General features: G+C 68.1%; 37 protein-coding genes and 13 pseudogenes (1 of these 50 cut by a window edge). 22 read left to right on the forward strand and 28 right to left on the reverse strand.

The features are described from left to right. The 3 genes in view from JK363_RS43915 to fabD are tightly spaced (at most 22 nt apart) and all read left to right on the forward strand, a layout consistent with a single transcriptional unit that may run on beyond the window. Nucleotides 1-174 carry the final stretch of a beta-ketoacyl synthase N-terminal-like domain-containing protein gene (locus JK363_RS43915; protein WP_201879216.1) on the forward strand. Its footprint begins 3,573 nt before the window's first position, so only the last 174 of its 3,747 coding nucleotides appear in the window; its start codon lies off the left edge, out of view; the stop codon is at nt 172-174. A gap of 22 nt (nt 175-196) precedes the next feature. After that, entirely contained in the window at nt 197-6,193 is a 5,997-nt protein-coding gene (locus JK363_RS28675) for a non-ribosomal peptide synthetase (protein ID WP_201879218.1), read from the forward strand. Continuing rightward, complete coding sequence (fabD, locus tag JK363_RS28680) at nt 6,193-9,699, forward strand: ACP S-malonyltransferase (protein ID WP_236076177.1); 3,507 nt, start codon at nt 6,193-6,195, stop codon at nt 9,697-9,699. Before JK363_RS28675 ends, fabD begins: the two co-directional genes overlap by 1 nt. A 39-nt stretch (nt 9,700-9,738) precedes the next feature. On the opposite strand, the gene JK363_RS28685 is transcribed toward fabD, so the two are convergent. From JK363_RS28685 to JK363_RS28695, 3 genes and pseudogenes are all read right to left on the reverse strand, one after another. Then, complete coding sequence (locus tag JK363_RS28685) at nt 9,739-9,984, reverse strand: hypothetical protein (protein ID WP_201879220.1); 246 nt, start codon at nt 9,982-9,984, stop codon at nt 9,739-9,741. Nucleotides 9,985-10,657: 673 nt separating this feature from the next. Then, nucleotides 10,658-10,952 (reverse strand): annotated as a pseudogene (locus JK363_RS28690) (IS630 family transposase); the annotation flags it as partial. A gap of 228 nt (nt 10,953-11,180) precedes the next feature. After that, nucleotides 11,181-11,570, reverse strand: a complete 390-nt coding sequence (locus JK363_RS28695; protein WP_201879222.1) for a hypothetical protein — start codon at nt 11,568-11,570, stop codon at nt 11,181-11,183. 1,091 nt (nt 11,571-12,661) lie between these two features. Here JK363_RS28695 and JK363_RS28700 point away from each other — a divergent pair. The 4 genes and pseudogenes from JK363_RS28700 to JK363_RS42875 all read left to right on the forward strand — a co-directional run. Beyond that, nucleotides 12,662-13,156 (forward strand): annotated as a pseudogene (locus JK363_RS28700) (transposase); the annotation flags it as partial. 99 nt (nt 13,157-13,255) lie between these two features. Then, nucleotides 13,256-15,331 (forward strand): phosphocholine-specific phospholipase C, encoded by a 2,076-nt coding sequence (locus JK363_RS28705; protein ID WP_201879224.1) that lies wholly within the window; start codon nt 13,256-13,258, stop codon nt 15,329-15,331. Between the two features lie 84 nt (nt 15,332-15,415). Then, nucleotides 15,416-15,859, forward strand: a pseudogene (locus tag JK363_RS28710) (transposase); the annotation flags it as partial. A gap of 256 nt (nt 15,860-16,115) precedes the next feature. Beyond that, nucleotides 16,116-16,450, forward strand: a pseudogene (locus JK363_RS42875) (transposase family protein); the annotation flags it as partial. Between the two features lie 26 nt (nt 16,451-16,476). On the opposite strand, the gene JK363_RS28720 reads toward JK363_RS42875, so the two are convergent. The 7 genes and pseudogenes from JK363_RS28720 to JK363_RS28750 all read right to left on the reverse strand — a co-directional run bounded on the left by JK363_RS28720 (nt 16,477) and on the right by JK363_RS28750 (nt 25,041). Next, nucleotides 16,477-19,575, reverse strand: a complete 3,099-nt coding sequence (locus tag JK363_RS28720; protein ID WP_201879228.1) for a glycoside hydrolase family 18 protein — start codon at nt 19,573-19,575, stop codon at nt 16,477-16,479. Between the two features lie 229 nt (nt 19,576-19,804). Further along, nucleotides 19,805-21,033 (reverse strand): annotated as a pseudogene (locus tag JK363_RS28725) (IS110 family RNA-guided transposase). Nucleotides 21,034-21,529: 496 nt separating this feature from the next. Then, nucleotides 21,530-21,730, reverse strand: coding sequence for a hypothetical protein (locus tag JK363_RS28730; RefSeq protein WP_201879229.1), 201 nt, complete (start codon nt 21,728-21,730; stop codon nt 21,530-21,532). Nucleotides 21,731-21,754: 24 nt separating this feature from the next. Beyond that, nucleotides 21,755-22,918 carry an alanine racemase gene (gene alr, locus JK363_RS28735; RefSeq protein WP_201879231.1) on the reverse strand — a complete coding sequence of 388 codons (1,164 nt, stop codon included), beginning with the start codon at nt 22,916-22,918 and terminating at the stop codon, nt 21,755-21,757. Further along, nucleotides 22,915-23,187 (reverse strand): hypothetical protein, encoded by a 273-nt coding sequence (locus tag JK363_RS28740; RefSeq protein WP_201879233.1) that lies wholly within the window; start codon nt 23,185-23,187, stop codon nt 22,915-22,917. The genes alr and JK363_RS28740 overlap by 4 nt, the downstream gene beginning before the upstream one ends. Nucleotides 23,188-23,256: 69 nt before the next feature. Further along, nucleotides 23,257-24,369: an ABC transporter substrate-binding protein gene (locus JK363_RS28745; protein ID WP_201879236.1), complete on the reverse strand. Its 1,113-nt coding sequence runs from the start codon at nt 24,367-24,369 to the stop codon at nt 23,257-23,259. Nucleotides 24,370-24,567: 198 nt separating this feature from the next. Further along, complete coding sequence (locus JK363_RS28750) at nt 24,568-25,041, reverse strand: rhodanese-like domain-containing protein (RefSeq protein ID WP_201879237.1); 474 nt, start codon at nt 25,039-25,041, stop codon at nt 24,568-24,570. Between the two features lie 93 nt (nt 25,042-25,134). Here JK363_RS28750 and JK363_RS28755 point away from each other — a divergent pair, with 93 nt between their 5' ends. Then, nucleotides 25,135-25,590, forward strand: coding sequence for an Lrp/AsnC family transcriptional regulator (locus JK363_RS28755; RefSeq protein ID WP_201879239.1), 456 nt, complete (start codon nt 25,135-25,137; stop codon nt 25,588-25,590). Here JK363_RS28755 and JK363_RS28760 read toward each other — a convergent pair. After that, complete coding sequence (locus JK363_RS28760; RefSeq protein WP_236076178.1) at nt 25,542-25,871, reverse strand: zinc ribbon domain-containing protein; 330 nt, start codon at nt 25,869-25,871, stop codon at nt 25,542-25,544. The two genes, JK363_RS28755 and JK363_RS28760, sit on opposite strands and share 49 nt — an antisense overlap. A gap of 142 nt (nt 25,872-26,013) precedes the next feature. On the opposite strand from JK363_RS28760, the gene JK363_RS28765 reads away from it, so the two are divergent. Further along, nucleotides 26,014-26,664 carry a hypothetical protein gene (locus JK363_RS28765; protein WP_201879241.1) on the forward strand — a complete coding sequence of 217 codons (651 nt, stop codon included), beginning with the start codon at nt 26,014-26,016 and terminating at the stop codon, nt 26,662-26,664. A gap of 69 nt (nt 26,665-26,733) precedes the next feature. Here the strand turns inward: JK363_RS28765 and JK363_RS28770 are convergent, their stop codons facing one another. Continuing rightward, entirely contained in the window at nt 26,734-27,150 is a 417-nt protein-coding gene (locus tag JK363_RS28770) for a hypothetical protein (protein WP_201879244.1), read from the reverse strand. Between the two features lie 4 nt (nt 27,151-27,154). Beyond that, nucleotides 27,155-27,946, reverse strand: a pseudogene (locus tag JK363_RS28775) (IS5 family transposase); the annotation flags it as partial. Between JK363_RS28775 and JK363_RS28780 the strand changes: the two are divergent. Both JK363_RS28780 and JK363_RS45045 read left to right on the forward strand, forming a co-directional pair. Next, entirely contained in the window at nt 27,928-28,038 is a 111-nt protein-coding gene (locus JK363_RS28780; RefSeq protein ID WP_307821900.1) for a DUF397 domain-containing protein, read from the forward strand. The pseudogene JK363_RS28775 and the gene JK363_RS28780 sit on opposite strands and share 19 nt — an antisense overlap. Nucleotides 28,039-28,334: 296 nt before the next feature. Further along, a pseudogene (locus tag JK363_RS45045) lies at nt 28,335-29,067 on the forward strand (IS630 family transposase); the annotation flags it as partial. Nucleotides 29,068-29,457: 390 nt separating this feature from the next. Here the strand turns inward: JK363_RS45045 and JK363_RS28795 are convergent. Beyond that, nucleotides 29,458-30,309, reverse strand: a complete 852-nt coding sequence (locus JK363_RS28795) for a LysR family transcriptional regulator (protein ID WP_307821902.1) — start codon at nt 30,307-30,309, stop codon at nt 29,458-29,460. Between the two features lie 81 nt (nt 30,310-30,390). On the opposite strand from JK363_RS28795, the gene JK363_RS28800 reads away from it, so the two are divergent. The 3 genes from JK363_RS28800 (at nt 30,391) to JK363_RS28810 (ending at nt 32,198) form a co-directional block, all read left to right on the forward strand. Continuing rightward, nucleotides 30,391-30,885, forward strand: coding sequence for a cupin domain-containing protein (locus tag JK363_RS28800; RefSeq protein WP_201879246.1), 495 nt, complete (start codon nt 30,391-30,393; stop codon nt 30,883-30,885). A 173-nt stretch (nt 30,886-31,058) separates the two neighbouring features. Beyond that, nucleotides 31,059-31,418, forward strand: a complete 360-nt coding sequence (locus JK363_RS28805; protein ID WP_201879248.1) for a DoxX family protein — start codon at nt 31,059-31,061, stop codon at nt 31,416-31,418. A 78-nt stretch (nt 31,419-31,496) separates the two neighbouring features. Beyond that, nucleotides 31,497-32,198, forward strand: a complete 702-nt coding sequence (locus JK363_RS28810) for a class I SAM-dependent methyltransferase (RefSeq protein ID WP_236076180.1) — start codon at nt 31,497-31,499, stop codon at nt 32,196-32,198. Nucleotides 32,199-32,843: 645 nt separating this feature from the next. On the opposite strand, the gene JK363_RS42890 is transcribed toward JK363_RS28810, so the two are convergent. Next, nucleotides 32,844-33,794: a hypothetical protein gene (locus tag JK363_RS42890; RefSeq protein WP_236076181.1), complete on the reverse strand. Its 951-nt coding sequence runs from the start codon at nt 33,792-33,794 to the stop codon at nt 32,844-32,846. Between the two features lie 367 nt (nt 33,795-34,161). Here JK363_RS42890 and JK363_RS28820 point away from each other — a divergent pair, with 367 nt between their 5' ends. Together JK363_RS28820 and JK363_RS45050 are read left to right on the forward strand one after the other, a co-directional pair. Next, a complete protein-coding gene (locus JK363_RS28820; protein WP_201879250.1) occupies nt 34,162-34,494 on the forward strand; it encodes a GYD domain-containing protein in 333 nt (110 codons plus the stop codon). A gap of 873 nt (nt 34,495-35,367) precedes the next feature. Continuing rightward, nucleotides 35,368-36,434, forward strand: a pseudogene (locus JK363_RS45050) (IS630 family transposase). 339 nt (nt 36,435-36,773) lie between these two features. On the opposite strand, the gene JK363_RS28835 reads toward JK363_RS45050, so the two are convergent. From JK363_RS28835 to JK363_RS28865, 7 genes and pseudogenes are all read right to left on the reverse strand, one after another. Further along, complete coding sequence (locus JK363_RS28835; RefSeq protein WP_201879254.1) at nt 36,774-37,631, reverse strand: NmrA family NAD(P)-binding protein; 858 nt, start codon at nt 37,629-37,631, stop codon at nt 36,774-36,776. Nucleotides 37,632-38,017: 386 nt separating this feature from the next. After that, nucleotides 38,018-38,944: pseudogene (locus tag JK363_RS28840) on the reverse strand (competence protein CoiA family protein); the annotation flags it as partial. 101 nt (nt 38,945-39,045) lie between these two features. Further along, nucleotides 39,046-39,285 carry a hypothetical protein gene (locus JK363_RS28845; RefSeq protein WP_201879258.1) on the reverse strand — a complete coding sequence of 80 codons (240 nt, stop codon included), beginning with the start codon at nt 39,283-39,285 and terminating at the stop codon, nt 39,046-39,048. A gap of 196 nt (nt 39,286-39,481) precedes the next feature. After that, nucleotides 39,482-40,273 (reverse strand): class I SAM-dependent methyltransferase, encoded by a 792-nt coding sequence (locus JK363_RS28850; RefSeq protein ID WP_201879260.1) that lies wholly within the window; start codon nt 40,271-40,273, stop codon nt 39,482-39,484. 197 nt (nt 40,274-40,470) lie between these two features. Continuing rightward, on the reverse strand, nt 40,471-41,544 hold the full coding sequence (locus JK363_RS28855) for an ISL3 family transposase (protein ID WP_201879262.1): 1,074 nt from the start codon (nt 41,542-41,544) through the stop codon (nt 40,471-40,473). A 514-nt stretch (nt 41,545-42,058) separates the two neighbouring features. Continuing rightward, on the reverse strand, nt 42,059-42,445 hold the full coding sequence (locus JK363_RS28860) for a hypothetical protein (protein WP_201879264.1): 387 nt from the start codon (nt 42,443-42,445) through the stop codon (nt 42,059-42,061). 541 nt (nt 42,446-42,986) lie between these two features. Then, nucleotides 42,987-43,324: pseudogene (locus tag JK363_RS28865) on the reverse strand (MFS transporter); the annotation flags it as partial. Here JK363_RS28865 and JK363_RS28870 point away from each other — a divergent pair. Beyond that, nucleotides 43,299-43,955: a hotdog fold domain-containing protein gene (locus tag JK363_RS28870; protein WP_236076182.1), complete on the forward strand. Its 657-nt coding sequence runs from the start codon at nt 43,299-43,301 to the stop codon at nt 43,953-43,955. The pseudogene JK363_RS28865 and the gene JK363_RS28870 sit on opposite strands and share 26 nt — an antisense overlap. A gap of 501 nt (nt 43,956-44,456) precedes the next feature. On the opposite strand, the gene JK363_RS28875 is transcribed toward JK363_RS28870, so the two are convergent. Next, nucleotides 44,457-45,203, reverse strand: coding sequence for an AraC family transcriptional regulator (locus JK363_RS28875; RefSeq protein WP_201879266.1), 747 nt, complete (start codon nt 45,201-45,203; stop codon nt 44,457-44,459). Nucleotides 45,204-45,455: 252 nt separating this feature from the next. On the opposite strand from JK363_RS28875, the gene JK363_RS28880 reads away from it, so the two are divergent. Next, entirely contained in the window at nt 45,456-46,328 is an 873-nt protein-coding gene (locus JK363_RS28880; protein ID WP_236076184.1) for an alpha/beta fold hydrolase, read from the forward strand. After that, a pseudogene (locus JK363_RS28885) lies at nt 46,321-47,047 on the forward strand (transposase); the annotation flags it as partial. The gene JK363_RS28880 and the pseudogene JK363_RS28885, both read left to right, overlap by 8 nt. A gap of 24 nt (nt 47,048-47,071) precedes the next feature. Here JK363_RS28885 and JK363_RS44325 read toward each other — a convergent pair. Then, nucleotides 47,072-47,122, reverse strand: a pseudogene (locus JK363_RS44325) (hypothetical protein); the annotation flags it as partial. A 40-nt stretch (nt 47,123-47,162) separates the two neighbouring features. Beyond that, a pseudogene (locus tag JK363_RS41945) lies at nt 47,163-47,948 on the reverse strand (recombinase family protein); the annotation flags it as partial. Between the two features lie 9 nt (nt 47,949-47,957). On the opposite strand from JK363_RS41945, the gene JK363_RS28895 reads away from it, so the two are divergent. Beyond that, nucleotides 47,958-50,417 (forward strand): SpoIIE family protein phosphatase, encoded by a 2,460-nt coding sequence (locus JK363_RS28895; protein ID WP_201879268.1) that lies wholly within the window; start codon nt 47,958-47,960, stop codon nt 50,415-50,417. Between the two features lie 256 nt (nt 50,418-50,673). On the opposite strand, the gene JK363_RS45055 is transcribed toward JK363_RS28895, so the two are convergent. Continuing rightward, nucleotides 50,674-51,186 carry a WYL domain-containing protein gene (locus JK363_RS45055; protein WP_443726308.1) on the reverse strand — a complete coding sequence of 171 codons (513 nt, stop codon included), beginning with the start codon at nt 51,184-51,186 and terminating at the stop codon, nt 50,674-50,676. Between JK363_RS45055 and JK363_RS28900 the strand changes: the two genes are divergently transcribed. Then, the gene (locus tag JK363_RS28900) at nt 51,100-51,405 is read left to right on the forward strand and encodes a hypothetical protein (RefSeq protein ID WP_201879270.1); all 306 of its coding nucleotides are present in this window, start codon (nt 51,100-51,102) and stop codon (nt 51,403-51,405) included. The two genes, JK363_RS45055 and JK363_RS28900, sit on opposite strands and share 87 nt — an antisense overlap. Nucleotides 51,406-51,577: 172 nt before the next feature. Here JK363_RS28900 and tnpA read toward each other — a convergent pair whose 3' ends face one another. Beyond that, nucleotides 51,578-51,994, reverse strand: a complete 417-nt coding sequence (gene tnpA / locus JK363_RS28905) for an IS200/IS605 family transposase (RefSeq protein ID WP_201879272.1) — start codon at nt 51,992-51,994, stop codon at nt 51,578-51,580. A 27-nt stretch (nt 51,995-52,021) separates the two neighbouring features. Between tnpA and JK363_RS28910 the strand changes: the two genes are divergently transcribed. Beyond that, entirely contained in the window at nt 52,022-53,308 is a 1,287-nt protein-coding gene (locus JK363_RS28910; protein ID WP_201879274.1) for an RNA-guided endonuclease InsQ/TnpB family protein, read from the forward strand. Nucleotides 53,309-53,544: 236 nt separating this feature from the next. Here the strand turns inward: JK363_RS28910 and JK363_RS28915 are convergent, their stop codons facing one another. After that, on the reverse strand, nt 53,545-54,255 hold the full coding sequence (locus tag JK363_RS28915; protein WP_201879276.1) for a hypothetical protein: 711 nt from the start codon (nt 54,253-54,255) through the stop codon (nt 53,545-53,547). Between the last annotated feature and the right edge of the window lie 125 nt (nt 54,256-54,380).

Below are 54,380 nucleotides of genomic sequence, written 5' to 3' on the forward strand. Positions count from 1 at the left end.
ATCCTGGCCACCCAGATCATCTCCCGTCTGAAGAACCACTTCCCGGTCGAACTCGATCTGGGCTCCCTCTTCGAGGCGCGGACGGTGGCCGACATGGCACGGCTGGTCGAGGGCGAACTGGTCGAACGCATCGACGAGCTGCCCGAGGAGACCGTGGTCTCCCTGCTGGCGTGACGGATTGACAAGGAGAACCACGATGACCCTGGACCAGACCCCGCCCACCCGCCGGGCGGACCTGTCGCCGGCCAAGCGGGCCCTGCTGGCGAAGCTGACGAGCACCACCGCCCGGCCCGCCGGTGCGATACCGCGCCGCCCCGCGGACCCCCGGCCCCCGCTGTCGTTCGCACAGCGGCGGCTGTGGTTCATCGACCAGATGGTGCCCGGCACCCCGGCCTACAACGTGCCCGTGAGCCTGCGGCTGCGCGGCCCGCTGCGGCTGGACGTGGTGGAGCGCGCCGTCGCCGAGATGGTGCGCAGGCACGAGACGCTGCGCACCACCTTCCCGAGCGTCGACGGCGAGCCCTGGCAGGAGATCGACCCGCACGCGACCGTGACGCCCGTGCTGGTGGACCTCACGGACGCACGGGACGAGGACCGCGGGGCTCGCGAGGCCCGCCTGAACCGGCTGATGTCCGAGGAGAGCCGCCGGTCGTTCGACCTGGCCACCGGGCCGCTGGTGCGGTTCACGGTCTACCGGCTGGAGCCGGAGCTGCACGTCCTGCTCCTCAATGCCCATCACATCGCGGTCGACGGCTGGTCGCTCGGCCTGTTCTGGCGGGAGCTGCTCGCCCTGTACGGGGCGTTCGCCGACGGCCGCCCTTCTCCGCTGCCCGAACTTCCCATTCAGTACGCCGACTTCGCGATCTGGCAGCGCGGGCACCTCACCGGGCAGCGCCTGGAGAGCCAGCTGGAATACTGGCGCAAGCAGCTCGACGGCGCCACCGACTCCCTGCAGCTGCCCTACGACCATCCCCGGCCGCCAGTGCAGAACTTCGAGGGCCGCAGCCTGGACAAGCGCGTCCTGCCCGCGGAACTGCGCGACCGGCTGGCGGCGTTGGGCGCCGCCCGGCAGGCGAACCTGTTCGCCGTGCTGCTGGGCGCGCTGAAGGTGCTGCTGTTCCGGTACACCGGGCAGGAGGACATCGTGGTCGGCTCGCCGGTCACCAACCGCACCCGGCTGGACATCGAGGGGCTGGTCGGCTTCTTCGTCAACAGCCTGGTCTACCGCACCGATCTGAGCGGCGACCCCGACTTCGGCACGGTCCTGGACCGGGTGCAGGAAGTCGTCCGGGGCGCCCAGCAGCACCAGGAGCTGCCGTTCGAGGTTCTGGTCGACGATCTGGAGCCGGAGCGCTCCCTCAGTCAGAACCCTCTCTTCCAGGTCTGCTTCAGTTACCTCCCCGGAACCGAACTGCCCCAGGCCGAAGGTCTGGTCACGGAGTCGGTGGACTCGATCCGCAACGACACGGCCAAGTTCGACCTGTGGGTGAGTGTCGTCGACCTCGACGGGGAACTGCTCCTGGAGGTCGAGTACGACTCGGACGTCTTCGACGCCGCGACCGTCCAGCGGATGATCGACGGCTACCAGGTGCTGCTGGAGGCGGTCACCGCCGATCCACGGACGGACATCTCGCGGCTCCCGGTGGTCCCCGACGCCGAACTGCGCAGCCTGGACGCCGAATGGGCGCTGCCCTCCCCAGCGGCGCCCCGGGTCACCCTGCCCGAACTGTTCGAGGCGCAGGCCCGGGTCGCCCCGGACGCGGTCGCCGTCACCTTCGACGGCACCGATCTGACGTACGGCGCCCTCGATGCCCGCGCCGACCGGCTGGCCCGTCGGCTGCGCCGCCTCGGCGCCGCACCCGGCACCCTGGTCGGCCTGTGCACCGAACGCTCCGCGGACCTGATCACCGGCATCCTCGCCGTCCTGAAGACCGGTGCCGCCTACGTCCCGCTCGACCCCGGCTACCCCGCCGAGCGCCTCTCCCACCTCCTCCAGGACAGCGCCGCCCCCCTTGTGCTGACCCAGTCGCACGTGGCCGACCGGCTCCCCGAGCACTCGGCACGGTTGGTCCTCATGGATGACGACTCGGACGACTCGTACCACGGCGAGAACGCGTCCCCGGTCACGCGCCCGGGCCCGGACGACCCGGCGTACGTCATCTACACCTCCGGCTCCACCGGCGCCCCCAAGGGCGTCCTGGTCAGCCACGCCAACGTGGTGCGCTTGTTCACCTCCACGGCCGGATGGTTCCGCTTCGGGCCCCGGGACACCTGGACCCTCTTCCACTCCTTCGCGTTCGACTTCTCCGTCTGGGAGATCTGGGGCGCCCTGCTGCACGGTGGCCGGCTGGTCGTCGTGCCGCACTGGGTGACCCGCTCTCCGCAGAGCTTCTACGAGCTGCTGCGCGACGAACGCGTCACCGTCCTCAACCAGACTCCGCTGGTCTTCCGTCATCTGGTCGCCGCCGAGGAGGAGCTGGGCGCCGATCCGGCCCGGCTCGCCCTGCGGCTGGTGGTGTTCGGCGGTGAGGCCCTCGACGTCGCGAGCCTGCGGCCGTGGTTCGACCGGCACGGCGACAGCGAGCCGCAGGTGGTGAACATGTACGGCATCACGGAGACGACCGTGCACGTCACCTACCGGCCGATCACCCGCGCCGACCTCTACCGCCGGTTCTGGGGCAGCCCCATCGGCCGGCCCATCCCCGATCTGCGCACCCGCGTCCTCGACGCGGACGGCCGCCCGGTGCCCGTCGGCGTCCACGGCGAGCTGTACGTAGGCGGCGCCGGTGTCACCCTCGGGTATCTGCGCCGCCCCGAGCTGACCGCCGAGCGGTTCGTCGAGGACCCGGCCGGGGGGCCCGGGGAGCGGCTGTACCGCACCGGAGACCTGGTCCGCCGCCGCCCGGACGGCGAGCTGGAGTACGTGGGCCGCGCCGACGGCCAGGTGAAGATCCGCGGCCACCGCATCGAACTCGGCGAGATCGAGGCCCATCTGGGCCGTCACCCCGAGGTCCGCGAGGCGGTCGTCGTCGCCACCGCCGACGCGGCGGGCGACAAGCGGCTGGTCGCCTATGTCGTACCCCGGACCGAGAGCGGGCAGGCGGCGCTGCGCGAGGGCACCGTGCGCGGCGCCGAGTGGGAGCAGGTCTTCGACCGGTCGTACGGCACCGGCGAGATCGCCGAGGACGATTTCAACATCCTCGGCTGGGACAGCAGTTATACCCGTGAGCCGTTGCCGGCGGAGGACATGCGCGAGTGGACGGAGACCACGGTCCACCGCATCCTGGACCTCGCGCCGCGCCGGGTGCTGGAGATCGGCTGCGGCACCGGTCTGCTGCTGTCCCGGATCGCCCCGCACTGCGAGACGTACGTCGGCACCGACATCTCCGCCACCGCCCTCGACCACGTCGGCGAGCGGCTCGTGTCCCGGCGGCCCGAACTCGCCCATGTACGGCTGCACAAGGCGACCGCCGACGACCTGTCCGCCGTGGGGGACGAGCAGTTCGACCTCGTCGTCGTCAACTCCGTGGTCCAGTACTTCCCCGGCCCCGGCTATCTGCGCGAGGTCGTCGAGGGCGTCCTGCCCCGGATCGCCGACGGGGGCGCCCTCTTCCTCGGAGACCTGCGCAGCCTGTCCCTGCTGGAGGCCTTCCACACCGACGTGGAACTCGCTCAGTGCGACCTCGCGCCCGACGCGGAGGTGCTGCGCGCCCGGGTGCGCCGACGGGTCCTCCAGGACCATGAACTCGCAGTCGATCCGGACTTCTTCCGCGTCCTGCGGCGGGATGAACCGCGCATCGGGCATGTGGAGGTCCAGCTCCGGCGCGGCGCCCGCCGCAACGAGATGACGGCCTACCGCTACGACGCGATCCTCCATGTCGACCGTGAGGCCGCCCTCATGACGGCCCGCGACACCGACTGGGCGCGCGACGCGCTCACCCTGGCCGGGGTCGAGCGCACGCTCACCACCGAGCGCCCTGAGTGCCTGGTCGTCCACGGCATCCCCAACAGCCGGATCGCGTCCGCCGACACGCTCCTCGCCTCCGGCCCGGCCTGCGTCGACCCCGAGGAGTGGTGGCTGCTCGCCGAGCGCGCCGGCTACGCAGTGGCCGTCGAGTGGCTGCCCGGCCGCACCGACGGGTCCTACGCCGCAGTCCTCACCCGCCCCGACGCAATCGGCGCCGGGCAGGCCACCCCCGGCCTCACCCACCCCATGACGGCCGGCCGCGCCGAGGACCACGCCACCGACCCGGCGTTCAACCGGGCCGCCCAGGCCCTCGGCCCCCGGCTACGGGCCCACCTCAAGGACGTCCTGCCGGACTACATGCTCCCAGCCGGGTTCGTGCCGCTGCCCAGGTTCCCGGTCAACGCCCACGGCAAGCTGGAACGGGGCGAGCTGCCCCCGCCCCTGTTCGACGCGGCCACCGCGGCGGCCGACGACGGGGGCGAGGTGGTGGGCCCCCGGACCGGGACCGAGCGCACCCTGGCCGACGTGTGGACCGAGGTGCTCGGTGTCACCGGCTTCGGCGTCGAGACCAACTTCTTCGAACTCGGCGGCGACTCCATCCAGAGCATCCATGTCGTCGCCAAAGCCAAGGCGCGCGGCCTGGAGATCACCCCTCAGATGATCTTCCAGTACGGCACGGTCGCGGAACTGGCCGCCGCCCTGGAAGGCTCCGTCGCAGAGGCTGTGGAAGACGAACAGCCGCGGGATCCGCGGCCGGAGTCCGCGGCGTGGCCCGCGTCACGCCCGGAGGAGCCGGCGTCCGACCCTGGCATCGAGGCCGTCTACCCGCTGGCGCCCTTCCAATCCTGGGCGCTGCGGACCCTGCTGACCAAGCCCCGGCCCGGCCTGTTCCAGGTGCACCGTCTCGCCGTGATGCCCGGCGGGATGCTCACCAGCCACGAGGACCTGCGTGAGGCGCTGGCCCTCCAGGCTCGCGCCTACCCGGTGATGCGCACCTCGTTCATCTGGGAGGGGGTGCCCGAGCCGGTGCAGGTCGTCCACCGGGAGCCGACCGTGGAGCTCGACTTCGCCGACTGGCGCGGGCTCAGTGCCGACGAGCAGGACGAGCGCCTCGAACGCATTCTGTCCGCCGACCGCGAGCGCGGCATCGACCCCGAAGTGCCCGGCGGCATGCGCTACGTCGTTGCCCATCTGGACGGCGACGCCTTCCTGCTGCTGATCAGCATCAGCTATCTGTGCGTGGACGGCTGGAGCTACGACATCCTCGGCAACCAGCTCATCGAGAACCTTGCGGTCATCGCGCGCGGCGAGCGGCCAAAGCTCGCGCCGCGCATGCCGTACGAGCGGTTCATCGAGCATCTGGGACAGCGGGACACGACCGCCGCCGAACGCTACTGGCGCGGTGTGCTCGGCGATCTGAAGGAACCGACGCTGCTCTCCGAGGGCCTGCCCGGCAACACGGTGGGCGCCGCGGACGGGTTCGCCCGCCAGTGGATCTCCCTGCCGCCGGACCTGTCCGCGGCGCTGCGTCGGTTCGCCCGTGAGAATCGGCTCACCCTCAACGTCCTCTTCCAGGCGGCCTGGGCCGCCGTGTCGGCCGCGTTCGCGGGCCACACCCTGTCCACCGGGGAGATCGACGCCTCGCATGGCGTCCTCCTCGCCGGCCGTTCCTCCGGCCCGGACGAGGTCAGCGGCATGGTCGGGCCCACCCTCAACATCCTTCCGCTGCGCAGCAGGGTGCGGCCGGAGGAGTCCCGAACGGAGTTCCTGTCCCGCACCATGCGGGAGCTGATCGCCCTGAGCGGTCACGAGCAGACCCCGCTCCACCACACGCTGTCCGCCGCCGAGCTGCCCGACGGCGTGCTGCCGTGCGAAAGCTACCTGGTGTACCAGAACGTGGGCCTGGAGAACTCCGAGCGCTACGGGCCGGCGTACTACATCTCCCGTATGGGCTTCCCGCTGCGCGTGGACGTCTTCCCGACCACCACCGTCACCCTCCATCTGTCGTACTACCGCGACCTGTTCACCGACGAGGCGGTCACCCGGCTGCTCGGCGGCTTCCGGGCGGTGCTGGAGGCACTGGCCGCACCCGGCGAGGTGATCATGGCCAAGGTGCTGGCCGCCGCGCGCGCCGAGCGGACGGCGCCTGAGGACGTCCAGGTCTTCTACGAGGGCGGGTTCCGCGTCGAGGAGATCCGCGCCCTCTCACTGGGCGAGGGGCACTGATGACCCGCACCGTCTTCATGTTCTCCGGCCAGGGCTCCCAGTACCACCAGATGGGCCGCGAACTGTACGACTCCGAGCCCGTGTTCCGGGACACCCTGCACCGCCTGGACGCCCTCGTGGCACCCGAGGTGGGCGGCTCGGTCATCGCCCGTATGTACGACGCGGGCCACCCCCTCTCCCGGCCCTTCACCGACACGCGGTACACCAATCCGGCGATCGTCATGGTCGAGCTGGCCCTGGCCGAGACCCTCGTCTCCCACGGCGTCACCCCCGACCTGCTGCTCGGCGTGAGCCTCGGTGAGTACACGGCGTCGGTGCTGGCAGGCGTCATGGAACCGGGCGACTGCCTGCGCCGGCTGGTCGGGATGGCGCGGTCGGTCTCCGCGAGCGTCCCCGGCGGCATGCTCGCCGTGCTCGCCGATGAGGGCCTTTACCACCGCGAACCGGTCCTGCACCAGGAACTCGACCTGGCCGCCCGCAACTACGACGAGCACTTCGTCGTCGCCGGACCGGTCGAGGCGCTGGAGCGGGCAGAGGCGTTCCTCTCCGAGCGCCAAGTGCCGTTCCAGCGGGTGTTCGTCTCCCACGGCTTCCACTCCCGGCTGATGGACGCCTCCCGGCCCGCCTTCGAGGCGCTGTGGGCCGACGCCGATCTGAGGCCGCCCCGCATCCCGCTGGTCTCCAGCGCCACCGCCGGCCCGCTGACGCAGGTCACCCCGGAGCACCTGTGGCGGGTCGCCCGGCAACCGATGGAGTTCGCCGCCACCGTGCGGGCGCTCGAGCCGCAGGGCCCACACCTGTACATCGACGCCGGGCCGTCCGGCACACTGCACAACTTCGTCCGCGCCCTGCTGGCCGCCCGCACCGGCACACGGTCGGAGTCGATGCCGCTGCTCAGCCAGTTCACCAAGGACGCCCGGCTGCTCACTCGGATACGGGACCGGGCGGGCGCCCAGGGCGCGCCCGTGCCGGTGGCCACGCCGGCTGTCGTCGCGAAAGGCTCACCTATGAAGGTCTACGGGTTCCCCGGCCAGGGCTCCCAGGTCAAGGGCATGGGCGCGAACCTGTTCGACGAGTTCCCCGAACTGGTCGAACAGGCCGACGAGATCCTCGGCTACTCACTGCGCGAGCTGTGCCTGACCAACCCCGAAGGCCGCCTGAAGCGCACCGAGTTCACCCAGCCGGCGCTGTACGCGGTCGAAGCCCTCACCTATCTGCGCCGGGCTCGCCAGGACCCGCCGCCGGACTATCTGATCGGGCACAGCCTCGGCGAATACGCGGCCCTGTTCGCGGCCGACGCCTTCGACTTCGGCACCGGACTGCGGCTGGTCGCCCGGCGCGGCAAGCTGATGGGCCGCGCCACCGGCGGCGGCATGGCCGCCGTGCTGGGCCTGGACCTGGACACCGTGGAAGCGGTGCTGACGGAGGCCGGTCCGACCGGCGTGGACATCGCCAACCACAACTCCCCGGAGCAGATCGTCGTGGCCGGTCCCACGGCCGACCTCGACCGCGCCCGGGAGGTGTTCGAGGCGCGGGGCGCACGGGTGGCCGTGCTCAACGTCAGCGCGCCCTTCCACTCCCGCTACATGCGGCCCACCGCCGAGGAGTTCCGGACGCTGCTGGACGCCACCGAGTTCCGGCCGCCGAAGATCCCGGTGATCGCCAATCTGGACGCCCGCCCGCACCGGCCGGAACGGGTGCGGGAGGTACTGGCCGGGCAGATCGCCGGATCGGTGCGCTGGGTGGACACCATCCGCTACCTGCTCGAGCGCGGCGACTTCGAGTTCGAGGAGCTCGGGCCCGGACGCACGCTGACCAAGCTGGTCGCCAAGGTCCGCCAGCTGGTGGGTCCGGTGCCGCCGACCGGGACGGAGTGGGCCGTGCTGCCGTGGACCGAGCCACTGCGATCGGCGGAGCCGGTCTCCCCGCCCAGGGCGAAGCCGGAGGCGTCACCGGCGACGGCGTCCGTGGCCGCGGGCTCTGCTGTGGGCGCGGAGTCCATGCCACGGCCCGCCGGTCCGCCGCCCGCGGACAAGCCATGGGCGGCGGCCCCGTCAGTGGCCGTGGCCGGGACCACCGCTCTCGGCACCGAGGCGGCCGCGGTGACCCCAGCCGCCGCCCACGCCCAGCCATCAGCCGCGCTCGTTCCACCCGCACCCGGCGCCGAGCCCGAGCCCCTACATCCCCCGGCCGCACTGCCCGCCTCTGCCCTCACCCCCGAGTCCCTGGGAGCCTCGGCCTTCCGAACCCGCTACGGCCTGCGGTACGCCTATCTGGCGGGCGGCATGTACGGCGGTGTCTCCTCCGAGGCGCTGCTCATCGCGCTCGCCCAGGCCGGTGGGATGGCCTTCTTCGGCGCCGCCGGGCTGCCGCTCGCGGAGGTCGAGACCTCATTGCGCACGGTCCGGGACGCGTTGGGTGCCCACGGCCCGTTCGGTGTCAACCTGCTGCACCGGCACGGCCACCCGCACGAGGAACAGGCCCTGGTCGACCTGCTGCTGCGGCTGGGCATCACCGTCGTCGAGGCGTCCGGCTTCCTGCGGATCACTCCGGCCCTGGTGAAGTACCGGTTCAAGGGCGGGCGCGTCATCGCCAAGGTATCCCGGACCGACACAGCCGAGATGTTTCTGCGGCCCGCCCCGGACGACATGGTGCGCGCTCTCCTGGAGCGCGGCGAGGTCACCGAGCAGGAGGCGGCGCGCGCGGCCGGGCTGCCGATGGCGGACGACCTGTGCGTCGAGGGCAGCGGCTGGCACGCGGAGGCGGCCGACCTGGCGATGCTGCTGCCGGCCGTGCTGCGGCTGCGCGACGCCCTGGCCGGTCCCTGGCCGCGCATCCACGTGGGCGCTGCGGGCGGCATCGGCACCCCGGAGGCGGCGGCCGCCGCAATGGTACTCGGAGCGGAGTTCCTCCTGACCGGGTCGGTGAACCAGTGCACTGTGGAGGCGGCGACCAGCACCGACGTCAAGGAGATGCTGGAGCGGCTCGACATCCACGACACCGAACCAGCCCCGTGGGACGAGATGTTCGAACTCGGGGTGCGCACACGGGTGGTCAAGCGCGGCGTCTTCTTCCCGGCCCGCGCGGACCGTCTCTACCAGCTGTGGCGGATGTTCGACGGCTTCGACGAGCTCGGCACGGAGACCCGGCGGCAGATCGAGGATACCTATCTGCGCCGCTCCTTCGAGGAGGCCTGGCGCGAGGCCGCGGCCCGGGAAGGGACGACGGCCCCGGAGCACGAGGTGCCCGCCAAGCGCCGACTCGCCCTCGCCTGCCGGACCTACCTCCACCACGGCTTCGAACTGGCTCGCACGGGCGTCCCCGGCCGCAAGGTGGACTACCTGGTGTACTGCGGTCCGGCCATGGGCGCCTTCAACCAGTGGGTGCGGGGCAGCAGCATGGAACCCTGGCAGGCGCGGACCATCGACGCGGTGACCGACCGGCTTCTGTCGGACACGGCCCGGCTGCTGACGGACCGGGGCGTCACTGTGCTGCCGGCGATGTAGACCGGTTCCATTGCGTTCGCTCCTGTGGCTTTGCGCATCTCACGCGCCGGCGAGCGGCCCCCAGACGTGGGTGAAACAGCACCGTTCCATCGCCGGCGTCTGCATGCCCATCGCCAGGGCGGCCGCCATGCGGCGCTTGGCGGGTGCGCTGTGCGCCGCGTGGTGGAACTCTTCCTCTTCCTGAACGAGTGCATCCTCGATGCTGCCGGGTATGCGCAGCGACGCCTTGGCCGGCGCGATGGTTTCCGCGGGAAAACCGGCGATGCGGGAGGCGAGACTGCTCACGAAGTTCCACCGTGGCGATCGGATCGATCTCCATCTGCAAATGACACACGCCGCCGTCGCCGTTGGGCGTCAGGCGCACGAAAAAGGCGAAACCGTCCCCGACTGGCTCCGCCTTCAACGTCAGCAAATTGTTCCGACCGGGAGTCACCGCCGCCGAAAAGCGCACACCCGACGGCGCGTGCAGGCGAGAGTGTATTCGCGCCACGAAGTCCACGACCTCCGCAGCGCCGAGATCCGCAGTGAAGTCAGCTGTCAGCCAGGAATCCCAATCTGCCGTGATCTGCCAGCTTTCCGCACCGGTCCGAGCGAGCTCCAGCCACACATCATCGTCGCCGAGGCGTATCCGCGGCTGTTCCCTTCGCGCCCTCCGACATCCGTGCCTGGGCTCAAGATCCTATTGGGCAGATCTCTGTCGTCTCGCGCCATTCACCCTCCAGTAACCCGGCGAACCATCCCGGTCAGAGCACTAGTGTGATGCGCCAGAAATCCTGAGGGTTAGTTGATACCTTCTTCTTCATGGCGCACCGAGGTCCGGCTGCTGTGGAGATTGTTCTTTCGAGGACGAGCGTGTCGAGCTTGTGCGTCGGGCGGGGCGAATGCGGGTGCCGCGGAGGCTGTCGGCTCCGGTGTGAAGACGGTTCGCAAGTGGCGTGGGAAGTTCGCCGCGCAGCGGCAGCCCGGCGGGCACTTCCTTGTCGATACGGGCGAGAAACATCTTGAACTCCCACGGCCCGGTGCCGGCGGTGCATCTGCGCGATCACCTCTCCCGTGGCGGTGTTCAGCGCGGCGAACAGGGTGGTCACCCCACCTCGCACGTAGTCGTGGGTGCGGCGCTCGGGCATCCCCGGCATCATCGGCAGCACCGGCGCCGACCGGTCCAGCGCCTGGATCTGGGTCTTCTCGTCCACGCAGAGCACCAAGGCGTGCTCAGGCGGGGCGAGATACAGGCCGACCACATCGCGGACCTCTCAAGGACCATGCGCAGCAGGCCGCCGGGCGGCCATGACGAGCAGCGTGAGCACGGCCAGAAGGGCCGCGTACGCGCCATGCGTGCGGGGCGCACCCGGTCGACCGGGTGCGCCCCTTCAACCTTCCCCGTCATGGGTCGGTGAGCCCTGCAGCCCGCCTCTCGGCGAGGGGAGTGAACAGCAGGTGCGGGTGGCAGTGGTCCCGCCCGCACCGCGTGTTCACGGGATCTACGCCGTGGTCTTCACGAGGGTGCCGCCGTTGTAATCCCAGGTCCCAGCGGCGTCCTGCACCGGCACGAGGTCACTGGACGCATCCACTACGATGTTGTGGTTCTTCGTGTAATGGGCGTGTATCCGGATGTTCTCGGTCGCGGGAAAGGCGTCCAGGCAAACAGAAGCGGGGCCCGCAGCATCAGGGGTGCTTTCGAGTATGCTTCCGTCCTGATCTTCCACCGTGATCACCATCGTGTCGGCATCCGCGGTATTGTTTACCGTGGCCACCTGCGCACACTGGCTCGCGTCGGCTCCGGTCGTGCTGTCCTGGGCGGCAGCGATCTGGGCGGCGCCCAGCGTTGTCAGGCCGGCCAGCGCGGCGACAGCCAGTATCTTTCGCTTCATGTGTTGCTCATTTCCTGGGTCGTTGACTGAGTTCTCTTCCCCCATGGGGGTAGCCGGTCAGGCGCGCTGATCCGTGAGCGGCAACTACGTGATGTGGATTCAACTCACGGATTCCCGGGACGTCCTGCTCGCCGTTAGCCAGCTTCCCCACGCCTCCAGACTACGACTACGAGGCGCGTATCTGTCAATCGGGACATAAATTCCCTTCTTGGTAGCCGGGTTGATGCCCGGCGGATTTCCTGGCCACAACCACGGGGAGCGGGCCGATGTGCCGCGGCCCAAGCATCGGTACACACTGGCCACGACTGGTGCTCAGCCGTGGCGTAATAGTGGGCTGAGCTGGACTCGCACCCCTCTTGTCCGCATCACGGACCGACAACTCCGGTCGCTGTGTCAGATGGCTTTCCCAGTGGCCGGATTCCCGTAGTGGCTGGGATTTCGGTCGTCGCGATGCGATGTGTTGGCATTGTCACAGGAACCCGAGACGCCGACTTTACATCCGCCTACCAGAAAGGGAATTTCGTCAAGTCCAGGCGGTGTTGGACCAGACATTTTATCGTCCGACGCACCGTCAGCACACATATTTCCCTATCCAACGTCCTCAAGAAACGCGACATGGCCGCGTGGGACCGCTACCGGAGCTGATCCGGCAGTCCTGCCCCCCACGCACGGCGGCCTACGCGCCATGCGTGCGGGGCGCACCCGGTCGACCGGGTGCGCCCCTTCAACCTTCCCCGCCATGGGTCGGTGAGCCCTGCAGCCCGCCTCTCGGCGAGGGGAGTGAACAGCAGGTGCGGGTGGCAGTGGTCCCGCCCGCACCGCGTGTTCACGGGATCTGCGCTCTCCGTCCACCGGCCCAATGCCGGGCAGGACCCTGACTATGGGTACCACGCGCCCGACTTCCGGGTAGTGCCGACCACACGGGGAGGAACGGCGACCGATCTCGCCGACGAAAAGCTGGACTTGCACACGGTGTTCCTGAGCTGGTCGTGAGCGGCTGTGCGGGGCCCGGCGTCGGTGCGGTCACGGTGACTGTGCGGGGGTGGATGCCGCTGTGGGGACATCGGATCGGTCCGCACGGACGGCTGCCGCACGCGGGCCTTCGCCCTGACTGTAGGGGGCGCGAACCGTGGCGAAAGTTCCACGCTCCGTATACGCAGGCGTTGAAGCGGCCGGCCGATGCTGCCGCCGCCGGGCCTCCTCCGCTGGCTGGTGGTGTCTCTGCCGCCAATGTCCACGACAGCCTCGGACTGAAGCCGATGGTCGACCATTTCCACAGAGGACACGAACTCCACAGCCACCGTTCCAAGCCCAAGCGGCTGCACGCCGACACAGCCTATGACCTCTCTGACTTGCGGCAATGGCTGCGCAGCCAGCACATCGGCGTCCGGATCGCCCGCACGGGCATCGACTCCAGCAAACGACTGGGCCGTCGCAGATGGGTCATCGAACGCACCCTCTCCTGGCTCACCGGCTACCGCCGCCTGTCACCCCGCTACGAGCGCCATCCCCGCAACTACCTGGCCTTTGTCGGACTCGCCGCAGCCCTGTGCTACTACAAGCGCCTCCTCAAACCGACCATGTAGGACACGGTGTAAACCAACACTTGACAATGCGAATTGGGGTGCGTCAGCGTTCTCGTCGCAGGAGACCGACCCGGTTCCACCCCCCACACAAGAGGAGCTATGCCGCATCTCAACCGGCGCCGCTTTTTCCAGATAGCGGGCGCCACAGCGAGCGCTGCCGCCTTGACCGCCGCTATCGAGCGCGCCGCCGCCATCCCGGCCGCACGCAGAGCGGGCAGCATCGAGGACGTCGAGCACATCGTCGTGCTGATGCAGGAGAACCGGTCGTTCGACCACTACTTCGGCAGGCTCAAGGGCGTGCGGGGCTTCGGCGACCCCCGTCCGGTGACGCTGCCCAGCGGCAAGTCCGTCTTCCATCAGGCGGACAACGACGGCAAGGAAACGCTGCCGTTCCATCCGACCGTCGACGACATGGGGATGCAGTTCCTGCAGGGGCTCGACCACAACTGGCCCGGCGGCCACCAGGCGATCAACGACGGCAGGTACGACAACTGGGTGCCCGCGAAGACCCCGGTGACGATGACGTACCTGGAGCGGGACGACATGCCCTTCCACTATGCGCTCGCCGACAAGTTCACCGTCTGCGACGCGTACCACTGCTCCTTCATCGGCGCCACCCAGCCGAACCGTTACTATCTGTGGACCGGCCACACCGGCAACGACGGCAAGGGCGGCGGTCCCGAACTCGGCAACGCCGACAAGGGCTTCACATGGACCACGTACCCGGAGCGGCTGGAGAAGGCGGGCGTCTCCTGGAAGGTCTACCAGGACATCGGCGACGGCCTGGACAAGGCCGGCGGCTGGGGCTGGCTGGAGTACGACGAGGGCCGCTATCGCGGCAACTACGGCGACAACGCCCTCCTCTGGTTCCAGTCGTACCGCGACGCCGAGCCGGGCGACCCGCTGTACGACAAGACCCGCACCGGCACCGACGTCAAGGGCGGCGACGGCTACTTCGACCAGCTCAGGGACGACGTCCAGAACGGCAGGCTCCCGCAGATATCCTGGATCGCCGCTCCCGAGGCGTTCTCCGAGCACCCCAACTGGCCCACCAATTACGGCGCCTGGTATCTCGCCCGGGTCCTGGACGCGCTCACCTCCGACCCGGAAGTGTGGAGCCGCACCGCCCTGTTCATCACCTACGACGAAAACGACGGCTTCTTCGACCACGTCGTCCCCCCGTACCCGCCGTCCAGCCCGGCGCAGGGCAAGTCCACCGAGGACACCACCGGGGAGCTCTACGAGGGGGACGCCGACTACGAGGCCGGCAACTACGGCCTCGGGCCACGCGTCCCCATGCTCGTCGTCTCCCCTTGGAGCACCGGCGGCTACGTCTGCTCGGAGGTCTTCGACCACACCTCCGTCCTCCGCTTCATGGAGCGCCGGTTCGGTGTGCAGGAGCCGAACATCTCGCCCTGGCGGCGTGCGATGTGCGGCGACCTCACCTCGGCCTTCGACTTCTCCGCGGAGGACCCGGAAGTCGACGGTCTGCCGGACACCGCGGCGTACGAGCCGAAGGACCGCCAGTCGCACCCCGACTACACGCCCGAGCCGCCGGCGTCCGGCAGTCTGCCCGCCCAGGAGCGCGGTGGGCGCCGCGCGCGGCCGCTGCCCTACGCTCCGTACGTCGACGCCGCAGCAGACCACGGCAAGAGCCGGCTCACCCTCACCTTCCACGGAGGCCCTGACGCCGGCGCGCACTTCTACGTCACCTCGGCCAACCGCGACGACGCGCCCTGGACGTACACCGTGGGCGCCGGAAAGGTACTGCGCGACACCTGGCACATCGGCGCCGCCGCCGACCAGCACACCCACGACCTCACCGTGCACGGCCCGAACGGCTTCCTCCGCCACTACCGGGGCCCGGCCGGAACCGCCCTCCCCGAGGTGACCGCCCGGCACAACGCGGACGCGGGCGATCTCCAGCTCACGGCGCGGAATCCCGGCGATGCGGAGGCGGTCCTCACCGTCAGGAACGCGTACGGCGACAGCTCCGGCCGGCTCACCGTGCCGGCCGGCGGGACGAGGCAGCACACCGTGCGAACGGGCGGCAGCGGCCATTGGTACGACGTCTCGGTGACCTGTGCGGCGGACGACACCTACCTGCGCCGCTTCGCCGGCCATGTGGAGACCGGCAAGCCGAGCGTGAGCGACCCGAAGATCCGCACCAACTGACGGATCAGCAGCACGAACTGACCGGCCTGCACGGTGACATGACCAAGACCGTGTCCTATGTGGTGTTGGCTCGTTGGACTGTTCATGGGGCGGGGTAGGTGGAGTTGGATTGTTCCGGACGGGTTGTGGGAGATCGCGAAGCCGCTGATTCCTCCGGCGAAGGTGCGGTCGCAGGGTGGCGGAACGCAGGACACGCCTGATGAGACGCTGTTCGCGGCCATCGTCTACGTACTGGTCAGTCGGGTGTGCGTGGCGAGCCCTGCCACCGTGCTTCGGCGTGTCGAAGTCAACCGCCCACCGTCGGTTTCTGATCTGGTCCGGAGCGGGTGTGTGGGGTCGGCTGCATGAGGCTGTCCTGCACCGGCTCGACGACGCCGGTCTGGGCGATGTCTCCCGCGTCGTCCTCGACTCCGCCCGCGTCAGGGCGGAAAAGGGGGCGAACACACAGGTCCGAGCCCCGTGGACCGGGGCAGGCCGGGTTCCACGATGCACATCCTGTCGGACGCGAACGGACTGCCTCTGGTCGTTGACTTGCCGCCGCCATGTGCTTGTACAAACGGCTCATCCGCCTCACCACATAGGACACGGTTTAAGAGGCGCTAACACCATGAGGTGGATCGGTTTTGGTGCCCGTGCCTGGATGGCCAGTTGGGCGTTGTCCGGACGTGGGGACTTCGCCTTGGCGACTTGTAGGAGCGGATCGAGCCGGAGGCCGGGGCGTGGCAGCAGCTGCACGAGGTGCCGCCGGCCGAGCTGAACGCCGCCGCCCGTCCGGACCGGTCGAGAGCTCACCCAGCTCATGCCCCTGCTCGATGCCGTCTGGCCCGTCCGGGGCAAGCTCGGCCGGCCCCGCCGCAAGCCTCGGTCGGTCTTCGCCGGCCGAGGCTACGACCACGACGTCTACCGCGACCGGGTCCGCACGCGCCGGATCGTCCCGGTCATCGCCCGTCGGGCACACCGCACGGCAGTGGCCTGGCATCTACCGGTGAGTGGTTGAGCGCACGTTCGCCTGGCTGCACGGCTTCACACGACTCCGCGCCCGCTGGGCGGCCGAGCCGACTTGACGAAGCGTTCCTCAAGCTCGCCTGCTGCCTGTTCACCCACCGCCAGGACCGCTCACGGTGTCAGCTGCTCTTGTGCGGGGATCAGGCCGGCTTCTTCTCGAACTTGGCCCGGGTGGCGAGATCTCCCGCCTCCCACATCTCCTTGACGCGGTCCAGGCATTCCTCCTCGGACGCCACTTCGTCCGCGAGGCGGAGGCCGATCTTGTTGTTTTCCTCGTCCGCCTTGTTGTCCGCATCAGTCCCGGGGAGGTCGGCCTCGTGCGCGGCAGCCATCATTTTGGCGAATTCTTCCCCCGTCCGCTTCTTGAGCAGGCACTGCCAGTACACGTGCCGGATGGAGTTCTGCATCTCCGCGTTCTCCATGTGTACTGTCACGGAGTACACATCTTTGTGCGTGAGGAGCCATGGGATGATTTTGTCGCGATGCTCGCGGGCTATGCGGCGCTCCGATTTGGAAATGTTCTTGGTGCCCAACCAATAATACTTGTCCAGGATGGAGGGGCCTTCTTTCAGGAAATCCTTCGCTACATACTCGACGATGCCCCCGGCTTGTGCCAATTTTTGCGCCAGGCCCGTCTTACCGGTGCTGGGACCCATGTACTTGAGTCCGACAAGGCTGACTCCGGTGGCGGTCATGAGCAGGACGCCGACGAGGGTGACCTGCGGGGCGAGAAACGCGAGGACCCCAAGGCCCACGCACGCCGCGGTGCCGATCCAGACGCTGTCCCGAGGCTCCAGGCCCTGCAATTCGTGGAGCTTCCGGCGGGTTGCCAGCATTGTGGCGAAGACGTCCGCGCTCGGCACGGTGTTGCATTCGCAGCGGAACTTGGCGTCCCTGGCCACGCTCATCGACATGGTCCAGTCGCCGGCTCGCGGGTCCTTGACGATCAGACACCGGACCGAGTCGCCGGACATCTTGACGAATGCGCCGTCCTCGTCGATGGCCTTGTCGTAAGTGTTCCCATCGGGGTCCTTGATGGTCATGACGACGCCCTCGGGGAAGTCGACCGAGTCGTCGTCCTTCGTGATCACCGAGTAGAGGAAGGGCGCGTTCTCACCGATGGCCATCGTGTTCGTCAGGTTGAACCGTTCCACGTTGTCCAGGCCGTCCAGGGACGGAAGGGTGTCGACCAGGCAGTAAATGCAGTCGTTGTCGCCCTTGGCCGTCGCGGTGAACGCGGGGATGGGGCTCGGCTCGTTGCGGACGTCGAAAATGCCCCAGAGCCCGCCGACTCCCTTGTCCTCGATTTTCGTCGGCTGGTCGAAGTACTGACCCGCGACGAGCGCCGGGGTCTGCTTGGCGGCCTCTTTCCAGTCGTCGCTCATGGAGAGGCCCCAGAGGCGCGAGGCGTACCGCGTGTACCCGTCGGGCGCCCCGTCCTCCTCGTCCATGTGCCCCCAGAACCAGTCCGGGACGTCGTCATTGTCGAGGACGTCGAACTCACCCCAGAGTCCGGAGGCACCCTTGTCCACGATGCGGGTCGGCCGGTTGAAGTACTGCCTCTTGATCACGGCCGGACAGTTCTGGGCGACGCTTTTCCAGTCGGCGTCGTCGGGGATGTTCCACAGCCGCGCCGAGAACTGCCGCATGCCGTTGTCTTGCGTGCCGTCGTCCTGGAACTGCAGAGGGCCCTTCGCGTGCCCCAGGAGTCCCCTGGAGTCCCACAGGTAGGTACGGGCCACCGGGACCGGCGGATCCTTGACGGGCGAGGTCTCGGGGACCGGGTTGCCGGAGGCGTGGTAGAGGGCCTTGATGATGCTCTTGCCGTCTTCCCAGACGTCATTGGAGAGTTCCCAGATGATGACGCCCTTGGCGCCGACTCCCTTGAGGAACTCCAGTTTGGCGACGGCGGTGCCCGGGGTCTCGAAATAGATGTTGTGGGCGTACGGGTACTCACCCGGGGGCAGGGGCTGGGCGAGCTTGGGGCGGGGCGTGCTCCCGTCCACCTTGATGTTCGCGTCCTTGGCCTGAAGGGCGTCCGGGAACTGGTCCAGGATTTCCTTGTACCGAAGCACCTTGTACCCCGGGGGCACATCACCGGTCAGGTCGTCCGGGTCCTTGGCCGCGGCGAAGTCGTAGCCGTAGACGGGCACTCCGGCCGCGATCTTGCCGCGGTCCACTCCTTGCCCCTTGCCCTGCCAGTTCAGGAAGAGCGGATTCGTCCAGTACCAGAGGCAGTCCTCGACCGAAAGGATCGGATTGTCCTCCAGGGCGTCGTCACCCGAGGTGCCCGCCCCGGCCCCCGGCCAGGGGCCCTGCTGTTCGCGAAGATACGACTCCAGGTAGACATCCGCCTCACGGAGCTCCGCCGTGTCCTTCCCGCGGATCTTGTACAGGGCGGAATGCGGGCCGACCGGAGACTTGTCCCACGACCCGGTGAGGTCGTAGGTCATCACGCCGAGCCAGTCGAGGTGTTCGGCCATGTCCGGGTCGTAGTTGTTCCCGTACCACGAGGTGCCGAAGACGGCCGCCGACACGATCTTGTCGGGCATGGCCTCCTTCAGCTTCTTGGCGAACAGGGCCAGACCCCGCCCCGCGGGATGCGGCCCGTCACTCTTCGTCCGGCCGCCCTGGTCCTGCTCGCCGGGCCGGCCCCACCAGCACTCCAGGTCGAGATCGACCCCGTCCAGGCTGTTGTGGGTGACGTAGTCCACGACGTTGCGGACGGTCTGGTCGAGCTTCGGGGAAGCCGGATCGTTCCCGATCGCCGTCATCAGGTCCAGGAACGCGTAGTCGTTCGCGCCGCCCAGCGCGATCATGGTCTTGGTCCCGTACAGGCGCGCGGCCATGAGCACGTCCGGGAGAATGGCGTCCATCTCCCTGACCGACTCGGGGTCGAACGCGCCGGAATCCTTCTCGCTGAACGTCAAGAACGCGATGATGCCGTGCGTGATGTACCGATACATCTCGCCCTTGCCGTAGTCGAATTGCTCCTTCTTCCGCCAGGTAGGGATGTAGGCGATGATGTTCGCCCGCTCGGTCGGCTTGTGCGGGTTCTGGTCGTACAGCTCGTCGAAGAACCGCCAGCCGTTCTTGTTGGGGTCCCCCACCCCCGGCTCCGAGGCCCAGAAGGCGGCACGGAAGATGTTGCCCTTGTATTTGGCGACGGCCCCTGTCTGGTAACCGCTGGGATTTTCCTCCCACTCGGGGACGTCAGGGTAATCCGATGAATGGCTCACTGAAGATCACTCCCCCTGTTGTGGATCACTGCGCCCCACTCAATCATGGACGACCTTGTCGACCACAGACCGGAATGAGCCTTTCCGGTCACGCCCATCGCGCCAAAACGGGCCGAAATGAACGGCCTGGAATCGATGCCTTACAACGGCTAGCACAATGAGTTGGATCTGTCTGAGGGTGATGAGGCAGCAGGCGAGGCGGAGGAAGACACCTCACGATGCCAAGGTGTCAAGCCGCGGCAGCCATCTCGGTGGGGAAGGCGGTCTCTTCATCGAACAACTCGCCTTTCTGGAGGCAGCGGTAGAGCTGGCCGAGCATGCGATTGAAGAGATGTCGCTGGGCGGCGGCGTGCCAGTCTCCGTGGTCGTCGCGGCGCCGCCGATAGTGGGCCATGGCTCCGGGCGAGGCCCGGAGAGCGGAGAAGGACCATAGGTATCCGGCGTGGTTGAGCCGGTCGTTCTTGACCCACCGGCGGGTGATACTCGACTTCTTCCCGGAGGCTCTGGTGATGGGCGAGGAGCCGGCGTATGCCTTCAGACCGCGGGCGTCGGCGAATCGGTCGTGGTCGTCCCCGATCTCGGCAAGCACCCGGGCGCCGAGCTGAAGGCCGCGCCCGGGGAAGCTCAGCAGCACGTCAGCGTTCGGGTGTCGAGGGAAAGCCTCTTCGACCGCCTTGGCGAGGTCGTCAGCGGCGGTGCAGGCGGCCTGCAGCTGGACCAAGAGGGCGAGTATCTGCTTGCCGAGCGCGTCCTCGACCAGGGCAGGCTGATGGGCCCAGTCGCACGGAAGACCTCGCGGAGACGCTCGGCCTCGGCGTCGATGCCGCGTTGGCGGCCGGCTCGTTTGAGGGCGGACTGGAGCTGAGCGCGGGTGAGCCGCGCGGCCCGCGTTGGGCTCGGAGCGAGCTTGAGTACCTCGTGGGCCTCCGGGCGGCACAGGCCGTTCTTCCAGGGCTCGAACGCTGCCAAGGAGGACGGGTAGTACTCGCGCAGCAAGGATCGCAGCTGGTTGGCGATCTGCTGCCGGTTCCACGTCGCGTCCTGCTGAGCCCGGGCTAACACGGCGATGGCGCGGGCCAGGTCGCTGCCGTCGGGCAGGGGCCGGTGGGCGTGCATGTCGGTCCGCAGGATGTTTGCCAGCACCAGGGCATCCCCAGGGTCGGACTTCTTGCGAGAGACGGAGTGCCGGTCGTGGTAGCGGGCCGCGGCCATCGGGTTGATCGCGAAGACCTTCCGCTTGCCCTGCCGAAGCACAGCGACCAGCAGCCCGCGGGAGGTCTCGATCGCCACCGGGATCGGGTTCTCCTCGCTGTCGCCGTACTCGGCGAGCAGGTCCAGCAGGATCTGGTGGCCGACCGCGTCGTCGGTGATGTGCCGTTGGGCCAGCAGCCGACCGGAGTCGTCGACCAGGGCGACATCGTGCGTCTTCTCGGCCCAGTCGATTCCGCAGTAGATCAAGTTGCTCCTCCCCTGAGCAATCGGTATGTGCGCTGGTCACGAGCGCAAGCGGGCCGCGCAGCGACCTCATTCCAGGACTCGACCGAGGCCGGTCCGCCACCTCACCAGCCGTTCGCGGCACCAGCGCGTCACACGGGCCTCGGTCTCGACGGGAGCTCGGACAGCTCGGGCATATGGAGAGGTCGCCGCGTAACGGGCTCGCACCGTCAACGTCAACGAGCGAGCACAGCCTCGGGTAGTGGCGGTCGCGTAGACGCCGGGCGCTGTCGCTCTTCTCTCAAGGCTTCTCAAGCCAGGCTTCGTGTAGGAATCCGCCCGGCGCCCACGCACCCGCCACCACCCGAGCGCGAGGCCGCTCGCACGGTCCAACTAGAGGCTTCACGAGCCCAGCTCGGGACAGACGGTCAGGGCGTGCAGGGGCACACCAGGTGCGGTCATCGTGCTGATCTCCTTCAAGGTCTTCGTCAGACGTCCATCACACTGATGACCCGCCGCCTCACCCGGAAACCGGCACGCCGATCGGCGCACGCTCCAGCCGCCTCCGCCGCGATGCCGGTCGCCGCCTGACGGACGAGGGAAGCCGCAGCGCCACGGCCTCCGCGCTGCTGAAGCTCACGTACCGCTCTTCTTCGCCGTACCGCAGTTCGCCTGGGTGGATGCCGTCGCGGAACGGGTTACCCGACTTCTTGCCGTTCACCTGATTGCGCTCACATGGACGCGTTCACGCAGACGCATTGAGATAGGCACGAGGAACGCGCGTACCGATGCGCGTGACGATCTCGTACGCGATCGTGGCGCTGGCCTGCGCCCAGTCCTCTGCGGTGGACTCCCCCCGGTCGCCGGGCCCGAACAGCACGGCCTCGCTGCCCACCGGGGGCTCTTCGCCGTCCAGTTCCACCACGAACATGTCCATGGCGACCCGCCCGGCGATCGTCCGCAACTTGCCGTCGACCAGCACCGGGCTGCTGCCCGAGGCGTGCCGCGGGATGCCGTCCGCGTAGCCGACCGGCACCAGGCCGAGGGTGGTCTCGCCGCGGGTGACGTAGTGATGGCCGTAGCTGACGCCGTGGCCGCCTGGGACGCGCTTGACGAGGGCCAGCGCGGCGCTGAACGACATCACCGGGCGCAGCCCGAAGTCCTTCGGGGCGCCCAACTCCGGGCTGGCCGAGACGCCGTACATGGCGATGCCCGTGCGGACCATGTCGAAGTGGGTCTCGGGCAGGGTGAGGGTGGCCGCCGAGTTGGCGATGTGCCGCACCTCGGGCCGTACGCCCTGCTGCTCGGCGTACGCCGTCATCTCCCGGAACTGGGCGAGCTGGGCGGCAATGGAAGGGTGCCCCGGCACGTCGGCGCACGCGAAGTGCGAGAACAGTCCGGCGATCCGGACCAGCCCCTCGGCCTCCGCACGCAGCGCCGTCGCGACGAGTTCGGCCCAGTCCTCGCCGGGCTGGCAGCCGTTGCGACCGAGCCCGGTGTCGGCCTTGAGGTGCACGCGCGCGGGGCGTCCCGCCGCCCAGGCCGCCTCGACAACCTCCCGCAGGGCCCACATGCCGCCCAGCGAGACGTCGATGTCGGCCTCGATCGCAGGCCGCCAGGGCCCGCCCGGCACCCACAGCCAGCACAGGATGCGGCCAGGAAGCCCGGCCGCGCGCAGCTCGAGAGCCTCCTCGGCCGTGGTCGTGCCGAGCCAGCTCGCGCCCGCGGCGAGGGCCTCACGGGCGCACGGCACCGCGCCGTGGCCGTACGCGTCGGACTTGACGACGGCCATCACGGCGGCGCCCTGGGCCCGGGCGCGAAGGGCCCGCACATTGGCGCGCAGGGCGCTCAGATCGATCTCGGCGCGTGCGCGCACGGCAGCGGTCGGCACAGCAGCTGTCTTACTCATCGCGTCCCCAGTCCCTCAGAGGCTGCCGACAGTCCTGGGGCGCCTCCCCCTACGACCCCTGAGGCGCGCTCAGTCGCCACCGGCAGTCCGCGTGCTCCTGCTTCGAGCCGGAGCCACGCGATCTGGGAGCACTTGTGGCTCTTGGCGTGCGGCCGCAGGGCGAAGCCGGAGGCGTTCACCGCCGCCATGCGTGAGATGTTGCGGTCCAGTATGTCCACGTCGACCACGAGTTCGGGTGCGGTCAGACCTTCCAGCACGGACTTATCCATCTGTCACCGTTCCCGGGAATGAGTTGCGGTGGTGCGCCTGTATGAGCGGTCGAGCGAGGATCCGTCCTCTCAACTGGCGTGAAGGATCCGAAAGCGATCGGGTTCCGCCGGATCTCGATCAACGACTTGGATGGGCGCCCAAGCCCATTGCCACACGCTGATGCCTGGCGTGCGGGAGAACCGGATCTGCCCGCGGGTGCCCTCGACTGCAACGCGCCGCCAGGATTCCGCAGTGCGCGCCCGGTCCGCGCCGTGAGAACGCAGCACATCGGCGAGGACGGCGACCGTGTCGTAGCCCTCGAAGGCGACGAAGGAGGGCGCTTCGGCCAGCCGCTCGCGGAGGGCCGTCTCGACTCGTGCACCAAGTGGGCTGAGGCGCTCGGGCAGGTAGCGCAAGAACGGGATCGCGGCGCCGTCGTCGCCCAGCAACGTCGCCCATTCGGTGAACTCCGGTTGCCCGGCGGGAGCACCCATCATGATCTCGGCGAGGCGCTGGTCGCGGCGGACGGACTCGACGATCGACACTGCCGGCTCCGGGTGGCCGACCAGAAGAAGGAGGGCTGTCGCGCGATGGTCGACGACTGCGTCGCACACCGCCGTCGGGGCGAGCGCGCTCATGTCGAGTTCGATGACGGTGCCGCCGCGTGGAGCGAGGTAGTCCCGCAGAACGCGGGTCCCAGCTGCCCAGTAGACACTCGGCTGGGCCGCTACGGCGATGCGGCTGTGGCCCGCCTTGAGGAGGAAGTCCGCGTAGATCTGCCAGCCGCGGGACTGCGGCGGGGCGAGGCGCGCGACCCATTCCGTCGGCTGTTCGGTGAGCGCGTCGAGAACCGCTGACGAGCAGAGGAACGGCAGGCCGAGGGCGTCGGCCCTGGCGGCAGCGGCGCGAGCGACGACGCTGTGATACTCCCCCGCCAAGGCAGCCACGCCCAGGCGAGCCAATTCATCCACGGCCGCCGCGGCCCTTTGTGGATCAGCCGCGGTGTCTCGGACCACCAGCTCAAGAGGTCTTCCGACGATCCCGCCGGCGTCATTGACTTCGTCAACGGCCAGCTCGAGTCCGGCAAGCAAGTGTTGGCCCGCCTCGACCCAACCGGGCCGAGTCAGCGGAACGAGAGCGCCGATCCGGACGGATGAACCGTCAGTCCGCTCCGCTCCAAGTGGCGATGGTGGCGTACTCATGCGTTGGCGTCTCCCGCGTAATCATGTGGTGGTAATTTGCCCGGATCGCAGAGTGAACGTCAGCGACAGGACATCGATGATCTTTGTCGTGCCTGGTGACTTCCGCTGGAAGACCGGGTGCTGCCGGCGGCCGCGTACTGGCGCACCAACCTCAGGCTGGCCAGCTTCTGAACCCGGCGAACCTATGCGCTCACAGCACTAGCAAGCGCAGTGAGCGGACCCGACTGGCGCCGTCAACGGGTCGGCCGCACGCCGCACCACACCGTTCGGACCCTCGACCGGGAATCCCTCCCGGATCCAGTACTCGATGCCGCCGATCATTTCCTTGACGTGATAGCCGAGCCGGGTGAAGGCGAGCGCTGCACGGGTCGCCCCGTCGCAGCCGGGACCCCAACAGTAGGCGATCACCGGAACGGCAGCATCCAGCAGGGTCGCGGCGCGTTCTGGAATCTGGGCGGTCGGCATATGGACCGCACCGGGGACATGCCCCTGCACCCACGCATCGTCCCCGCGTGCGTCGATGAGCACGAAGCCCGGGTCGCCGGACTCCAGTGAGGCGTGGACATCGGACACATCGGCCTGAAAGGCAAGGCGTGCGGCGAAAAAGGCGGCTGCCTCACCAGGTGCCATCGGCGGCACCCGCAGAGCCGCGCTGATCCGGATCTTGGGCATGTCCTCAACACTAAGCTCGCCGCCCATTCCTCAGAACTCGAGATCACCGGCCCAGGCCGCACCTCGCCGTGCAATTCGTGGTATCTATCAGCGATGGCCGCTGATTCCCTTGACACAACCGATATCCGCATCCTGGAAGCCCTGCAACGCAATGGGCGCGCCAGCTATGCCGAGCTGGCCCGTAGCGTCTCCATGTCGCCGAGTGCCGTCACGGAACGAGTCCGACGGCTGGAGGAGAGCGGGGTTGTCTCCGGCTATTCCGCCGTCGTGAGCCCCGACGCCCTGGGGCTCGACATCCTTGCTTTTGTCCGCCTCCGCTACCCTACTGGCAACTACAAGCCGTTCCACGACCTGCTCGACACCACCCCCGAGATCGTCGAGGCCCACCATGTAACGGGCGAGGACTGCTTCGTCCTCAAAGTCGTCGCTCGCTCGATGCGCGATCTGGAACGCACCACGGGCCGCATCGCCGCTCTGGGCTCCGTCACCACGAGCGTCGTCTACTCCAGCCCCCTTCCAAGCCGCTCATTGACGTGCTCCCTGGCCTGAAGTCCAGGGATTCCGGCCTGGGTTGTCTGACCCTTCCGGGGGCTTCCTGCTTCAACGCGCTGTGCCGGGACTTTCGTCCTGGTCTTACCGGCGCTCCACGAGGCGTTGAGCGTCTCCGCCCGTCCGGCGGCGACGATACGGCGTCCTTCGAAGAGGACGTTGCGGGCTGCGTTGTGGTCGCGGTCGTGCATGGTGCCGCACTGGCCGCACGTCCACTTCCTGACGTGCAGGGGCTTGGGGCCGTCCCGGAATCCGCAGGCCGAGCAGACCTGAGAGGACATTCTGAACCGGTATGCCCGATTCTCGCAGTTGGCTTGGGTCAGGCACCGTCCCGGCGGTCACGTGTCCTTCGGCGGCTTCTACAGTGTCCCGAGGTAAAGCGGGCGGGCGGGGACGGTAGCTCAGAAGGGCTGACTCAAGAACGTGGTGCGGATCGAGCGATTGGCGGACCTGAAGCCCGTCCACCAGCGTCAGGCGGCCGTCCTGGCCCTGTGGCGGTGGCGCGCGCCGATACTCGCGTTCGAATTGGATGCAGAGTGGGGCGTCGACCAGTCTGTGCTGGAGTCGCTGTTCCGAATGGCAGCATCACCCGCTGGTGAACAGTCGGATCGCGCATACCGGCGAGCAATCGCCGAGCTGTGCACGGCCCCGCTCTTCACGTCTGAAGTCGACCCGGACACGGTCCAGCTCTTCCAGTTGGAGACCATCAGCAACCTGCTGACCTTTGGCGAACTGCTGGACAAGCCTGGCGTGGACGAAGTCGAGCGAGTGATCGAAGCCTCGGCCGGCCTGGCGAACTACCTCGACGGTCTCGTTGAGGGCTCCTTCTACTCTCACCCCTCGGAGGAAGCCCACCGCCAGTACCTCGCCGACCTGGCGGAGCGGGCGAGCGAGGGCTATTTCGCGTCGCGCCACTTCGCTGTCGAGGCCGCCTGCCACGGTGCTCTCGGGGTTCTCCCCGATTCCGCAGGGCTGCTCGACTCGTCCACGGGTCGTGAGTTGCTCGCGCTTTGCGAGGACTTCGGCGAAGAGCTCGTCACAACGATGCAGTGGCTCCGCATGACGGGTCACTAGCGATCGCGTCGTAAGCCGGATGGCGAGTGCGGCAGCCGTGACGGACGGGTGGCCTGGAACGGAGGGCTGCTACGGGCGGCGCTGGATGAACAGGCCCGGTTCGGTCTCGGCGAGGACGTCCAGGCTGACCAGGCGCTTGAGCTTGTGCCGGGTACTCTCGATGTTCTTCGGCTTGAGCGGGAGGTCCAGGGCCTGGCACAGGTCGCGGGCACGCATCGGTCCAGCAGCGTCGGCGAAGACGTCGAGGATCTGCTGGTAGGCCGGGTGGGCTGGCAGGACGGGCGGCTCCTCGGCTGACTCCGGGGTCGTCGGCGGGAGGGCGAGGAGCGTCTTACGGGTCACCGCCAGGCTCTCGATCTCCGCGTCGAGTTCACGTAGGCGCGTGGTGAGCTCGTCCATCTGCGCACGGATCTGCGCTGCATCGCCGACGAGCGAGCGTTCGCGTGCGTCGATCCGCTCCAGAAGCGGCGTGACCTGGTCATCCATGCAGTCACCCGCGCCAGGTGGGCGTGGTCTGGCCAGTGAGGCGGCGTGCTATCACGTCGATCATGGCCCAGCGCACCCTGGACTCCGAGGACTTCGGCCTGCTCTCGTAGTCCCTCACGAGCCGCCGAAACAGCATGAGGATGCCGAGCGTCTGCTCCACGATCCACCTCTTGGCCTGCGGGACGAAACCGACGCCCTTGTCGGTTGGGTTGCGCTCGACGATCTCGACGTCGATGCCGACCGTGGTGCCGTGCTCGACGACGGTCTTCTTGAAGCCCTGGTCCACCAGTGCTTTCTTGATGGTGCCGATGGGGGCGACTTGGCCGAGGAGCGCGATGCCGAACGCGTTGTCGTGGGCGCTGGCGGCCAGCACGGTCACGGCGATGACCAGGCCGAGGACGTCCACCGCCAGCCCGCGCTTGCGGCCCGGCACCTTCTTGGCCGCGTCTTTCCCGGTCGTGGTGGCGGGCACGTTCACCGCCGCGTGGACGCTCTGCGTGTCGATCACGACCAGGCTCGGGTCCTCCGACCGCCCGGCCTTCTCGCGGACCTGCCAGCGCAGCAGGTCATTGATCTTCATGTCCGTGCCGTCGTCGCGCCAGGCCGCGAAGTAGTAGTACACGGCCGACTTCGGCGGCAGGTCGTGCGGGAGGTAGTCCCACTGGCAGCCGGTCCGGCCCTGGTACAGGATCGCGTTCACGATCTCCCGTATCTCGTAACGGCCCTGATGTCCCGTCGGGGACGGCCTGCGTCGAGATCGCCGTCGTCGACGGCATCGTGGCTCTGCGCGATTCCAAGGACATCAACATGCCCGCGATGTTCTTCCACGCGGACGAATGGGCCGCCTTCGTCCGCGGTGCCGCCGATGGCGAGTTCACCCAGCCCTGAACCGAGCACGCAAGGCGAAGACCGACCCGGACGAGGGTTAGACGCCCGGGGGCGGCCTCAGATCAAAGGCCAGTCCCCACGTCCCCGCCGAGCAATCCCTGTCCGCATGCGGCGGGGGCGTCCCCTACCACAGCACCCTCCCCCTCGGCCCTTCATCTGGACCAAGCCCGCGGACGAGCTCCTCGACAAGGTCGCCGCAACTGCCGACGAATCTCCGACTCAGGAACTAGAGATCTTTAACAGTGCGGGTTACGTAGGGGCGTGACGGCTGTCGTGAGCCGCGCTATGCCGGGAGGATGAGGTATCCCGATGGCGGAGGGCTGACGGTCGAGGAACGGGCCCGGCGTGAGCAAGTCCGGTTCGCAGCCGCTGACCTGATCGAAGCCGGGGCCAGTGACCGGGAGGTGGCCCGCCGGTTCAGGGTGACCCGGATGTCGGCGAACCGCTGGCGGCGGGCGTTGGCTTCAGGCGGTAGGCAGGCTCTGGCTTCCAAGGGCCCCGGCGGCGCCCGGTGCAAGCTCGATGCAGGACAGCTCCGCGTTCTTCAGACGCTGCTGGAGGCCGGCCCGGCCGCCTCCGGTGGCCCGATCAGTGCTGGACGCTGGCCCGGATCGCCGAGATCGTGCGCCGCCGGTTCGGCGTCGAGTACACCCTCGCCGGGCTGGACCTGCTGTTGCACCGCATCGGCTGGAGCGTGCAGGTCCCCTCCCGCAAGGCCACCGAGCGCGACGAGGAGAAGATCGCCGCCTGGAAGGAAGAGCAGTGGCCCGTCATAAAAAGACGGCGGCGGACCTGGGCGCCTGGCTCTGCTTCGAGGACGAAGCCGGCCAGGGCCTGAGGCCGCCCAAAGGCCGCACCTGGGGCCGACGAGGCCACACTCCCGTCGTGCGGGTCACCGCCGCAGGCACCAAACGCGTCTCCATGACGGCACTGATCTGCATCAAGTCCGGCCACCGGCCCCGGCTGATCTACCGCACCTACCTCGACCGCGGCCCCGCCAAAGGCCGCCGCAAGGGCTTCACCGAGACTGGCTGTCGTTCGCCTCACTCACCACAGTAGCCTTCTATTGCCCCAGCCATACCAACCCGTCCAGCATTCCAAAGCGCCGCCAAACAACCTCGCCGGGACAAAACGCTCTTTGAGTGCGTGTTTCGGATCCCCGCTGGGCGAATTGGCGCTCAATGGGCCTGTCGCGCATGCCTGGAACAGGAGATGACCAAACCCAGGAGTATCGTCGGCGGGCGGGCCGCATGGCCCTGGCTGTCGCCGCCGTTTGCAGAGACGAACGCCCACAGGTTCGTCTCCCCTCTGGCACTGTACGCGAGAAGGGGCAGCAGATGTTCACCACCTCGGGAGGCAGTCCCGGAGGCCGCGGCGTTCGAATTGTTCACGAGCTGCGGCAGCATCGGTTGCCAGCGCTCAGCGACGGTACGCGGCTGTCGCGATCTCGATGAATGATCGGATCAACGGGTTGCTGTCACCTTCGTTCGACACCGCTACCACTCGGCTCGGCGTCATGTCGGCCAGCGGTACCACGGCCAGCTCCGCGGGCAGGTCGTGTCCGAGCGGGGCCAGGCCGACCGTGCCGTTCCACAGCACGGCCTGCAGGCATTCCTGAACGGCGCGCACCACTGGGCCCTCGCGCGGCCTGCCGCCGCTCCAGTACGACTGCCAGATGGGGTCGGTGCCCTGCGGGAACTGGAACCAGCGGCGGTCGCTCAGCTCGGCCAGCCGCAGCCGGTCGCGGCGGGCCAGCGGATCGTCAGCGCGCAGGACCACACCAACCGGATCGGTCCGCAGCGCACGCACCGTCAGGGCCGTCTCGTCGAACGGCGCCCGGGTGAGGGCGACATCGACCAGTCCGGCGCGCAGCCCGCACGTCGGGTCGGTCAGATCGGTGTCGCGGATGCGGATGTCGATGCCGGGGTGGTGTCGGCGGTAGGCCCCGGCCAGCCTGGCCACTCCCGGGTCGGTGCCGTCGCCCAGGATGCCGACGGTGATGGTCGCGACGCCGACCGCCGCGCTCACACGTACACGGACGCGGTCGGCATGGTCGAGTAGGGCTCGCGCCTCCTCGAGCAGCACCGTGCCCACCGGAGTGAGCGTGACGCCGGCAGGCGAGCGGGCGAAGAGCAGGGCCCCGACATCGGCCTCCAACTGCTTGATCGCCCGGCTCAGCGGCGGCTGACTCATGTGCAGTCGGGTGGCGGCCCGGCCGAAGTGGAGTTCCTCGGCGACCGCCACGAAGTAGCGCAAGGTCCGTAGCTCCACACTGCAACGATACCCACGAGGTATCGGCGCTGCGGGACAAGTCTTGGACAGCCCTGGGGCCCCGGCGGTGAACTCGTGAACATGACCGAAGAAGTGAAGACCGGCGAACCGCAGGCCGACCCCTCCGTATCGGTGATGGGTCCCGGCGATGGCGAGATGATCGTTCTGGGTACCACGCGCATGCGGGTTCTGGAGGACGGCAGCCACACCGGGCATCGCCTCGCGATCGCCGAGTCCGTCCTCGCCCCGCATACCCAGGGACCACCGCAGCACCGCCATGGCCAACACGACGAGGGCTTCTACGTCCTGTCCGGCACCGTGCGGTTCACCGTCGGGGACGAGGACTACGACGCCACCACGGGCACGCTCGTGATGGTTCCGCCCGGCACCCCGCACACCTTCGCCAACCTGACCGACCAACCCGCCGTCATGCTCAGCACATTTACCCCCGACCTGTACGTGCAGTACTTCCGAGACCTCCAGGAAGTACTCGCCGGCGGCCAGCCGCTGACGCCACAGGCCAACACCGACGCGATGAGCCGCTACGCGACCGAGCCCGCCACCGACCTCGCCTGAAGCCGACGGGACGGAACGGCCCGGCCGCCCTCCCTTCGACCGGCAGGGCCGTGGCGCTCCCGCCTTTCGTGTCCGGACCCCTCGGACGACGGACCGGGCCTTCTCCAGGGGCTTGCCTGGCAATCGACGCAATCGACGGGCCCCGCGAACCGGTGGCCCATGAACGGGGAACCATGAACATCGCCTACTGGACCGTCGCGGGACTGCTCGCCATGTTCTACGTCTACGCAGGCACGCTGAAGGTGATCCGCAGCCGCGATCAACTCCGCCCGATGATGGCCTGGGTCGACCGCATACCCTTGCCCGCCCTCAGGGCGCTGGGGACGGTCGAAATACTCGGCGCGACCGGCCTGATCCTGCCGCCGCTGACCGGCATCGCTCCCCCGCTGGCGCCGGCCGCGGCCATCGGCTTCGTCCTCCTGCAGACCGGTGCGATCGCCGTCCACCTGACCGGCGAAGACCGCCGGATCACACTCAACGTCGGGCTCATCGCCACCGCAGCCATGACCATCTGGTTGGCTACCAGGCCATGATCGAGCACAGTCCTCGACCGGTGGATGCGACTGCATGGTGAGGGTGAGGTGCTGCCTCACCACGGAGGAGTAGCCAGCATGACGAACACGGATGAACGTGCGAGGCGGGTGCGCGAGGTGCGCCGCCGACTCACGCAGGAGGGGCCGCCGCGGACGCGAGACCAAGAGGGAGACTTCGAGACCGTCACGGTGCCCGAGAAGCATTGCGACCAGCTGCGCGATCTGGTGGTCTCCGAGGGAGCCGAGAAGGTTGTCGAGGTCGGTCTCGCCTACGCCAGCTCTGCGCTCGCTATCGGTGAGGCCCTGGCAACCGTCAACCGTCCGCTCCCCCGGCACGTCATCATCGACCCGTTTCAAGAACGCGAGTACTCCAACGTCGGCTGGGACCTGCTGCGCTCTGCGGGGCTGGACTCGATCGCCACGCTCATGCTCGCTCCTTCGTCGATCGCGCTCCCGCAGCTCCTCACCGAAGGCTTCGTCGCCGACGCGGCATTCGTGGATGGCAGTCACCGGTTCCACGAAGTCTTCGTCGATCTCTACTACTTGCGCAAGATCGTGCGACCCGGTGGCCTGATTGTCATCGACGACGACTGGTGGCCGTCTGTGCACACGGCCGTGCAGTACTACGAGCGGAACCTGGGATGGACGGTGATCCCCGACGCCTTCTCCGGCGAGACGATCGGCGTTGGACCTCAGGGCAAACAAGGGGCCCGGTGCAAGGCCTATCGCTTGCCCGACCCCTCCTTCGAGCCTTCTTTCGAGGACTTCCGCGCGTTCTGACCCTGACCGGCGTAGCGGTGCTTGGCGACGAGCACTGGGCCGGGCCGAAGGATCCACAGTGTCCGGACGAGCGTGCGGCCCGCCAACGTGTTGGCGGGCCGCGATGACGCGGGCTTGCTCCAGGCGCATCTTCGTCACCCAGGCCGTCGACTCCGGGCGCACGGTGATCGGATCGCGCCCGTCGCGCCGGGCCGGCCGTCCGGTGCGGGGCTTCGGCTCCTGCGCGCGGCCGCCGTTGCGGCGTGCCGCCTCCTTCGCGGCCCGGAGCACGACCCAAGGCCAGGGCAACGCCGCTGAGCTGCAGGTCCTGGGACATCAGGCCACCTCCCGGCGAGCTCCTGGACCCGGTGGCGGGCGCACACGCTGGGCTCGGCAGGGTCGTGCGGCCGCACGGGGCGTCACCGTCCCGGCCCGAGCAGATCCGGTCCAAGGTCGCAGCGGACGCGGGCGTCCGGTCGGCGGCCAGGGCGGCAGCTTCCTCACGGCACAGCTTGCACAGACCGTCCTCGAGAGCCCTGTCGGTCAGCATGATCCGCGCGTCGCAGTCACTGGCGAGGTCTGGTCCTCGCACGACAGGCGTATCTGCGTGCCAGACGCTGAACCAACGAAGGCGGGGCCGCCTCCGGTGGAAACGGCCCCGCTTCTTCAGCCGTAATGCCTCAGCTCTCCAGGCCGCTCAAAGCAGAAGCCCCTTGGCCCCTCCTGCTCGCTGGCCCCGCCACACAGGCACGGCGCTCCTCGTCCTTCGACCAGTTCGCTGCCGTTGAGGACGGGCTTGCCGTCGAAGTGACGGCCACTGAAGCCGAACAGGTGTGTTCCACGGCCCAGCCGCATCAGCCCCGCTACGACCTGCGCCGCTGGAACCGGCAGTCCGCCGGACACGAGCGGGACGTACAGGAAGAGGTTCTTCTTCTCCCGCGCCGCGGGGCCTGCCCACAGGGCAACGGTCACCGCTGCCTCGTCCGGGGCTGGGATGCATCCGCGCACGTAGTACGGCTTGGCCACCGGTGTTGCCGTGTAGTGCCAGAGCGCGGCGGCAACGCCACACTGCGCCCGGGACAGGCATGTGGGAGAGCAGGTCAGTTGTTGATCCAGGACGGGCACTTCCGCATTCCTCTGCAGTAGGCGGTGATGACGCCTATCTTTCCCCTCCGCCCGGGCCTTCTTCCCAGAGTGGTGCAGTAGGTGCCCCGCCAGCTCTCCCTCGGTCAACGCGATGCTGATCTGCTCCGCGAACGCGATCACCGCATACGCGCGCAGTTGCCGGGGTGTGAGGTCCTCCGCGGCCGCCACACCGGCAGCCACACGAACGTCTCCGTCCGGCGTAGCCGACGTGCCGCGGCCGCCCGGCAGCGTCCGGCGCACCGACTGCAACTCGATCACGCCGTCCGGCGCCGGACGCGACAGCGCCGTGAGACCGCGCTCCACCGATGCCTTCGACAGCCCCAGGTAGGAGGCGGTCGTCGCCGCCTTCGCCTGGCACCCTTCCGGGCGCGCACTGAGCGCTTTCACCCTCACGTAAACCGACAGCGCGACATCGGCGTAGGCCGCCGACGACACCAGCCGCATGGGCACCTTCACCTGCTGCTTTCGCACCGGCGCGCCGTCAACCGATCGTGGGGCGCCAGCCACCTCGGCAGGCGGGGGGCCGGACGGAGGCAGCCCAGCTTGAGGGAGCAGCGCTTGCGAAGCCGCCCGTTACCAACACAGTGGCCGCGACCGCGGCCCAGTAGCGGATCATCATGACCGTCACCGTGACGTGCCCCTCCAGGCCGAAGGCCCGGATTTCGGTAGCTGTCACCCAAAGGGGCTGTGCGGCACCAGGACTCCAGCTGCCCCCAAGACCGTGGGGATACTGGGCCAGCTACGCCACCCGGGGCATTGATTCACGGTGCCCGCGGCAACGTCCATCTCGTGCGGTAAGGAACACGTGCCGACTGCGACGAGTGAGTGGGAGATGTGCATGCCGAAGTACCTGGTGACGGTCAGTTACAGCGTCTCTGGCACCAAGGGGCTGCTCGCCGATGGAGGGACGGGACGCAGGGAGGCTGTTAGGCGGGAGCTCCAGTCGTGCGGGGGGACGCTGGAATCGATGTACTTCGCCTTCGGAGAACACGATCTATACGCCGTCGTCGACATGCCCGACAACGTGTCGATGGCCGCTACCTCCATCACGGCACGGGCAAGCGGCGCTGTGTACTCCAAAGCTGTACCGTTGCTCAGCCCCGAAGATCTCGATGCCGCGACGAAAATGCAGGTCGACTACAGGCCCCCCGGCACCTCAACCGAAGGCTAGTTCATCGTAGTTGACGGTGCGGAGTGCGCGCCTAGGCAAGGTCCGGTCGGGCGCGACGGTCAACGAAACCAGCTCCAGCCAGGCCCACTTCAGGCGCTGGAGCCTCGTCGTCCCGCGAGGTCGTCGTGATCAGGTGCGAGGTCTGCTGGTCGAGTAGCGCCGCCAGATCATCGGCGAGCAGCCGCAACTCCCCGGCTGGCCTCGGCCAACTGCCCCACAGACCGGGCCGCGTCCACCATCGCGGCGCGGACCGGTCAACCGGTCGTCACTGCCGCACCCATGGACCAGACGCTCACCTGCTCGGGTGGTGTCAGCCATCTTCGACGGCGAGTCCTGAACTCCCAATGTGGTGCGGATGGCCACGGTGTCTTCTGAGTCCGAGGGATCCAGTTTGGTTGGAAGGAGCCGACCTGACTACCAGCAGATGGATTCACAGAGCGGCTGCCCCGGGCCTCGCGACGGCCGCGGTCGGGGTCCTCATTGCTGCCGCAGTCTCCTGGGGACCGTGGATAAGCCTCGCCAAGCCCACCCCGCTTCTCCTAAATTGGCGGCGTCCTGATGTGTCTCGTGACCGCCAAGGAACTTTACCGGCGGAGTCGACAGCCGGAGCAGCGACAACGGTTGGCACGCCCCATTCCGTGGTGGTGGGTCGTTATGGCTGTGCTGGCTGTTCTGACCGCGGTCTGGACTACCACAGCTTGCTCGTCTCCCAGACTACTCACTTGCAGCCCGCTAGAGAACGGGCCAAAGAGCGCATCGAGGCGGTGCGCACGGGGTTGGCTGCGGGGGCAGGCGTCGGCGCTGCGTTACTGAGGTTGAACTCGTGGAGTCGTAGGGGCTGACGGCTTGTCGCCCGTGCGGTATCACCGGGGCATGCGGTATCCACAGGGAGGCGGGCTGACCGCCGAACGGCAACAGTTCCGCGAGGAGTTACGGCTTCAGGCGGCTGAGCGGTTCGCCCGGGGTGAGGCGAGCTCGGTGATCGCCAAGGATCTACGCGTCAGCGTCCGGTCGGTGCAGCGATGGCGGCAGGCGTGGGAGGAGGGCGGTCCACGGGCTGTGCGATCGCAGGGGCCGGCGTCGCTGCCGAGGCTGAGTGAGAAACAGTTCGCTCAGCTGGAAGCGGAGCTGGCCAAGGGGTCGGTCGCACACGGCTGGGAGGACCAACGCTGGACCCTGAGCCGCGTGAAGACGGTGATTGGTCGGCGCTTCCACCTGACCTACACGGTCCAGGGCGTGCGGAAGCTGCTGGTGCGTAACGGCTGGTCCTGCCAGGTCCCGGCTCGCCGAGCCGTCGAGCGGGACGAGGAGGCCGTGCCCGGGTGGGACAAGGAGGTGTGGCCCTGCGCGGAAGACTCGCGGCGGCCCGTGGAGCCTGGCTCGTCTTCGAGGACGAAGCCGGATTCTCCATGACGCCGCCGCAAGCGAAGACCTGGTCTCAGCGAGGCCGCACCCGGTGGTGCGAGTCCGCGGCCGCTCCCGCAGACGGATATCGATCGCCGCGCCGACCTGCTACAAGCCCGGCCACCGGTCGCGGCTGATCTACCGGCCGCGCAGGGACGACGGCCGGCGCGACGGACGCAAGAGCTTCTCCTGGCGCGACTACCGGGACCTGCCTCATCGCCGCACACCGGCAGCTCGGTGACCCGATCGTGCTCATCTGGGACAACCTGAACGTCCACAAGGCCGCCGGCCTCAGGGAGTTCGCCGCATCCCGGCACTGGCTGACCATCTACTACCTGCCGCCCTACGCACCCGACCTCAACCCCGTCGAGGGCGTCTGGTCCCTGCTACGGCGCGGCTGGCTGTCCAACGTCCCCTTCACCACCCCCCAGCACCTCATCCAGCGCATCCGACGCGGCTTACGGCACATCCAGTACCGCAGCGAGCTCATAGACGGCTGCCTCGCCGAGACCGGCCTGACCATCAGGCCCACCTGAGCAACCCAGCGACATCACGAGTTCAACCTCAGTAACCGCTGCCCCACGCGGGGCGGCGGCCGGGCGCCCACCCTGTGGCCCAGCCCGCACAGAGCCGATCGTGGGCTCGGCCTCACCCCACAGTCCGCTTCTCGAAGCACCATCGCGCGCCCCCGTGGCGGCGCGTGGCTATGTACGTGAGTACCGACGTCGTTTCGACGCGAGATGGGGAGTCCCACGCTCGCGCGAATCGTCGATGTTCACGAGAGCGGGAACCACCCTGGCCACGTCGGGCGGGGCCCGACGAGGCCGTCACCTGATGCGGATCCTTCCGCGCCCGTCCCACGTACTACACGGGGACTATGCCGTGACCACGGGGCGCCGCGCCGTGAAGGCGTCCGCGTGCTCCGCAGCCCACTGGGCGAAGGTGCGGGCCGGGTGACCGGTGACCTTCTCGACGGTGTCGATGACCGTGCGGCCCACCTCCGGGGTGTTCCCGTACGCCTCGATCAGGAAGCCGATCACGTCCTCCGGATGGCCCACCACCCGCCACTGTGCGACGGCCTGCTCCTCGGTCAGCTCGACCAGGGCGATTTCCCGGCCGCTGGCGGCGGCGATCGTCGACACCTTGTCGCCGACAGTCAGCAGCTCGGGACCGGTGATCACGTACTCCTGGCCCCCGTGACCCTCCTCGGTGAGCGCGACCGCGGCAACGGCGCCGATGTCACCCTCGTGGACCATGGCGCTCAGCCGGGAGACGAACGGCTCTCGGACTTCGCCCGAGGCCACGATCCCGTCCGCCCACTCCAGGGCGTTGGCCATGAACTCGACCGGCATGAGCACGGTCCAGTCCACACCGTCCTCGGCACGCACCGCGTCCTCCAGCAGGGACGGCCCGCCGCCGTGCAGCACGGTGACCCGGCGTACACCGGCCGCGCGAGCCAGCTCCAGGATCCGCGGGCCGGTCTCCAGCGGGGCGAAGTAGGCCCCGCCAAAGGTGATCAGATGGAGACCGGTGACGCCCTCCAGGGCCGGGATCAAGCTGTCGGGTTCGGTCAAGTCGCCCTGGACGACCTCAACGCCGACCGGGAAGGCGGCCTTCGCCACATCCCGTGTGAGGGCACGGACCGCGTGGCCGCGGGCGAGCAGTTCGGCGACGACCTGACGGCCGACGGTTCCGGTGGCGCCGGTGACAAGAATCTTCTGCGTCTGCGTCATGGCACGACCATAGGGAGCCTTGCGGTCAGCTTCTGTCCGCAAGCCTCGGGCCAGAAGCGACGACACTAACCCTGCATCGGGCTGTCAAGGACGCAGCGACTCCCGAACTCATCGACATTGATCATGAAGGCAGGGCGGGAGGTGACTCCCGAAGTCGTTGACAGTCGACTCCCGTTCTCGCGTACACAGCCAGCGGCGTAGAGCGCGGGCCGCGCCGCCGTTCCATTCCTCCGTGTCTACACTTCTGCGGCCACCCCCGGGTCGCCACCTGGACCGAAGCCGCCTGGCTCGCTGGGGCTACCGACCCGAGGGAGCATTGGGAGTTCTCAAGCCCTCTCGGTGGTCCGTACGCCGACCTGTTTACTTTCACTGAGACCCCCGGATCCTCACTGGGCGACTCGAGTCCTGCAGGCCCGGCAGGCATGGGACCCTCCTGGGCCGTACCGGTGGATTGGCGAGGCGCAGCCAGCGCAGGGGCCGATGTGCCAGACCGGGCAGCCGTACAGTGCAGCCGCTGCTTGGCGTTGCTGCGGTGTAACGCTGAGGCGTTGTTCTCGCTGTTGGGGAATCTTCAAGAGGCGCTGGGGGATTTCGTCGAAGGTGTGGAGGCCGGTGGCGTCGGCCTTGGCTCGCTGGGGACGGCGGTCGTTGAAGATCATGGTTTCTTCGCCGTACCGGCATCTGATGTCGAGCGGCTCTCCGGTGAAGGTGAGTTCGTTGTCAGTCGGCGGGGAGGCTGTGGGTTCGTTCTCGGGGCCGACAATGTCGAGCCATTCGTCTCGGTCCTCGGAAGGAACCCACATGCGGGAGTGGCTGTGCGGATCACTCTGGCTTGGAATCCGCATCGGCACGTATTCGCCGTCAGCGCTGGCCGTGACGAGTTCGTCGATCTCGGTGTGGCGTTTTTGCGGGATACACAGGGCAGGAAGGTCCCACTGGACGTGGAGGCGTCCGCATGCGTTGACGTCGCTGTCGGTCACGGGGCAGCGGCGTTCGCTGTAGCGGCTGCATTTCCAGCGTTGAAGGTGCCGCACGCCAGCCCGCACGAGCAGGGCGTTGCGCGAGATGATCCGCCGCCAGGAGACGTCGTCGACCAAGGCCCATGGAGCCCTTTCGATCAGCGCCGCGGCGTCGCTGTTGGTGACCCATAACGGGATGATGCCGTGGTCTGCTGCGGCTTGGGAGCGGCGTCGGACGGTTGTCGCGGTGATCGGCGAGTACTGGGCTTCCCAGCCGACACGGCCGGCCGGGCCGGTGACCAGCACGTCGCTGCGCACTTTGCCGTCGTGGGTGCGGGCTTCCAGTTCTGCGGATAAGCCGTGCCGCTCGGCGGCTCAGGCGATGCGTTCTTTCATCGCCTTGTGTTTGTCGCTCTCTTCTTGGGTGGGGGTGTGCCGCAGGGGCAGGTGTGCGGCTACGAGTGTGGTGCGCCCACGGTCCTTCGACGGATCGCCATCCAGGGTGAGCGGTCGTGTTCTTCTGCCTGGCACACGCCGTGTTTGTGGTGCTCCAGGCAATGCAAGAGGTGGCGGTCGCGCTTATTGATTGGCTGGGTGATCTCTTCCAGGAGGCCAGGGCGGCCGGGGTTGCCGAGGTCTGCTTCAGCCAGCTTGATGATGATCTGGTACCCGGTGTGGAACACTCCGTTCGCCATGAGAAAAGCGTAGAAGGCGGCACTGACAATGACCCTGTCCGGAATCCAGGAGTTCGCACTCGAGTGCGAATTGATGGTGCGGGGGTAATTGCTGTGCATCATGTGGGCTCAGCGAAGTTAGTGGGGGGTCGGGCTGGCACAGCGCTCCACTTGGCCATTCGGAGACACGGCCGTCTCGGCCGGCCCCGCGGCTGGGTCAGCCCGGCTTGACCGCCAGCGTCGCAAAATAGTTCGACATGTATTGAGCGGATGCGTTGGATTGGTGCGGCGCTTCCGCGAAGCTGGTGAGGACGAACCCCGCGGCGAGTTGCCCGCCGATCTGGTCGGTGAGGGTGTGGCTGTATTCAAGAGGGGCATCCGCGCCGAACTTCGTGGCGCGTTCCTCGGCGGAGTACTGCGTGACATCGCTGTAGGGCAGCTTGTGCACGACGATCAGCTCGCCGCGCTCGTCGAGCGCCTCGTGGTCGAACAAGTACACATCAGGGTTGAGGAAGCCCACGAGCAGAGTTCCGCCCGGTCGCAGGACGCGGAAGCACTCACGCCACACCGCTGCCAAGTCTGGTACGAATAGGTTAGAGACCGGATGGAATACGACGTCGAATGTTGCGTCGCCGAAGGCGCTGAGGTCGCGCATGTCGCCTAGGACGGTGCGCAGCTCGAGTCCGTCGCGCGCCGCCACCATCTGGTCCTGGCCGAGCTGGCGGGGTGAGTTGTCGAATACGGTGACCCGCGCCCCTGCGGCGGCGAGGATCGGACCCTGCTGGCCACCGCCGGAGGCCAGGCACAACACGTCCTTGCCGGTCAGGTCCGTCGGCAGCCAGGAGCGGTCGACTGGCTCACGCCCGATGAGAACAATCGACCAGTCGCCCATGCGGGCGCGCTCGACATCCTCAGCACTCACCGGCCTCGACCACTCGTTGCCCTCTTGGACATACTTGTCCCAGGCTGCCCGATTGTGGGCAACCGGGTCGACAACAATGTCCTGCACGTTCAACTCCCTGCTACAGCCAAGCGGACACCTGCGGTCCTGACAGTTCGGTGCCGCTAGCCAACACGATTGCAGGGTGCGGGCTCAACGAAATTAGCGGGCATCGAGGTGTCCACGGGCTCGACGGGTGGTCGTGCTGGTGATCCCGGTGTGCAGGAACGCAAGGATCTCTGGCCACCACGTCTTGACGGTTGTGGCTAGGCGCTGCAGTTCGGGAAGGTCGGCGTCGGCGCATCGGCGGTAGAACCGGTACAGCAGATCGCGGACCTGTTCCCGGTCCGGGCGGTGGCAAGCAGGTCCAGGAGGTCTTCCTTGGCGTTCCACGCGACGGTGATCGGCGCGCCGATCACCCTGGGCAGGTTGGACAGCTCGTCGAGGAGAGCGTCGACATGCTCGCCGCGCATCCGGGCGGCGGAGCGGGTGAGCCGGTTGCGCAGTTCCCACTCGCGGTTGCCCTTGCGGCCGCGCCGGCCGCGGTGGGTCACGGTGACCCGGCGGCGGACCTCGGTGAGGGTCTGGTTCGCCAGCTGCACCAGGTGGAAGTGGTCCACGACCAGGGTGGCCTGCGGCAGGACCCGGCGGATCGCCGACTTGAAGATCGTGCACATGTCGATCGCGACGTACTGGACCGCGTCGCGCCAGGCTTGGTCGCGGTCGGCCAGCCAGGCGATGACCGCCTGGGCGGTACGGCCTCCGACCTGCCCGAGCAGGCCCTGCTTGCCGGACAGGTCGACGAAGCCGACGTGCCAACGGTCCACGGCGGTCTGCCAGATCCCAGTGGCCTCGTCGGGGATCCATCTCGGCCGGCCTCGGCGGATCTCGTCGATACCGAGCGCCTGCACCGGCTCGGGCTGGGCCGGCAGCACCGCCCGGGCGTGACTGGTGAACGCCCCCGCAACGACCGGCCAGGAGAGCGCATAGTCGCGGGCCGCCTGGACGACCGTGCGGCCCTGATCGGCCACCGCCGCCCCGGCCGCAGCCCGTAATCGTGTGGTTAGCCGCTTACGTGGCGGTACTGGCGGGACCGACTCGGTGAACGAGCGACGCCGGCACGTCAGCTCGTCGCAGCGCCAGCGGCGCTTGGCCCACACCAGCCGTGGTCGGCGGCTACCGACCGATAGGTCACGCGGCCGGGTCACCCGCCGGTCCTTCGACCGCCGCGCCCGGGCGCCGCAGTCTGGGCAGTGGCGTGCCCGCTCATCAGCGGTGACCAGGTGCACCACCGGCCCGTCGGTGTCGTCGGCGACCCCGACCACGGCCAGGCCCGTCAAGGCCCAACAACCGCGTCGTATCGTTTGCCACGTCCGTAGCTCTTCTGTTGTGATCATCTTGCTTCGACAACAACATGATCTACGAGAGCTGCCGGCATCTATCGGTCAGGGTCCACAGTGGAACCCCGTCCGGCGCTCAACCCCCCACCAATTTCGAAGAGCCATCATGTGGCGCGTGAGATGATTGGTTAGTGGCCAGCACTCGCTGCTGTCTATTCTCACCCATGGATCGCGGGACTCCACGCGGCTGCAGGGTCCGCGGATTCGTGAGCACTGAGTCCTGCGAAAGCGCGGGAATCCGGGTCTGTGAGCACTCGTCGCGTCGGCAGCCGTGAGCAATCAGGGGCTGGCGCCCAGGAGTGGGTGTCTGCCCCAGTGACGGATGATGGATTTCGTGCTTGATGCGCCTGATCGGTTAGCGGCGTCGGTCAGTGCTGGCATGTAGGTGCGCGGGGACGTCCCCGGCTCGAACACCGGGCCGCGATCAGTGCGCTGTGTGACTGGCCTGGGCCTCTCAGGCGATCCATGCTCGAAGGCGTTCGCTGAGCACGACGTCATGCGGCAGCCGCTCCAGCTCTTGTGCGTCCACGTCCACACCCTGGTGCCTGAGGATGCTGGCCAGAGAGCTCCAGTGGTCGGCTGCCATCTGCTCATGTGTCCTGCCGTCGAACGGCTCGTCCGGCCCGACCACTATCCGGGTGTCACTCTCGACGTCTTCGGCCGAGATCCACGCCCGGATATCCACTGAGCCGGAGACGCTCCAGCCACGATCGTCGAGTAGCACCAGGCTGCGGCCGTCCGCGAGTACGGCCTCAAGCCGTGCAGACACCGATATCTGCCGAACGTCCGTGGCAACGTCGTCCAGATCGGCATGAGTGACCATGCGGGTCACCATGGTCATGCCCCCTCCTCTCGGCTCGCCAACGGCTGGCCGGGGCCGTGGCGTTGAACGGCCACGATATCCGGGACCTGGTCCCGATACTGACTGTCGCCAGTGCTCTTGATCACCTGGATTTGCTCAATCAGTGCTCATGATCCGTCGACAGTGCTCACCGAACCTCGGACCTACAGCGGATGTATGTTCTCGGCCTCCGTGTGACATCCGCGTGAGACCGCGCCGGAGAAATGACACGAAACCTGAGACCCTGAAGCGGAAAACTGTAGGTTCTCAACTTCCTTGTCCTGCGACGACGTTGTGACCTGCTGCTTCTCTCACTGTCTCACGTCGCGACGGGCCGTTTCCCTCTCAGCTCCGTGTCATTTCCTCGGCAGGCGGCTACCACTGCCCGCGCCTCATTTGGCCCGGACTACTCCGACTACAGACCGACCGGCATTGAGCCAGGAGCAAGGTCCAGGCTCCAGGCTGAAGAGGCCAGAGAGTACTCAAGGGACTCTGCGGCGTTCATCATCTGTCCGGCTTGACCAACCCCTTGTCTTTTGCTTCACGGCTCGATCGCGCTTGCTCTGTGCCGAGAGCGACGGAAGTTTGCGCTGTCGAGGGCAGTCGCGTGTTCGTCGCCCAGACGGCCATCGCGCAGACCGCGAATCCGGCCCCGAGGAGACTGGAGCCCGCCCAGCCATGGATGGTGTAGATGGCGGTGGTTGCGGCTGCACCGAGGGCGGAGCCGAGCGAATAGAAGACCATGTAGCCGCCGATGACGCTGCTGGTGCGCTCCGGATGCGCGGTGGTGAGCAGGTGCTGGTTGCTCACATGTACGGCTTGGACCGCGAAGTCAAGGGCCACGATTCCGACGATGAGGAGCCCCAGTGTCCACGGCAGCTCCGAGGCGAAGACGGCACGAGTGGACTTCCGTGGGCCGGTGCCGCTGGACGTGCCCGTACGGATCGCCGAAACAGCTGGAGGGGTCGTTGAGTTGGGCGAGACCGAGCGGCCCCTCGCCACTGCGCGTCCCGCCGAACTGCTGCTGGACGCACCGCCCGCGCCCTCCTGGGACGAGGCGGTTGCCGCGACGGAGCGGTTCCGAGCGGCGCCGCCGTCGGGTGCGATCGACTGCTTCGGCTGCGGTCCGCGTACTGCTGACCGCGGCCTGCGTATGCACTGCACGCCGGTGCCGGGTCGCGACCTTGTGGCCTCTGTCTGGGTCCCCTCCCCCGCTTTCGCCGAGCCGGACGGCCTCCTCCCGACCCGGCTGGTCTGGGCCGCCCTGGACTGCCCGGGCAACTGGGCGGGCCGCCTTCTCGGCACCCTGCAACCGGGCGCGGTCACCGCAGCTCTCACGGGCACGATTCTCCGACCAGTGGCCACGGGTGAGCCGTACATCGCGTACGCGTGGCTGCTGTCCGAGTCCGGCCGCAAACACATGATGGGTGTGGCGCTCGCTACGGCGGAGGGCGAACTGTCCGCCGTTTCCGAGGCGTTGTGGCTTGATCCCGGGCCGACGCCGCTTTAGCGAGGGGTGTGTACATGATCCGCGCGTTGCGGCAGCCATCCGCGAGATCCCGCCGCAGGTCAGCCTCGACGTCAGGAGCACGAGGGACGAGGGCCGTTCGCCGAACGGTTACGGTGACGTGAGGGCGAACCACCCGCACTGGACGAGGACAATTGGATGAGGGACCACCACGCGTCCCATCCGGGAACCCGTGGCCCGGAGGGTGACGTACTGCGTCCGGGAGAGGCAGGCGAGGACCGGGCCGCGGGTTGATCTCCGCACCGTGAGAAAGGGGGCATTCGCAGTCGAGGGTGTAGACTTTGCCGGTTGGTTGCCGGGCTCGACGAGTCTCGGTTTGGTCGTCGTGGGGCTACGCTTTGAGCCTCATCGTGCGGTCCTGGCTTGTCGCGTGGTCAAGCCGATGGTTGGTGCCGCCGATGTAGTTGTGCGGGAATCGCAAGGCACACGGGGGTCCGCCTCCTGTCCGATCGCGGACCACATCGGCCCGGGTGCGAGTACGGATCACCCCGAGGACTTGACCACCGTCGGGAGTTGAGATGCGTGGGCGATGGTATGGCGACTGGTTCGGTAGCGTCCCGGGGTCGTTCCGATGATGTTGGTGAACGCTGCGATGAAGCTGCTGGGGCTGGCCCATCCGCAGGCGTAGGCGGTGTGGATGGTGTCGTGGCCGTCGGCGAGGAGCACGAGCGCGTGGTGGATGCGTAGCTGCGTGCGCCACTCATAGAAGGTCATGCCGAGTTCGTTGCGGAACAGTCGGCTGAGGGTGCGGGTGCTGGCTCCGATCGTCTTCCCGAGTTCGGCCAGCGTGGCGTTGTCTGCCGGCGTCTCGTACAGCATCCGGGCGATGGCTTGCAGTCGGTCGTCCCGTGGCTCCGGCAACTGCAGTGGCTGTTCGTGTGCTTCGCGGAGTTCATCGACGAGGACTCGAATGAGGCGAGAGCGTGCGGAGCGGCTGTAGTCAGGCGCGGCGTCGTCGTAGTTGCGGGGGCCGGTCAGGGCGAGCAGGACCTCGCGGGCGAGGTCGGAGGCCAGAAACACGGCGGGATGGTCTGGTATGAGCCGGGCGAGGGGTGGCGCGAGAAAGACGATCCGCATATCGGTGTCGCCGTGGGCGCGGTGGTAGTGCGTGAACTCGGCGGGGGTCCAGGCGACCCGGTTGGCGGGAACGATCGACGTGCCGCGCTCGGTGTGAACTGCCAAGACGCCGCTGGCTGCGTATACCAGGTGTCCCCGTGCGTGCGACTGCACTGCGCTTGTTTCGCCGGATGGCCAGAGGTGGCGCCCACCAGACGGCCACATATGTGACGTCACACCGGCGATTCGGCGAGGTTGCCGGCGCACAGGCATCAGTTGGCATCCTATCGGTAGCAAGCCACACCTTGATCTGGTGACACTGCCTCCATGCGGTGTGGTCCTCAGTCGCACAGAGCGCCCGACCGAACCACATGTCATCGAGGCAGCGTGCCTCGATGCCGCGGCTTGAGGGAGAAGGAGAAACGCATGGCGACGTTCGTCCTCGTGCCCGGGGGTTGGCACGGCTCCTGGTCGTTTGAGGCGGTGGTTCCGCTGCTGGAGCGTGCCGGTCATGCCGTTCACGCTCTGACACTGACCGGTCTGCGGCCAGACGACGACAACGCGACGGTCGCGACCGCCAACCTCGACACGCACGCCGACGACGTATTGCGGCTCCTCGATCGCGCCCACATCACCAGCGCGACGCTGGTCGGCCACAGCTACGGCGGGATGGTAATCGCGGCCGCCGCCGATCGCGCTGACGGCCGGATCTCACGAATGGTGCATCTCGACGCCTACGTACCACGCGATGGCGAGTCGTCGTCAACGACCGAGCGCTATCGGGAAGCGTTCGCTGCCGGGGCTGCGACCACCGGCTACGCCGTCCGACCGCCGGACGGCGGCGATCCCCGCCGCCGACCCCATCCCCTCGCCTCTTTCCTGCAAACGATCCGGCTCACAGGCACGCTCGCCCAGGTCCCCCGTCGGGAGTTCATCTACTGCTCGGGATGGGAAGACCGGACGCCGTTCTCTGAACTCCACACCCGACTCCAAGCCGATCCCGAGTGGCAGGTCCACGACCTCCCAACCGGCCACGACGCAATGCATGAGGCCCCGGAGGCGGTCGCTGCACTACTGCTCGGCGAATGCATCGCGGATGCATCGCGGATGCATCGACGCACAGACGACAGGCTTGCCATTGAGGACCACACAAGCCCAGTTCATCCGGCCTCCCATCATTCATGCCTCGTCTGGGACCACGGCGTCCCCGGGGGCCAACTCCGCACGACGCGCATGGCCGAGATCGGGAGGCCGTGTAGGGGTGTAGAGGACCCATCGGGAAGACCTCGACGTGCTTGACGCCTACGACCGTCCCGACCTGACCACGTTCGCCCGGCTCGACGCACTCGGCCTCGAGGTCACCGGGCAGTGGCTCGACCCGGATCGTGCAGTGCTGGCGTGCCGAGTCGTTGAGCCGGACCGGTGGTGCCGCCGGTGCGGCTGTGAAGGATCGCCGCGCGACACGGTGACCCGGCGGCTGGCGCACGAGCCGCTCAGCCGGCGACACACCACCTGGTGGTCACGATCCGTCGTTACCGGTGCACCGGCTGCGGACATGTGTGGCGCCAGGACACCAGCCGGGCGGCCGAGCCACGCACGAAGCTCTCGCGGCGCGGGCTGCGATGGGCGCTGGAAGGCAGCGTCGTGCAGCACCCGACCGCGGCCCGGGTCGCGGAAGGGCTCGGCGTGGCGTGGAACACCGCGAACGACGCGGTGCCGGCCGAAGGCAAGCGCGTGCTGATCGACGAGCAGGGTCGGTTCGCCGACGTCCGGATGGACGGCGTGGACGAGCATGTCTGGCGCCACACCCGTCAGGGCGACAAGTACGTCACGTGATCATCGACCTCACGCCCGTGCGTGCCGGCACCAGCCCAGCCAGATTGCTGGACATGATCGAGGGTCGCTCCAAGCAGGCCTTCAAGACCTGGCTCGCCACCCGACCGCAAGCCTGGCGCGACGCGGTCGAGGTCGTCGCGATGGAAGGCTTCACCGGCTTCAAGACCGCCATCGCCGCCGACGATCACCCAGTGGATGCCGGTCGGGTCAAGAGCATCCAAGGGGCCAAGGAGCGGCTCGCACGACAAGAACTTCACCTTCGATGACCTTCAGCCGCCTGCCGTGGTTGCCCTTCACGGCGGTGGTGACCTGGCCTTCGAGGGTCTTCTCCTGGATGTAGTTGCGCTCGATCCGGCCGGCGGCGGCCAGGGCGGCGAAGCACATCGCGCCCATGCCATCGGGGTCGTAGATGCCGCTGAGCGGGCCGGTGAGGAGTTCGAGCTGGACACCGGCGCCCTGGAGCTGGCCGGACAGGGGCATCAGCTCGGCGGCGTTGCGGGCCGGGCGCTGGAGCTCGTGGACGGTGAGGATGACCTCCTGGCCGGGGGCGGCCTCCTTGATGTCGTAAGCCGGCTTCAGCGCCTTCTCCAGCTCCGGCCGTGTCTTCACCCGGGTGGAGATCTTCTCCGAGAAGATCCGCTTGCAGATCGGTTCGAGCGCGTCCAGCTGGCTCTGCAGCTCCTGCTGCGCGGTCGAGCAGCGCGCGTACCCGATCCGGATCGGCTTCGCGGCCGGCGCCGCCGGAGCCTGCTCGACGGGCGGGCCCGGCTTCCACGGCCGACCGGGCCCCGGTCCTCGGGCACCGGCACCTCCAGCTCCTCCTGGAGCGCGGGGACGAGGATGAACCGCGCGGTGTGGTAATTCGGCCCCGGGGATCAATGGAACCGTGGTAGGCGCTGAGATTGATCTCGGCCAGCTCCTGTCTGCCGGGGATCTGCGGGTAGACGGGGTGCGAGTTGGACGGTGCGCTGAACGCTGGGCGGCTTTTGTATCAGGCTGCGCAGGGGGAGGTGGCCGGCAGTCGCTGATCAGTGGGCCGAGATCACCGCGCTCCGTTGGGCTCCCGTTCTCTGACCTGCGCATACTGGATATATGCGCGGGTTGACCGCCAGCGGGGCGGCGGAGCGCGAACGCTTGCTCGCGGCCGCCGTCGTGGAGGCCGTACAGGGAACGAGCGCGTACGCCGGGAGCATCTTCCTGCGCTCCCGCGACCGCCGGTCGATCGTCCTCGCCGCGACGTGCGGGGTGCCGCCGTCTCTGCTCGGTGGCTGGCGTCTCATTGCGGCGAGCAGTCCCATCCCGGTCGCCGTGGCGTATTCGACCGGGCGCACGGTTCACCTTGTAAACGCCGAGGAGACGATGCGGCGCTATCCGCAGCTCGCGGTGGCTCTGCCGTATGCCTTCGGCTCCTGCTCGGTGCCGGTGCGCGCGGGTGAGGAGCTTTTCGGATCGATGGCGATCGTGTGGCCGGCTTCGCCGGGCAGCGAGGGGCTGTCCAAACCCCAGCGCCGCCACGTGCGGAGCATCGCCTGTCGGCTCGGTGATGCCTTGGCCGAACTCCGCGCCCGTACCGGTGATCCGGTTGAGTGCGAACCGGGGACGGCTACCGTCGAGACCCTGGCTTACTCGGCGGAAGCCGTGCAGGTGGGCTTGTTCGACTGGAACCTCGGCTCCGGCATCCTCAGCGTGGACGATGCGTTCTGCGCGATCTTCAGTCTCGATCCCGGCGCTTTCGACGGGCGTCCCGACACACTTGCTTCGTGCCTGCACCCCGGTGATCGTGCCGCCTTCCGGGCCTGCGTGCGCGAGGCAGTGGGCGAGGGCCGGATCACCGCGCGGCGCCTGCGCGTACGGGATCGCAGCGACGGCGGCGAAAGATATCGCACGATCGAGCTGTGGGGCCGTGTACCGGAAGCCGACGACGCGCGCACGGCCACGCATCTGGTCGGCACGGTCGTGGATGCCCGCGCGGGCGGTGCGGCCGTCGCAGCAGTCGAACGGCTGCCAGACGGGCTGTTCTCCCTTGCCCCCGACGGGCATGTCACCTACGCCAACCGCTGCGCCCTGCGCCTACTGGACGTTTCCGCCGACGACGTACTCGGCCAGTGCCTGTGGGACGTGCTGCCGTGGCTGTCCGACCCCAGCGTCGAGTACCGGCACCGCTCCGCAATGATCTCGCAGGCGCCATCCTCCTTCCTGGTCAGCCGGACGCCAGACCAGTGGCTCGCTTTCTCCCTCCACCCGCAGCCTGACGGGGTGACCGGCCGGGTGGTCCCCGCCACCAGGCCCCCATCGGCCGCGGCAGCCCCCGCGTATCCACCGACCGTGGCACCCGCCACCACACCAGCGCGTCTGGGCGCGATGTACCACGTCCTGCAGCTCAGCAGCGCGCTGACCGAGGCAGTCACCACACGCCAAGTCTGCGAAGTCGTCTCCGATCAGCTCCTGCCGGCCTTCGGAGGCCAGCAAATGGCGATCTACGTGGTCCGCAACAAAGCAATGCACCTTCTCCACCACACCGGCCACCACGAGACATTCCTCGACTGGCTCCAGGGTCTTCCCCTGCACGCCCGCCTGCCCGGAACGGAAACCCTCACCTCCGGTGCTCCCCTCTTCATCGAGTCCCAGACGGATCTCGTCCGGGGCTACCCAGGCATCCCCACCGGACAAGTGAGCTCCTGGGTGTATCTGCCCCTGATCGCCTCCGGCCGCCCCGTCGGCACCTGCGTCCTCGGCTTCGACGACCCCCATCACTTCACAGAAAAGGACCGCGGCGTACTGACCGCACTCGCCGGGCTGATCGCTCAGGCTCTGGAACGAGCACGGCTATACGACTCGGAGTTCGCCGTCGCGCACGGCTTGCAGCAGGCGCTCCTGCCGCACCGCCTACCCAAAGTCCCAGGCATCCGGATCGTCGCACGGTACCTGCCCGCCACCAGCGGTATGGAAATCGGTGGCGACTGGTACGACGTCATCCCCACCGACACCGGGATTTGCCTCGTCATCGGTGACGTAGAAGGGCACAGCATTGCCGCCGCGGCCACCATGGCCCAGTTGCGCAGTGCGGTACGCGCGTTCGCCGCCGCCGGCCACGCACCCGGCGACGTGATGTCCGGCGTCAACCGCACCCTCATCGACCTCGACAGCGACCTGCTGGCCAGCTGCTGCTACATCCACCTCGAAGCCCACCGCGGGCACGCCAGCGCAGTCACCGCCGGCCACCCCGCCCCCCTGCTCCGCCTCCCCAACGGCACGACCAACGTCCTCGATCTCCACGTCGGAACAGTCCTCGGCGTGGACCACGCGAGCACCTACACTCCAACCCGTATTTGTCTGCCGCCGGGATCCGTCCTCGCCCTCTACACCGACGGCCTGGTGGAGAAACCCGGAACCGACATCGGCGTGGGGATCGACCGCCTGCGAGTATCACTGGCCCACGCCCGCGCGGACTCACTGGACGAACTCGCCGACCGGCTCCTGCACCACGCCCGCGGCTCCTCCCACCGAGCCGACGACATCGCCCTGCTGCTCACCGAACACGGATCCAACTGATGGCGACATGACCGGCCGTGTACTGGTGGGCTCGCCTATTCAACTGTCGCCAGTCCTCCGCCTGGCGGCGCTGCTGCCCGTTCGGAACAGGAGGCAGCATGAAGGGTAGCCTCGGGATCTGCAGTGCTGCGGTGGGCCTTCGCCGCACGCGAACGCGCGACCAACGCGCTGGACGTTCCACGCAGCAACTCCTCCGTCTGCCTTCGACGTTCCCACCAGCCACCGGGGTCCTCGTCCAGAGCCCTGACGAGGACCTTCAGCACATGGGGCTGGTGGGTACCGGCCACCGGGGAGATATTGGTGATCCGGTCGAGACGGAAGGTGCGCCAGTCGTCCCGGTCGACGTCGAAGGCACGAGGTACCACCGGCCGTGGCGGTACGGCTCGACCAGGCGGGTCGACGGCCGGCCGTGCTGGTCGATGTAACGGAACCGGAGCCTGCTGTCCTCGGCCGCCGCGTCGGCGATCACGCCGACTGTCGCTGCCCCGACCACGGCGCCGGGCTGCTCCAGCACCTCGGTTGCAAGGTCGGTCGCGGCGGCGCAAGGGGCGGGGCAGGACTTGGTCGAGCTTGAGCAAGGCGCTCGATGCAACCGCCTCCCCGGGGAGCCAGGCGCGGATCCGGTGCAGCCCGGCCACCAGAGCGGTGATCTCGTCGGCGGTGAACAGCAGCGGTGGGACCGTTGCCCGCATCGGCCGAGCTGGTGGAGATCAGGGTCAGCGAGCGCACCCGGGGACGGTGGTCCAGGGCCATCAGCTGGGCGACCCATGGACCGTCCGACGATGTGCGCGGTGCCTATGCCGTAGGCGTCCAGCACCGCGATGGCGTCACGGACGAGGTCATGGCAGCTGTACGGGTTCTTCTCGAAGTCCACCAGGGTGGACTTGCCGGTGTTGCGGTGGTCGTAGAGGATGACGTGCCGGTCGGCGGCAGCCAGGCCGTGCACAGGCTGTCCGGCCATGCGACCGCCTGGCGACCGCTCCGGTGATCAGCAGCATGGCTGGGTCGGCGGGGTCGCCGAAGTCCTCGGTCCACAGTTTCAGCTCACCAGCACCGACGATCTTCTCGGGCATACGGCTCTCCTTTACCGGGACTCTTGCAGAAAGCCCCGGCGTTCACGCCGGGGATGAATACATCTCAAGGCTGCTCTGACCTGCACTCTAGAGCGGGCGTTTTTGCTGTTCGATGTACTGACGGACGATCGCCAACGGTGCTCCGCCGCAGGATGCCGAGAAGTACGAGGGCGACCACAGGTGCCCGTGCATGATGGCGCGGTTGATGCGGCCGGTGAACTCCTGCCGCATCCGGCGGGCGGAGACGCCCTTGAGGCTGTTGACCAGCTTGGAGACGGCGACCTTGGGCGGGTAGTTGATCAGGAGGTGGACGTGATCGCGTTCGCCGTTGAACTCCTTCAGCTCCGCCTCGAAGTCCTCGCACACCTTGCGCATGATCTCTTCGCAGCGTGCCAGCATCTCGTCGTTGAAGACTCCTTGTCGGCACTTCGTAGCGAAGACCAAATGCACATGCGTCGCCGAAACAACGTGGTTGCTACGCCTGTAGTCGTTTTGTTCATCCATGAGACCAATCGTAGTAGGATCTTGGTTATGCAGCTCCGCTACAACTACCGGGCCTACCCGAATGCCACCCAGCACCGTGCGCTGGCGAATGCGTTCGGCTGCGCCCGCGTGGTGTGGAACGACTGCCTGCGCGACCGCAAGGAAGCGCACGCGGCCGGGCTGCCGTACGTGAAGTCGGCCGAGCTGTCCCGGCTTCGCATCACCCAGGCCAAACGCACCGCCGAACGCGCCTGGCTCGCCGACGTCTCAGCGGTCGTCCTGCAACAGTCCCTGCGGGACCTCGACACCGCCTACAAAAACTTCTTCGACAGCCTCAAGGGCAAGCGGCAGGGCCGCAAGGCCGGCCCTCCCCGCTACAAATCGAAGAAAGACACCCGGCAGTCGATCCGCCTCAACACCAACGCCTTCTCCCTCCCAGCGGGCGGCACGGTGTACGTGGCCAAGGTCGGCAACCTCAACGTCACATGGTCCCGCCGACTGCCGGCCGCGCCCACGTCCCTGACCATCACCAAAGACAGCTCCGGCCGGTACTTCCTCAGCTTCGTCGTGGACACCGAGCCGGACATCCTCCCGCAGGCGGAGACCGACACCGGTCTCGACCTCGGCCTGTCCGCCTTCGCCGTCCTGTCCGACGGCAGCAAGATCGACAGCCCCCGCTTCCCGCGCCGGGCCGAGAAGAAACTCAAGCGTCTACAGCGGGCGCTGTCCCGCAAGGCCAAGGGATCGAAGAACCGGGCCAAGGCCCGCATCAAAGTCGCGCGCCAGCACGCCAAGGTGGCGGACCGGCGCCGGGACTGGCACCACAAGGCATCCACACAGATCATTCGCGACAACCAAGCGGTGTACGTGGAAGACCTCGCGGTCTCCGGCCTCGGCCGCACCCGCCTCGCCAAGTCCGTACACGACGCGGGATGGTCCGCCTTCGTCGGCATGCTCCAGTACAAGGCGGTCAAGCACGGCCGCACCTTCGCCAAGGTGAACCGGGCCTTCCCGTCCTCTCAGGTCTGCTCGGCCTGCGGATTCCGGGACGGCCCCAAGCCCCTGCACATCCGAAAGTGGACGTGCCACGAGTGCGGCACCATGCACGACCGCGACCACAACGCAGCCCGCAACGTCCTCTTCGAAGGACGCCGCATCGTCGCCGCCGGACGGGCGGAGACGCTCAACGCCTTGTGGAGCGCCGGTGAGACCAGGACGAAAGTCCCGGCACAGCGCGTTGAAGCAGGAAGCCCCCGGAAGGGTCAGACAACCCAGGCCGGAAGCCCTGGACTTCAGGCCAGGGAGCACGTCAAGTGGATGGGCCTGGTTCGGTGATCAGCGGGGCGGCCCCTGGTCGCCCCCCGGCGTGGGCCCGGCCTCTCCCAGCGCCGTGCCGGGACGGCTCGGCCGATTGAGCAATGGGTACTCGCCGCCGCGGCGCCCGCGGGTGTCGGTGTGTGTCCATCCGCGCGATGGCGCCGTCGCGCAGCGGCTGTCCGGCGAACCGATCGAGCGGGGGCACCTGAAAGCCGGAGGCCGTCGGATCCGCGCCGCAAGCTCTTGAGCACGCGTCAAGGGAGCTGGATCACCGCGCACGTCGGCCCCCGCTGATCGAGGGTCTCGCACTGCTCGGGCCCGTTAGCGACGACGGCACCTACTTCGATGCCCCAGGCTTTCGCCGGTACGACGACGGGCGTGGTGATCCGCTGTTCAACCACGCCTTTGTCGTTGGGACGCAGGGTGCTGCTGTAGAAGTCGGCCACCCCGTCGAGCGGATCGCCATGCCTGGTCACGGCGTTTCCGTAGACCTCAATGGTGGCCCAGGTGTCCACGCCGTCCGCGTGCACGGTGAAGGTCAGCTTCAGATCCGATCGGGGCCCTTCGAGCTTGACGTCCGTGATGCTGGGCCGCCCGTTACCGCCTGCGGCTTTGGACGCACCGATGACCGCCACGCTCAAAGCCACCATGTAGAAGACGACCCCGAGGACGAGCACGATGGTCTCCCAGAGGTTGCCCCGCCGCGTGGGGCGGATAAGCAGGGCCACGATGCTGCAGACGATGGCGAGGATGGCGCAGAGACATGCCACGTAGATGGGCCAGGACTCATTGTTGAGAGCGACGAAGACGATGTCGCTGGTGAGCCCGAGCGTGGTCATGATCCCGGCGACTGCGACCAGTGCCCCGGCAAGGATCTTGGCGACGTCGTCCAGGCGCTTTCCCACCTTGGCCTGGGTCTCATCGGACATCGGAGTGGGTTCGTGGCCGCCGCCGAGCTTCTTCACTTCGCCGATGGTGGCCGACGGGAGAGGATTCCGAGCGTATCCGCGCCCAGTAGGGGGCCAAAGGAAGGAAGAACCGGAAGGTCCGAAGCCATCCCGCCGTGCCCCGCCCGCGGTTGGATGGAACA

This window comes from Streptomyces coffeae (assembly GCF_016741875.1).
Lineage (GTDB): Bacteria > Actinomycetota > Actinomycetes > Streptomycetales > Streptomycetaceae > Streptomyces > Streptomyces coffeae.

What these genes read in the sequence shown, in the direction of transcription:
- JK363_RS28705 (WP_201879224.1), top strand. Translation starts at nt 13,256, where the DNA reads ATGCCGCATCTCAACCGGCGCCGCTTTTTCCAGATAGCGGGCGCCACA.
- JK363_RS28870 (WP_236076182.1), top strand. Translation starts at nt 43,299, where the DNA reads ATGAGGAGCCCCAGTGTCCACGGCAGCTCCGAGGCGAAGACGGCACGA.
- JK363_RS28695 (WP_201879222.1), bottom strand. Translation starts at nt 11,570, where the DNA reads ATGAAGCGAAAGATACTGGCTGTCGCCGCGCTGGCCGGCCTGACAACG.
- JK363_RS28835 (WP_201879254.1), bottom strand. Translation starts at nt 37,631, where the DNA reads ATGACGCAGACGCAGAAGATTCTTGTCACCGGCGCCACCGGAACCGTC.
- JK363_RS28860 (WP_201879264.1), bottom strand. Translation starts at nt 42,445, where the DNA reads ATGACCATGGTGACCCGCATGGTCACTCATGCCGATCTGGACGACGTT.
- JK363_RS28745 (WP_201879236.1), bottom strand. Translation starts at nt 24,369, where the DNA reads ATGAGTACGCCACCATCGCCACTTGGAGCGGAGCGGACTGACGGTTCA.
- JK363_RS28895 (WP_201879268.1), top strand. Translation starts at nt 47,958, where the DNA reads ATGCGCGGGTTGACCGCCAGCGGGGCGGCGGAGCGCGAACGCTTGCTC.
- JK363_RS28910 (WP_201879274.1), top strand. Translation starts at nt 52,022, where the DNA reads ATGCAGCTCCGCTACAACTACCGGGCCTACCCGAATGCCACCCAGCAC.
- JK363_RS28800 (WP_201879246.1), top strand. Translation starts at nt 30,391, where the DNA reads ATGACCGAAGAAGTGAAGACCGGCGAACCGCAGGCCGACCCCTCCGTA.
- fabD (WP_236076177.1), top strand. Translation starts at nt 6,193, where the DNA reads ATGACCCGCACCGTCTTCATGTTCTCCGGCCAGGGCTCCCAGTACCAC.
- alr (WP_201879231.1), bottom strand. Translation starts at nt 22,918, where the DNA reads ATGAGTAAGACAGCTGCTGTGCCGACCGCTGCCGTGCGCGCACGCGCC.
- JK363_RS28740 (WP_201879233.1), bottom strand. Translation starts at nt 23,187, where the DNA reads ATGGATAAGTCCGTGCTGGAAGGTCTGACCGCACCCGAACTCGTGGTC.
- JK363_RS28820 (WP_201879250.1), top strand. Translation starts at nt 34,162, where the DNA reads ATGCCGAAGTACCTGGTGACGGTCAGTTACAGCGTCTCTGGCACCAAG.
- tnpA (WP_201879272.1), bottom strand. Translation starts at nt 51,994, where the DNA reads ATGGATGAACAAAACGACTACAGGCGTAGCAACCACGTTGTTTCGGCG.
- JK363_RS28845 (WP_201879258.1), bottom strand. Translation starts at nt 39,285, where the DNA reads ATGGCGAACGGAGTGTTCCACACCGGGTACCAGATCATCATCAAGCTG.
- JK363_RS28675 (WP_201879218.1), top strand. Translation starts at nt 197, where the DNA reads ATGACCCTGGACCAGACCCCGCCCACCCGCCGGGCGGACCTGTCGCCG.
- JK363_RS28760 (WP_236076178.1), bottom strand. Translation starts at nt 25,871, where the DNA reads ATGTCCTCTCAGGTCTGCTCGGCCTGCGGATTCCGGGACGGCCCCAAG.
- JK363_RS28750 (WP_201879237.1), bottom strand. Translation starts at nt 25,041, where the DNA reads ATGCCCAAGATCCGGATCAGCGCGGCTCTGCGGGTGCCGCCGATGGCA.
- JK363_RS28810 (WP_236076180.1), top strand. Translation starts at nt 31,497, where the DNA reads ATGACGAACACGGATGAACGTGCGAGGCGGGTGCGCGAGGTGCGCCGC.
- JK363_RS28880 (WP_236076184.1), top strand. Translation starts at nt 45,456, where the DNA reads ATGGCGACGTTCGTCCTCGTGCCCGGGGGTTGGCACGGCTCCTGGTCG.
- JK363_RS45055 (WP_443726308.1), bottom strand. Translation starts at nt 51,186, where the DNA reads ATGGGTCGCCCAGCTGATGGCCCTGGACCACCGTCCCCGGGTGCGCTC.
- JK363_RS28770 (WP_201879244.1), bottom strand. Translation starts at nt 27,150, where the DNA reads ATGGATGACCAGGTCACGCCGCTTCTGGAGCGGATCGACGCACGCGAA.
- JK363_RS28805 (WP_201879248.1), top strand. Translation starts at nt 31,059, where the DNA reads ATGAACATCGCCTACTGGACCGTCGCGGGACTGCTCGCCATGTTCTAC.
- JK363_RS28755 (WP_201879239.1), top strand. Translation starts at nt 25,135, where the DNA reads ATGGCCGCTGATTCCCTTGACACAACCGATATCCGCATCCTGGAAGCC.